This is a genomic window from Streptomyces sp. NPDC052036, from assembly GCF_040680495.1.
GTDB lineage: Bacteria > Actinomycetota > Actinomycetes > Streptomycetales > Streptomycetaceae > Streptomyces.
Map to the genome: position 1 here is coordinate 123,419 of NZ_JBFAWW010000012.1, position 57,170 is coordinate 180,588.

Sequence of the window (57,170 nt, forward strand, 5' to 3'; positions counted from 1 at the left end):
GTCCACCGTGCACCTCCTCCAGCGCGAGCCGGAACAGAGCGCGGTGCTCGCCCGGCAGGCCATGGACGTCGCCAGAAAAGTGCGGTCCGAACGGGTCAACACTCGTATTCGAAAAACCGTCGACACGGCCGTGCGCGACTTCGGCGATCTTGCCGAGGTCGTCGAACTGACCGATCACCTCGCCACCCATCTGCCCGAGACCGCCGAAGCGGGCTGACCCCCGGCCCATCGGACCACCAGGGCACCCACGACCCCGGCCGCGGCCGCCATCCCGAACTGCCCGACTCGGCTCCCCCATGCCAGGTCATCGGATGGCTGTCGCGGCCGGACGCATGGCCTTCCCCGCCCCCGAGGGCGTGACACCCGCGGCCCGGTCGATCACCACGGGCTTCCGCGGAAGACGGCCGCGACGTCAGCGCCGCGATGCCGTCCACCGAAGGTTGCGCCACGATAACGATCAACCGGGCCGACATCCGGCGGTTCATCAACGCGTAACACGCCCGGCACCTTCGTCACTGCGGCGAAACATCGAGGGGCAACGACCGAAACCGCGCTGCGTCAACCTCATGGCGCATAACCGGCCCACCCCTCATGACCGGACCGCTCTCAGGCTTCGCCCGCACGGGGCCGTACCAACCGACGAGGAGACGCCGATGGCACCAGCCATCATGCTCGCGGCAGACGCACCCAAGCTGTCGTCCGCCAATACCGGCTTCATGCTGATCTGTTCCGCCCTGGTGATGCTCATGACCCCGGGCCTGGCCTTCTTCTACGGAGGCATGGTCCGCGTCAAGAGCACGCTGAACATGCTGATGATGAGCTTCATCAGCCTGGGCATCGTCACCGTCCTGTGGGTGCTCTACGGCTTCTCCATGGCCTTCGGCGACGACAAGGGCTCCATCGTCGGCTGGACCGGCGACTACATCGGCTTCAGCGGTATCGGCAAGATGGACCTCTGGCCCGGCTACACCATCCCGGTGTTCGTCTTCGCCGTCTTCCAGCTGATGTTCGCGATCATCACACCGGCCCTGATAAGCGGCGCGCTCGCGGACCGGGTGAAGTTCAGCGCCTGGGCCCTGTTCCTCGTGCTGTGGGTGACGATCGTGTACTTCCCGGTCGCCCACTGGGTCTGGGGCACCGGCGGCTGGGCCTACGAGCTGGGGGTCATCGACTTCGCCGGCGGTACGGCGGTCCACATCAACGCCGGTGCGGCGGCGCTCGGAGTGATCCTCGTCATCGGCAAGCGCGTCGGCTTCAAGAAGGACCCGATGCGTCCGCACAGCCTCCCCCTGGTCATGCTGGGCGCGGGCCTGCTGTGGTTCGGCTGGTTCGGCTTCAACGCCGGCTCCTGGCTCGGCAACGACGACGGCGTCGGCCCGCTGATGTTCGTCAACACCCAGGTCGCCACCGCCGCGGCCATGCTCGCCTGGCTCGCCTACGAGAAGATCCGCCACGGCGCGTTCACCACGCTGGGCGCCGCCTCCGGCGCCGTCGCCGGCCTCGTCGCGATCACCCCGTCCGGCGGCGCGGTCTCCCCGCTCGGCGCGATCGCCGTCGGCGCCATCGCCGGCGTCCTGTGCGCCATGGCCGTCAGCCTGAAGTACAAGTTCAACTACGACGACTCCCTCGACGTCGTCGGCGTCCACATGGTCGGCGGCATCGCCGGCTCCCTGCTCATCGGCCTCTTCGCCAGCGGCAAGGGCCAGTCCGACGTCAAGGGCCTCTTCTACGGCGGCGGCCTCGACCAGCTGTGGAAGCAGTGCGCCGGAGTCTTCGCCGTCCTCGCCTACTCCCTGATCGCCTCCGCGATCCTCGCTCTCCTCCTCGACAAGACCATCGGCATGCGGGTCACCGAGGACGAGGAGATCTCCGGTATCGACCAGGCCGAGCACGCCGAGACCGCATACGACTTCAGCGGCGCGGGCGGCGGCGTCATCGGCTCCGCCACGGCCCTGGCTGCCCCGCAGAGCAAGAAGGTGGACGCATGAAGCTCATCACCGCCGTCGTGAAGCCCCACCGCCTCGACGAGATCAAGGAGGCCCTCCAGGCCTTCGGGGTGCACGGACTGACGGTCACCGAGGCGAGCGGCTACGGTCGACAGCGGGGACACACCGAGGTCTACCGGGGCGCCGAGTACACGGTCGACCTCGTCCCCAAGATCCGTATCGAGGTGCTGGCCGAGGACGACGACGCCGAGCAACTGGTCGATGTCATCGTCAAGGCGGCCCGCACCGGCAAGATCGGAGACGGCAAGGTCTGGTCCGTCCCGGTCGAGACGGCCGTCCGGGTCCGGACCGGCGAGCGCGGACCCGACGCGCTGTAAGGCACTACGGAACAAGGAGTCGCCGGGTGACGGGTACGGACGTACGCACAGAAGCAGAGAGCGTGGGACCCAGCGGCTACGCGGCGGCCCGGCTGCGCCTCCTCACCGAGGAGGCGCGGTCCGGGCCGCCGCGCCGTGCGGCCCTGGCCGAGCTGACGGACGGCTGGCTCGCCGAGCTGTTCACCGCCGGCGCCGAGGGGCTGCACGGGGTGTCCCTGGTCGCCGTCGGCGGCTACGGCCGCGGTGAGCTGTCCCCCCGCAGTGACCTCGATCTGCTCCTGCTGCACGACGGCGGCGACAGCACGGCGGTCGCCGCCCTGGCCGACCGCGTCTGGTACCCCGTCTGGGACCTCGGCCTCGCCCTGGACCACTCCGTCCGCACCCCCGCTGAGGCCCGCAAGACCGCGGCCGAGGACCTCAAGGTGCAGCTCGGCCTGCTCGACGCCCGGCACCTCGCGGGCGATGCCGCCCTGACCGCGGGCCTGCGGACGGCCGTCCTCGCCGACTGGCGCAACCAGGCGCCCAAACGGCTCCCCGAACTCCATGAACTGTGCGCCGAGCGGGCCGCCCGCCAGGGTGAACTGCAGTACCTGCTGGAACCGGACCTCAAGGAGGCGCGCGGCGGCCTGCGCGACGCCACGGCCCTGCGCGCGGTGGCCGCCTCCTGGCTAGCCGACGCCCCGCGCGAAGGGCTCGCGGACGCCCGGCGCAGACTCCTGGACGTACGGGACGCGCTGCATCTGGCCACCGGACGCGCCACCGACCGGCTCGCCCTCCAGGAACAGGACCAGGTCGCCGCCGAGCTGGACCTGCTGGACGCCGACACCCTGCTGCGCCAGGTGTACGAGGCGGCGCGCGTGATCTCGTACGCCAGCGATGTGACCTGGCGCGAGGTGGGGCGCGTGCTGCGCTCGCGCGGCGCCCGGCCCCGGCTGCGCGCCATGCTGGGCGGTGGCAAGCCCGTCCCCGAGCGGTCCCCGCTGGCCGAAGGCGTGGTGGAACAGGACGGCGAGGTGGTGCTCGCCCGGACAGCGCGCCCCGAGCGCGACCCCGTGCTCCCGTTGCGCGCGGCCGCGGCCGCCGCGCAGGCCGGCCTCCCGCTCTCCCTGCACGCTGTACGGCACCTGGCCGCCACCGTGCGCCCGTTGCCCACGCCCTGGCCCGCCGAGGCCCGCGAACAGCTGGTGACCCTGCTGGGCTCCGGCAACCCCACCATCGAGGTCTGGGAGGCCCTGGAGGCCGAGGGGCTCGTCACCCGACTGCTGCCCGACTGGGAACGTGTGCGCTGCCGCCCGCAGCGCAACGCCGTACACCTGTGGACCGTCGACCGGCATCTGATCGAGACGGCCGTGCGCGCCTCCGAACTGACCCGCCGGGTCGGCCGGCCCGACCTCCTCCTGGTCGCCGCGCTGCTGCACGACATCGGCAAGGGCTGGCCCGGCGACCACTCCGTCGCGGGCGAGATCATCGCCCGGGACGTGGCCGGCCGCATCGGCTTCGACCACGACGACGTCGCCGTGCTCGCCACCCTGGTACGTCACCATCTGCTGCTCGTGGAGACGGCGACCCGGCGCGACCTGGAGGACCCGGCCACCGTGCGCTCGGTCGCCGACGCCGTCGGCTCATCGAGCACCCTCGAACTCCTGCACGCGCTCACCGAGGCGGACGCGCTGGCCACCGGACCCGCCGCCTGGTCGTCCTGGCGCGGCGCACTGGTGACCGACCTGGTCAAACGGGTCTCGGCAGTGCTCGCCGGAGACGAGCCCGACGGCCCGGAGGCCGCCGCGCCCACCGCCGAACAGGAACGGCTCGCCGTCGAGGCGTACCGCACGGGCGGCCCCGTGCTCGCACTGCGCGCGCAGACCGAGCCGCCCGCCGAGAACGCGGGCGGCGAGCCGGAACCCCTCGGCGTGGAGCTGCTCGTCGCCGTACCCGACCAGCCCGGCGTGCTGCCCGCGGTGGCAGGCGTCCTCGCCGTGCACCGCCTCACCGTCCGTACTGCGGAGCTACGCGCCCTGCGGCTGCCCGACGGCGTCGACGACGGCTCGGTCCTGCTGCTCGACTGGCGGGTCGCGGCACAGTACGGCTCACTGCCGCAGGCCGCATGGCTGCGCGCCGACCTCGTACGGGCCCTGGACGGCTCCCTCGACATCGCGGCGCGCCTCGCCGAGCGGGACGCCGCCTACCCGCGCCGCAGGGGCGTGGTGCCACCGCCGCCGCGGGTGACCGTCGCCTCGGCCGCCTCCCGGCACGCCACGGTGATCGAGGTACGGGCCCAGGACGTGCCGGGGCTGCTGTTCCGGATCGGTCACGCGCTGGAGAAGGCGGGGGTGCGGGTGCGCAGCGCGCATGTGTCGACGCTGGGCTCCAACGCCGTGGACGCCTTCTATGTGACCGGTGGGGCGGGCGAGCCGCTGCCGGGGGAGGAGGCGGCCTCGGTGGCGCGGATGCTGGAGGAGACGCTGCGGGCGTGACCAAGGACATGCCGCAGGACGAGTGGACCCATGGGCGTGCGGAAGGACATGCCCGTGGACATGCCCTGGGACAAGCCCACAGACATGCCCCATGATATGGCCAAGGGGTGACCAGGAGCATCGCCATGGAAGGTGTCCCCGACCGCTGTCCGTTGGGCGGGGACGCATTGCCCGCGCGGCCGGATACCCTGGAGGGCAGTCCAAACGCCCCCGACCCCGAGGACCGACGCCACCGTGTTCGATACCCTCTCCGACCGCCTTAGCGCGACTTTCAAGAGCCTCCGCGGAAAAGGCAGGCTGAGCGAGGCGGATATCGACGCCACCGCGCGCGAGATCCGTATCGCGCTTCTCGAAGCCGACGTGGCCCTGCCGGTGGTCCGGACCTTCATCAAGAACGTCAAGGAGCGCGCCCTCGGCGCCGAGGTCTCCAAGGCCCTGAACCCGGCCCAGCAGGTCCTCAAGATCGTCAACGATGAGCTGGTCACGATCCTCGGCGGCGAGACCCGCCGCCTCCGCTTCGCCAAGCAGCCGCCGACCGTGATCATGCTCGCGGGTCTGCAGGGTGCCGGTAAGACCACCCTCGCGGGCAAGCTCGGCCGATGGCTCAAGGAACAGGGCCACTCGCCGCTCCTGGTCGCCGCCGACCTCCAGCGCCCCAACGCGGTGAACCAGCTCAGCGTCGTCGCCGAGCGCGCGGGTGTCGCCGTCTACGCGCCCGAGCCGGGCAACGGCGTCGGCGACCCGGTCAAGGTCGCCAAGGACTCGATCGACTACGCGAAGACCAAGGTCCACGACATCGTGATCGTGGACACCGCCGGCCGCCTCGGCATCGACCAGGAGATGATGCAGCAGGCGGCGGACATCCGTGACGTCGTACAGCCCGACGAGATCCTGTTCGTCGTCGACGCGATGATCGGTCAGGACGCCGTCAACACCGCGGAGGCGTTCCGCGACGGCGTCGGCTTCGACGGTGTGGTCCTCTCCAAGCTCGACGGTGACGCCCGCGGTGGTGCGGCCCTGTCGATCGCCTCGGTCACCGGCAAGCCGATCATGTTCGCGTCGAACGGCGAGAAGCTCGACGACTTCGACGCCTTCCACCCTGACCGGATGGCCTCCCGCATCCTCGACCTGGGTGACCTGCTCACCCTGATCGAGCAGGCGGAGAAGACGTTCAGCCAGGAAGAGGCCGAGAAGATGGCCTCCAAGCTGGCGTCCAAGAAGGGCCAGGACTTCACCCTGGACGACTTCCTGTCCCAGATGGAACAGGTCAGGAAGATGGGGTCGATCTCCAAGCTGCTCGGCATGCTCCCGGGCATGGGCCAGATCAAGGACCAGATCAACAACCTCGACGAGCGGGACGTGGACCGCACGGCCGCGATCATCAAGTCCATGACCCCGGGCGAGCGCCAGGACCCGACGATCATCAACGGCTCGCGTCGCGCCCGTATCGCCAAGGGTTCCGGCGTCGAGGTCAGCGCGGTCAAGAATCTGGTCGAGCGGTTCTTCGAGGCCCGCAAGATGATGTCCCGCATGGCCCAGGGCGGCGGCATGCCCGGTATGCCGGGCATCCCGGGGATGGGTGGCGGCCCCGGCCGCACGAAGAAGCAGCCGAAGAAGGCCAAGGGCAAGCAGCGCTCCGGCAACCCGATGAAGCGCAAGCAGCAGGAGCAGGAGGAGGCCGCGCGCCGCGCCGCCGCGGCCGACGGCCAGGGCGCCCTGGGCCTGCCGCAGCAGGCCGGTCAGGACTTCGAGCTGCCGGACGAGTTCAAGAAGTTCATGGGCTGACCCGGGCTGACCGGCCCAGACGGTTCGCCGACCCGCGCTACGGTTCGTGCGCCACGACCCTGAGGGCGCCCCCTCCCCGGGGGCGCCCTCAGCGCGTGCCGGGGTCCCCCGGGTGCCGTACCGTCCGATGTATGAGCAACGCCGCGCCACCACGCAAGACCCCGGAGAAACCGTGGCGCACCGAGGGCACGCCGGAGGAGCCGGCCAAGTGGCCCGGAGGCAGGAGGCCGCGCGGCGGCTGGTGGGGCCTGGTCGTCGCCGCGGTGATCGTCTTCCTCATCGCCTACGGCGCGGTGTCCTACTACAACCGGGGCAACGAGCCGACCATCTCGTACACGGAGTTCAGTCGGCAGATCGACGACGGCAACGTCAAGACGATCTACTCCAAGGGCGATGCCATCCAGGGCCAGCTCAAGCACGCCCAGGCCAAGCCCCACGGCGGCGGCAAGTACACCAAGTTCAAGACCCAGCGCCCCGCCTTCGCGGACGACAAGCTCTGGCAGAACCTGAACAAACACCAGGTGACGGTGACCGCCCAGCCGGTGGTCCAGGAGCGCAGCCTCCTGTCGAACCTGCTGCTCTCGCTCGCGCCGCTGGTGATCCTGGTCGTCGTGTGGGTCTTCTTCGCCCGGCGGATCGGGGGCCTCACCGGCCCGGGCGGCATGCTCGGCCGCAAGACGCCGCCCAGACCGGTGGAGCTGCGGCCCGGCATCCGGCGCACCACGTTCGCCGACGTCGCCGGCATCGACGAGGTCAAGGGCGAGCTGGACGACGTCGTCGACTTCCTGGAGCACCCCGACGCCTATCGCAAGATGGGAGCGAAGGCGCCGCGCGGGGTGCTGCTCACGGGGCCGCCGGGCACCGGCAAGACGCTGCTGGCGCGGGCCGTGGCGGGCGAGGCGGACGTGCCGTTCTTCTCCGCCTCCGCCTCCGAGTTCATCGAGATGATCGTCGGCGTCGGCGCCTCCCGGGTGCGCGAGCTGTTCGCCGAGGCCCGCAAGGTGGCCCCGTCGATCATCTTCATCGACGAGATCGACACGATCGGGCGGGCGCGCGGCGCAGGCGCCTCGGTGAGCGGCCACGACGAGCGTGAGCAGACCCTCAACCAGATCCTCACCGAGATGGACGGTTTCACCGGCTCCGAGGGCGTGATCGTCATCGCGGCGACGAACCGTGCCGACATCCTGGACCCGGCGCTGACCCGGCCCGGCCGCTTCGACCGCGTGGTCCATGTCTCCCCGCCGGACCGTGCCGGGCGCGAGGCGATCCTCAGGATCCACACCCGGGACATCCCGCTCGCCCCGGACGTGGACCTGGCGCAGGTGGCCCGTACGACGCCGGGCATGACCGGTGCCGAGCTGGCCAACCTCGCCAACGAGGCGGCCCTGCTGGCGGTCAAGCGGAAGCAGCACCAGGTGACGCAGACCGACTTCTCCCAGGCGCTGGAGAAGGTGCAGCTGGGCGCCGAACGGTCGCTGGTCATGCCGGAGGAGGAGCGCCGCAGGACCGCGTACCACGAGAGCGGTCACGCCCTGCTCGGGATGCTGCAGCCGGGCGCCGACCCGGTACGCAAGATCACGATCGTGCCGCGCGGCCGGGCGCTCGGGGTCACGCTGTCGACCCCCGAGTCCGACAAGTACGCGTACACCGAGGAGTATCTGCGCGGCCGCATCATCGGCGCCCTCGGAGGCATGGCGGCGGAGCGGGTGGTCTACGAGGTCATCACCACGGGTTCCGAGAGCGACCTCGAACAGGTCACCAACATCGCCCGCGGCATGGTCGCCCGCTGGGGCATGAGCGAGCGGGTGGGCCGGCTGTCGGCGCTGCCGAGCGACGCGCAGCAGGCGTACGGCCTGGCGGCCGCGCCGCAGACCCTGGACGTGATCGAGATCGAGATGCGGCGCATCGTGGACGAGTGCTACGAGGAGGCGTGCCGCAAACTCCAGGACCACAGGAGCCAGTTGGACGCGCTGGCGGAGGCGCTGCTGATCAACGAGACGCTGGAGGAGGCGGAGGCGTACCGGATCGCCGGGGTGCTGCGGGTGCGCAAGGACGACTGAGCGATCCCGGACGCCGGGCCCCGGACCTCCGAGCGGGCCCGACCCGGTCGCGGCGCTAAGGGATGCGTGCGATCAGATAGCGGAACACATTCGGCATCCACACCGTCCCGTCCGCCCGCCGGTACGGGTGGAGGGCCTCCGCCAGCTCCTTGTCGACCTGCTCCGGGTCCGTCGCCTCGACCGCCGCGTCGAAGAAGCCCGTCGACAGCATCCCCCGGACCGCGCTGTCCACGTCCGCGTACCCGAACGGACAGGCGACCCGCCCCGATCCGTCCGGCCGCAGGCCCGCACGCCACGCGCTCTCCTCCAGGTCGTCACGCCCGGCGGGGCGCGGACGGTCCGCCTCCGCCCCGGAATCGGCGAGTTTGACCGCGACGCGCAGTACCGACGCGGTGCTGCACCGCTCCGGCGGGCCCCAGCCGGCGAGCACTACGGGCGCCCCGCGCCGGACGAGCGGTGTCGCCGCCGCGAGCTGCTCCCCGAGGCTCTGCGCGTCGCCGTCGGCCGTGTGTCCGGCCGGCCCGAACGCGGTCAGCAGGGTGTACGCCGGCGCTCCGGGTACGGGTGCCGCGTCCCGTGGCGAGCCCTCGACGATCCGGGCTGCGGCACGCGCGCGTGGACCCCGCCCCGGCGGGCGCAGCCGCTCGCGCGCGAGCGCCGGCCGTTCGTCAGCACCGGAGTCGACACCGGTGACCTCGGCGCCCCGGGAGGCGGCCAGCAGCAGAGCGAGGCCGCTGCCGCATCCGAGCGCGAGCAGCCGTGTTCCGCGGCCCACTTCGAGCCGGTCGTAGACGGCCTCGTAGAGCGGGACGAGCATGCGCTCCTGTATCTCGGCCCAGTCACGCGCGCGTGCACGCCGGTCCACGCGGGGAGCCGCCCCCGCGTGGGGGAGGTGCTGCCCCGCGAGCGTAGGTGTCATCGAAAGCGCCCCAATCGCCGTCGGTTGTCACTCTGTTCGGTTCCTCGGCCCCCGTGACGTTGCGCACTTCCCCCGTTCCCCTCCGTATGCCAGGTAACTCCGCGCCCGTCGTGGCGTCCAGGGGGTGTGGCGCACTCCTTGTGAGCCGTCCGTGCGCCCCCGGGCACCCCCCGTAACAAATCGTTCCCGGTGCCGCAGGGTGTCCCCCTACCATCGCGCCATGGCGAAAACACCCGTTCTCACGCCCCGGGCGGACGACTTCCCGCGCTGGTACCAGGACCTGATCAGCAAGGCCGAACTGGCCGACAACGGGCCGGTGCGCGGCACCATGGTCATCCGACCGTACGGGTACGGACTGTGGGAGCGGATGCAGGCGGAGATGGACGCCCGGATCAAGGAGACGGGCACCCAGAACGCGTACTTCCCGCTGCTGATCCCGGAGTCGTACCTCACCAGGGAGGCCGACCACGTCGAGGGCTTCGCGCCGGAACTCGCCGTGGTCACGCACGGCGGCGGCCGGCGGCTGGAGGAGCCCGCGGTCGTCCGTCCCACCTCCGAGACCATCGTCAACGACTACTTCGCCAAGTGGATCCAGAGCTACCGCGACCTGCCGCTGCTCATCAACCAGTGGGCCAACGTGGTGCGTTGGGAGCTGAGGCCGCGGCTGTTCCTGCGCACCTCCGAGTTCCTGTGGCAGGAGGGACACACCGCGCACGCCACGTACGAGGAGGCGCGCGACTTCGCCGCCCACATCCACCGGCGGGTCTACGAGGACTTCCTGCGCACCGTCCTCGCGATCGACGTCGTCCCCGGCCGCAAGACGGTCAAGGAGCGCTTCGCGGGCGCCGTCAACACCCTCACCCTCGAAGCCATGATGGGCGACGGCAAGGCCCTGCAGATGGCCACCAGCCATGAACTCGGCCAGAACTTCGCCCGGGCCTTCAGCACCCGATACCTGTCGCGGGAAGGCCGGCAGGAGCTGGTCTGGCAGACCTCCTGGGGCTCGACGACCCGCATGATCGGCGCCCTGGTGATGGCGCACGGCGACGACCACGGACTCCGCGTCCCGCCGCGCCTCGCGCACATCCAGGTCGTCGTGCTCGCGATCAAGGGCGACGATTCGGTTCTGACCAGGGTCCGTGAGGTCGGCGACCGGCTCAGGGCGGCCGGTCTGCGCGTCCAGGTGGACGACCGCACCGACACCCCCTTCGGTCGTCGCGCCGTCGACTGGGAACTCAAGGGCGTGCCGGTGCGGATCGAGATCGGCCCCCGGGACCTGGAGAACGGCACCGCGATGCTGGTCCGCCGCATTCCCGGGGGCAAGGCGCCGGTGGCGCTCGACCGGCTCGCGAGCGTCCTCCCCGGGATCCTCGACGAGGATCAGGCCCTGCTGCTGGCACAGTCCCGTGAGCGCCGCGAGTCCCGGACGGCGGACGTCTCGACCCTCGGGGAGGCCGTCGAGGCGGCGAGCGCCGGGGGCTGGGCGCGCATCCCGTGGGCGGTGCTCGGCGAGGAGGGCGAGACGAAGCTCGCCGAGCACGCGGTGACCGTACGGTGTCTGGTCGCCGAGGACGGGTCGGTGCCCGAGGCCGACGACGCACCGAGTAACGTCGCGGTCGTCGCGCGCGCTTATTGAGGTACGGGGAGAGCGACCGAAACGCCTCTTGCGCATCTGCAGGGCCCAGGCGCCCCGGCGCGCGGAGTTCGTCTACGCGCCGGGTCGTACGCGTTACTACGCACCGGCTTGGTAGGAGCTGTGAGACTTCTGGGCAGATCAGCGCACCCGCCCTCGTCAGGACGCATCAGTCGCAACTGACGGGTACGTGCAAATTATTTGGGATGCCCCGGAATAGGAACACGGGAGCCCTGAGGCTCGTTCTCATTACGTGAGCACGACACCACCTGTTCTCGCCGCAGAGCTGGCACAGGCGTGGGCCGACATTCAACGGCACCACCCTGAACTGCCGGATCTAGCCGCGCCGGAGTCCCTGATCGGAGAGTCGTCGTCCGCCTGCGGACACGAACTCTCATTCGAGCGACTGCTTCATGAAGCAGTCCACGGCATCGCTGCCGCCCGCGGAGTACGCGACACCTCCCGGGCCGGCCGCTACCACAACCGCAGATTCCTCGCGATCGCCGAGGAGCTGGGCCTCGACCACCCCGAGGAGCCGCACCCGAGCAGCGGCTTCTCGCTGGTGACGCTCAGCCCCGAGGCGAAGCGGCGCTACCGCCCGACCATGGAGCGGCTCCAGCGCGCGCTGAAGGCCCACTCGGCGGCGACAGCCGCGGACACCGCCCGCACCTTCCGGGGCCCGGCCGCACGGCACGGATCCTCCGGAGGGGGTGTCCGGGTCAAGGCGGTCTGCGACTGCGGCCGCAATGTCCGCGTCGTGCCGTCGGTGCTGGCCCAGGCCCCGATCATGTGCGGCGGCTGCGGCAAGCCGTTCCGCATCCCCGAACCGGTGGGGGCGGCGGCGAGCTGATCGGACGGCTGCTCGTGGCAGCCGTGCTCGGCTCCGTCCGCGGTTGACGACGGCACCCGATTGAGCGCCGGGCGGCGTGATCCACGCCCGGGGGACCCCGGCGCCGGGTGCCCCTTCGGCATGCCCGGACGCAAGGCCCCGGCCCCTCGGCTCAGGACGACCCGCGAGGTGTGGCACAATGGCTAGCTGTACTCGACAGTCGCATAGGACCCCTCTCTCCTCCGGCTGACGCGTCCATCGGGCCACTCGGGTACCGCAACCCCACGCGGCATCTCGTAGTGCCCAACCACGTCAAATCCAGGAGAACCCACTCCCGTGGCAGTCAAGATCAAGCTGAAGCGTCTGGGCAAGATCCGTTCGCCTCACTACCGCATCGTCGTCGCCGACTCCCGTACCCGCCGTGACGGCCGGGCCATCGAAGAGATCGGCAAGTACCACCCGACGTACAACCCGTCGGTCATCGAGGTCGACGCCGAGCGCGTGGCGTACTGGCTCGGTGTCGGCGCCCAGCCGACCGAGCCCGTGCTCGCCATCCTGAAGAAGACCGGCGACTGGCAGAAGTTCAAGGGCGAGCCCGCCCCGGCGCCGCTGCTGGTGGCCCAGCCCAAGGCCGCCCGTCCGTCGTTCGAGGCGCTCAGCGGCGAGGACGAGGGCAAGGGTGAGGCGATCACCCAGAAGAAGAAGGCTGAGAAGAAGGACGAGGCCGCGGCCGAGTCCGCTTCGGCCGAGTCGACCGAGGCCTGAGCATGCTCGAGGAGGCTCTCGAGCACCTCGTGAAGGGCATCGTCGACAACCCTGACGATGTGCAGGTTGCCTCGCGCACCCTGCGTCGCGGGCGAGTGCTCGAGGTCCGGGTCCACCCGGACGACCTCGGCAAGGTGATCGGCCGCAACGGCCGCACCGCACGCGCCCTCCGCACCGTCGTGGGCGCCATCGGCGGCCGTGGTGTCCGCGTCGACCTCGTCGACGTGGACCAAGTCCGCTGAACGCAACACAGCACCGGCACGGGCCGGGGAGGGCCATGGGCCGTCCCCGGCCCGTGGTCGTCATGACAGGAGATCTTCACAAGTGCAGCTGGTAGTCGCACGGATCGGCCGCGCCCACGGCATCAAGGGCGAGGTCACCGTGGAGGTACGTACCGACGAGCCGGAACTGCGGCTCGCACCCGGCGCCGTGCTCGCCACCGATCCCGCCTCAACGGGGCCGCTCACCATCGCAACCGGCCGGGTGCACAGCGGCAAGCTGCTCCTGCGGTTCGAAGGCGTGAGCGACCGCACCGCCGCCGAGGCCCTCCGCAACACCCTCCTGATCGCCGAGGTCGACCCCGACGAGGTCCCCGAGGACGAGGACGAGTACTACGACCACCAGCTGATCGACCTCGACGTCGTCACCAAGGACGGCGTCGAGGTGGGCCGCATCACCGAGATCGCGCACCTGCCCTCGCAGGACCTGTTCGTCGTGGAGCGCGCCGACGGCACCGAGGTGATGATCCCGTTCGTCGAGGACATCGTCACCGAGATCGACCTCCAGGAGCAGCGGGCGGTCATCGACCCGCCGCCGGGGCTGATCGACGACAGGGCCGAGATCGCGTCCTCGCGAGACGAGGCATGATGCGACTCGACGTCGTCACCATCTTCCCCGAGTACCTGGAGCCGCTGAACGTCTCCCTCGTCGGCAAGGCACGCGCGCGTGGACAGCTCGACGTGCATCTGCACGACCTGCGGTCCTGGACGTACGACCGGCACAACACCGTCGACGACACCCCCTACGGCGGCGGCCCCGGCATGGTCATGAAGACCGAACCCTGGGGCGACGCACTGGACTCCGTCCTCGTCGACGGCTACGAGTCCGGCTCCGGCGCCCCGGCACTGATCGTCCCGACCCCCAGCGGCCGCCCCTTCACCCAGAAGCTCGCCGTCGAACTGTCCGAACGCCCCTGGCTGATCTTCACCCCCGCCCGCTACGAGGGCATCGACCGCCGCGTCATCGACGAGTACGCCACCCGGACACCCGTGTACGAGGTGTCCATCGGCGACTACGTCCTCGCCGGCGGCGAGGCGGCCGTCCTCGTCATCACGGAAGCGGTGGCCCGGCTGCTGCCCGGGGTCCTCGGGAACGCCGAGTCCCACCGCGACGACTCCTTCGCGCCCGGCGCGATGGCCAACCTCCTGGAAGGCCCCGTCTACACCAAGCCGCCGGCCTGGCGTGGACGCGAGATCCCGGAGGTGCTGCTCAGCGGCCACCACGGCAGGATCGCCCGCTGGCGCCGGGACGAGGCCCTCCGACGCACCACGGCCAATCGGCCCGATCTGATCGAGCACTGCGAGCCCGCCGCCTTCGACAAGAAGGACCGCGAGATGCTCTCCATCCTGGGCTGGGCACCGGACCCGGAGGGCGCGCCGCACGGCCGATTTTGGCGCAGGACCGAGGGCGTGGAAGAATAGGCCGCTGTTGTCCGAGGTCCGGCGCGCGCCCCTGCCACAGGGGGACACGACGCCCGCCCCGACCCGGTCGGCGACTCTCTTACCCAAAAACTACGTACCGTTCATGACCTGTGGCATGGGCGAAGAAAGCAGACGAAATGTCTCACCTGCTCGACTCCGTCGACTCCGCGTCGCTGCGCAGCGACCTTCCGGCCTTCCGCCCCGGTGACACCGTGAACGTCCACGTCCGCGTCATCGAGGGCAACCGCTCCCGTGTGCAGCAGTTCAAGGGCGTCGTGATCCGCCGCCAGGGCTCCGGCGTGCGCGAGACCTTCACGGTCCGCAAGGTCTCCTTCTCCGTCGGCGTCGAGCGCACCTTCCCGGTGCACACCCCGATCGTCGAGAAGATCGAGCTCGTCACCAAGGGTGACGTGCGCCGCGCCAAGCTGTACTACCTGCGCGAGCTGCGCGGCAAGGCGGCGAAGATCAAGGAGAAGCGCGAGAACTGAGCGCCTCCCGGGGTCCACAGCGGGGCCGGATAGCATCTGGCCCCGATGGACACCGAAGCACAGCACACGGAGCGCGACCGCTCCTCCCGCCCAGCCGACTCCGAGGAGACCTCGGACGCCCCGGGCGCGGAGGAACGGTCGCGCTTCGCGTTGGTGTCCCGCATCGCCGACCGGCTGCCCGGAGGACGGATCACCCTGACCGTCCTGGTCTGTCTGGTCTTCCTGCTCGGTCTCGGCACCTGGGGCATACAGCCCTTTGACATCCCGAGCGGTTCCATGGAACCCGGATTGAGGGTTGGGGACCGCGTGCTCGTAAATAAGTTGGCGTACCGTTTCGGATCGAAACCAGAGCGGGGAGACGTCGTCGTGTTCGACGGCACCGGGTACTTCGGGAGCGCCGACTACGTAAAACGGGTAGTCGGTGTGGGGGGAGACCATGTGGTCTGCTGCGACAGGGAGGGGAGGCTCGAGGTGAACGGCCGTTCGGTCGACGAGTCGTCGTTTCTGTACCCGAGGAACAGCCCGTCCGACGTCCCCTTCGACGTCGTCGTGCCCGCCGGCACGCTCTTCGTGCTCGGCGACCACCGCAGCGACTCCAGCGACTCCCGCGACCACCTGGGCTCGCCGGGCGGCGGCATGATCCCGCTCGGGGCCGTGATCGGCAGGGCCGACTGGGTGATCCGGCCCTCCGTGGACCTCCGGCGCCTGTCCCGCCCCGGCGCCTACGCGCGCGTGCCGGTCGCGGCGGCGAGCGCGCCCGGGATGGCGGACGGCGCCCATGGGTAACCGCGGCAAACCGCGCGGCCTGCCGTCCGACACCGTCGCGCAGAATCTCCTGCCCACCGGCGCACGGCGCACCGCCGTCGCCGGCCCCTCCGGGCGCAGCCGCGCCGAACGGCGCAAGCTGCAGCGCAAGGTCAAACGCAAGCGGAGGCGTTCCGCGGTCAAGGAGATACCCCTCCTCGTCGGCGTCGCCGTCCTCATAGCCCTGGTCCTGAAGACCTTCCTGGTGCAGGCCTTCGTGATCCCGTCGGGCTCCATGGAGAACACGATCCAGGTCGGCGACCGCGTCCTCGTGGACAAGTTCACCCCGTGGTTCGGCTCCAAGCCGCAGCGCGGCGACGTCGTCGTCTTCCAGGACCCCGGCGACTGGCTCGCGGGCGAGAAGACGACCAAGAAGCACGACCCGGTCGTCGTCAAGCAGGTCAAGGAGGGGCTCACCTGGATCGGTCTGCTGCCCTCCGACAACGACAAGGACCTCATCAAGCGGGTCGTCGCGGTCGGCGGGGACACCGTCAAGTGCTGCGACACCCAGGGACGCGTCACGGTCAACGGGATGCCCCTGAACGAGCCGTACATTCACCCGGGAAACAAACCTTCGGACTTCTCCTTCCAGGTGACCGTGCCCCCGGGTCGGCTGTGGGTCATGGGAGATCACCGGGCCAACTCGGCCGACTCGCGCTATCACCGGACAGAGGCGTACAGCGGTACCGTTTCCGAGAAGTCCGTCGTCGGCCGTGCCATGGTCATCGCCTGGCCCGTCGGGCACTGGACGCGTCTGAGAGAGCCAGACACTTACGCGTCCGTGCCGAGCGGGTCGGCCACCGCGCTCGGTCCGTCGCATAGGGTGGCCTCCGCGGATCGATACGGATTGATCCCCCTCCCGAGCCCTGCGGAACTCCCGCTCGTTATGGGAGTGGTGGGCCTGCGCCGACTGAGGCGTCGGCGGCGGTACGGAGTGAGGAGTGGATGTGGGGGATTTGGCGGTCGGCGCACGGTCCGGACACGAAGGTCCAGAAGAGAGGCCGCGGCGCTCCGACGACTCGGCCGCCCCGGCCGCGGACGACCTCCCCGGCTCCGGCAGTGACCCCTCGAGCGGCGGCAGTGGCGGCGCACACGGCAGCGACGGGCAGACCCCCCGCGCGCCGAAGCAGCGCTCCTTCTGGAAGGAACTCCCGCTCCTCATCGGTATCGCGCTGGTCCTCGCGCTGCTGATCAAGACGTTCCTGGTGCAGGCGTTCTCGATTCCGTCGGACTCGATGCAGAACACCCTCCAGCAGGGCGACCGCGTCCTCGTGGACAAGCTGACCCCGTGGTTCGGCTCCGAGCCCTCGCGCGGCGAGGTCGTCGTCTTCCACGACCCGGACAACTGGCTGGCCGGTGAGCCCACCGCCAGCCCGAACGCCCTGCAGACGGCCCTGAGCTGGATCGGTCTGATGCCCTCCGCGGAGGAGAAGGACCTCATCAAGCGGGTGATCGGTGTCGCGGGCGACACGATCGAGTGCCGGAACACCGGCCCCCTGCTGGTCAACGGCAAGGCGCTCAACGAGCCCTATGTGTACCCGGGCAACACCCCCTGCAGCGTCGACGACCAGGGCGGCCAGTTCAAGGTCACGGTTCCCCCGGGCAAAATCTGGGTCATGGGCGACCACCGCCAGAACTCGCTGGACTCCCGCTACCACCAGCAGGACAGGTACCAGGGCTTCGTGCCGGTGGGGAGCGTCGTGGGCCGCGCGATCGTGGTCGCCTGGCCGCCCACCCGCTGGAACACGCTGCCGGTCCCGGACACCTTCGAGCAGGGGCTCGGCGTGACGGCTCCGGCCGCCCTCGGCCTGACGGGCGCGCTCCCGCTGGTCCTGTGGCGCCGACGCCGCATCACCGTGCGGCTTACCGCAGGAAACCCTCGGGTTCCCGGCAGCGGTACCGCCGGGTAGGGTGCCGTCCCAGATCGCCGATCTTCCGCGGCCCCGGGCGGCTGCGAGGGTCGAATCTCCGAACCGGGGAGCACTGGGATGAGCGGGACTGGTCGTATGGAAGAGGGCCGCGGACGGCTCGGCAGCACGCTGTCGGGACTGGCCGTGGCCCTCGGCTGTGTGCTCTTCGTCGGCGGGTTCGCCTGGGGCGCCTTCGTCTACAAGCCCTACACCGTGCCCACCGACTCCATGTCGCCCACCATCGCCGCCGGTGACCGGGTCCTCGCCCAGCGCGTGGACGCCGCGGACATCAAACGCGGCGACGTCGTCGTCTTCCGGCAGAAGAGCTGGGGCAACATGCCCATCGTCAAGCGGGTCGTGGCGGTCGGCGGCGACACCGTCGCCTGCTGCACCGACGGCAAGCTCACCGTCGACGGCAAGCAGATCCACGAGACGTACCTCGCCAAGGGGCAGGCCGCCGAGCTCAAGCAGATCCCCACGATCACCGTCCCGAAGAACCGGCTGTTCCTCCTCGGCGACGAACGCCAGGGCTCACTGGACTCCACGGCCCACCTGACGGAGGCCTTCAGCGGCACGGTGCCGCGTGGCTCCGTGGACGCCCGGGTGGACGCCGTGGCATGGCCCATGAACGGCATGCTCGCCCGCCCGACAGGCTTCGAGGAACTCGGCCCGATCTCCTCGCCGGGACCCCTGCGGCTGATCCTCGGCGCGATCGTGGCGGGCGCGGTCCTGGTCATGGCGGGCGGGGCCTACGGGCCGATCGCCCAGCGCGCGGCCCGCAGGCGGAGCAACGCCCTGCGGACGGAGCCGGCCGGTGCCCGCTGAGGCGCCGCCCTCCCTCCCCTCCCCGGACGAGCGGAACGCGCCGCACGCCGACGCGGGCGGGGCGGGGGAGTGGGACGAGGCCCGGTCGCGGAAGGTGGCCCGGGTGGTGCTCCTCGACCCCACGGACCGCATCCTGCTGCTCCACGGACATGAGCCGGACGATCCGGCCGACGACTGGTGGTTCACGCCCGGAGGCGGCGTGGAGGGCGACGAGAGCCGTGAGCAGGCGGCGTTGCGCGAGCTGGCCGAGGAGACCGGCATCACGGACGTCGAGCTCGGCCCGGTGCTCTGGCAGCGCAGGTGCTCCTTCCCGTTCGCGGGCCGCCGCTGGAACCAGGACGAGTGGTACTACCTGGCCCGTACGACCCAGACCGTCACGGCCGCGCAGGCCCTGACCGAACTGGAAAAGCGCAGCGTCGCCGGAGCACGGTGGTGGACGTGCCGGGAACTGGCCGAGTCGCATGAGACGGTGTATCCGACGAGACTCGCCGAGCTGCTCCGCAGGCTGCTCGACGAAGGTCCCCCGGCCGGTCCCGAAGTCCTCGACACCGAAATCGTCTAGGGGCTCACGGGACTGGCGCACAATGGTGGGACCGCACGGCTGAAGGGGAACATGCCATGAGCGCCGAGGACCTCGAGAAGTACGAGACCGAGATGGAGCTGAAGCTCTACCGGGAGTACCGCGATGTCGTCGGTCTGTTCAAATACGTGATCGAGACCGAGCGGCGCTTCTACCTCACCAACGACTACGAGATGCAGGTGCACTCAGTTCAGGGCGAGGTGTTTTTCGAGGTGTCCATGGCCGACGCCTGGGTCTGGGACATGTACCGGCCCGCACGCTTCGTGAAGCAGGTACGCGTCCTCACGTTCAAGGATGTGAACATCGAGGAGCTGAACAAGACCGACCTGGAACTGCCCGGCGGGTGAGCGACAGCACCTCCTCACCCGCCCGGGTGACGGAGTTGTCCACAACCGCCGGTCTGTCCACCAAGATCCACAGTGAAAAGCCTGATGCGTGACGGTTGGCGCCGGAGGTGGTGCCGACATGAACACACAACAGGCACGCAGTGCCCTGGGCAGGTACGGAGAAGAACTGGCCGCCCGACGACTGTCCGCGGCCGGCATGACGGTCCTGGAGCGCAACTGGCGCTGTGGCCGCACCGGTGAGATCGACATCGTCGCCAGGGACGGCGACGTGCTGGTGGTCTGCGAGGTGAAGACCCGCCGCGGCGGCTCCTTCGAACACCCCATGGCAGCCGTCACCCCGGCGAAAGCGGACCGCCTGCGCGGCCTCGCCGAACGCTGGATCCAGGGCCACGGCGGCGCACCACCCGGCGGGGTCCGCGTCGACGTCGTCGGCGTCCTCCTGCCCGACCGCGGCGCCCCCGTGGTCGAGCACGCACAGGGGGTGGCGTGATGGGCTTCGCGCGTACCTGCTCCGTGGCGCTGGTCGGCGTCGAGGGCGTCGTCGTCGAGGTACAGGCCGACCTCGAACCCGGCGTCGCGGCCTTCACCCTCGTAGGCCTCCCCGACAAGAGCCTCACAGAGAGCCGGGACCGGGTCCGGGCGGCCGTGGTGAACTCCGGCGCGACCTGGCCGTCCAAGAAACTCACCGTCGGGCTCAGCCCGGCATCGGTGCCGAAAGCCGGCAGCGGATTCGACCTCGCCGTCGCCTGCGCCGTGCTCGGCGCCGCGGAACGCATCGACCCACGCGTGCTCGCCGACATCGTGATGATCGGCGAACTGGGCCTGGACGGACGCATCCGCCCCGTGCGAGGCATCCTGCCCGCCGTACTGGCCGCCGCGGACGCCGGATACGAACAGGTGGTGGTCCCCGAGTGCGCGGCCGCCGAGGCCTCCCTCGTCCCCGGCGTGTCCGTGCTCGGCGTCCGCACCCTGCGCCAGCTGATCGCCCTCCTCGCCGACGAACCCGTACCCGAGGAGGAGCCGGACGAACAGGGCCGCCCCGACCCACTCCTCGCCGGTCTGCGCGTACCGGGCACCGGCGCCGCCACCGGCATGCACAGCATCGGCGCCGCACAGCACGACCAGGACCACGACCTCGCCGACGTCGTGGGCCAACTCGCGGCCCGCACCGCCGTGGAGGTCGCCGCGGCAGGCGGACACCACCTCTTTCTCGAAGGACCACCCGGCGCAGGGAAGACCATGCTGGCCGAGCGGCTGCCCGCCGTCCTGCCGAAACTCACCCGACAGGAATCACTGGAAGTCACGGCGGTGCACTCGGTGGCCGGACTGCTCCCCATGGGCAAACCCCTCATCGACACCGCCCCCTACTGCGCCCCGCACCACTCCGCCACCATGCAGGCACTCGTCGGCGGCGGCCCCGGCATCGCCCGCCCCGGCGCCGTCTCGCTCTCCCACCGAGGCATCCTCTTCCTCGACGAGACACCCGAGTTCAGCGGCCACGCCCTCGACGCGCTCCGCCAACCGCTGGAGGCCGGACACGTCGTCATCGCACGCAGCGCGGGAGTCGTGCGCTTCCCGGCGAAGTTCCTGATGGTCCTCGCGGCCAACCCCTGCCCCTGTGGCCGCTTCTCCTTGCGCGACACCCAGTGCGAGTGCCCACCCTCCGCGATCCGCCGCTACCAGGCCCGGCTCTCCGGTCCGCTCCTGGACCGGGTCGACCTCCGCGTCGAGGTGGACCCCGTCACCCGCACCGAACTCACCGGCCGCGGTGCCGGCGGCGCATCCACCGCGACAGTCGCCGGCCGGGTGCGCGAGGCCCGGGAGAGGGCGGCGGCACGACTGGCGGGCACCCCCTGGCGGACCAACAGCGAAGTACCGGGCCGAGAACTGCGCAACCGCTGGCAGCCCGCCGGCGGCGCCATGGACGAGCCCGAGCGCAGCCTGGAACGCGGCGTGCTGACGGCCCGGGGACTGGACCGCGTGCTGCGCGTCGCCTGGACCGTCGCGGACCTAGCGGGCCACGCCCGGCCCGACGCCACGGACGTCGCACTGGCGCTGCAACTGCGCACCGGGGTGCCGCGAGGCGTGCCCCTGACCATCGGGACACCCGCATGAGCACAGACGGCCCCCCGGACCCCGAACACCTCACCCGGATCTTCCTCACCCGGGTCGTCGAACCCGGGGACGAGACCGCCGGACGCTGGTTGCGGGAGTACGGCGTCGAGGAGGTGGCCCGGCGGCTCCGAGGCGCAGGGGCACGGCTGCCAGGGGTGTCGGACAAACGCTGGGCCGGGCTGCTCGCGCGGGCCGCACGAGCCGAACCGGAGCGCGACCGGGCCGCCGCCCGTGCGGCCGGGGTGCGGTTCCTGTACCCCGGCGGCGCCGAATGGCCGGCACAGCTCGACGATCTCGGCGACGCCCGGCCCATCGGGCTGTGGGTACGCGGACAGCCCGGCCTGCGGCTGTGGGCCCTGCGATCCGTCGCGATCGTCGGCGCCCGCGCCTGCACCGAATACGGCGCCCATATGGCAGCCACCCTCTCCGCAGGCCTCGCGGAGCGCGGCTGGGTCGTGGTGTCGGGCGGCGCCTACGGCATCGACGGCGCAGCACACCGCGGAGCGCTCGCAGCCGCGGGCGCCACCGTCGCCGTACTCGCCTGCGGAGTCGACCAGCCCTATCCGCGCGGCCACGCCGGCCTCATCACCAGGATCGCCGAGCAAGGCCTCGTCATCGGGGAACTGCCGCCCGGAGAGCATCCCACACCCAGCAGATTCCTCGTGCGCAACCGGGTCATCGCGGCGCTCACACGCGGCACCGTGGTCGTCGAGGCCGCCCACCGCAGCGGCTCGCTGGTCACGGCACGCGCGGCGCAGCGGCTGGGCCGCTTCACCATGGGGGTGCCGGGACCGGCCACCAGCGCACTGTCCGCGGGAGTCCACGAACTGCTGCGCGGCGAGGCGGTGCTGGTCACGGACGCCGCCGACATCGTCGAACTCGTAGGCGACATCGGGCAGCTGGCGCCGACCCGGCGCGGCCCGGTGCTCCCCCGCGACCTCCTGGAACCGGCCGCCCGGCGCGTCCTCGCAGCGCTCCCCGGGTCCGGTCCGGCGTCGGCGGACGAGGTCGCACGCGGCGCGCAGACCACCCAGGACGACGCGGTCGGGAGACTGTACGAACTCCGATCACTTGGATTCGTCGAACGACACGGCGATGGCTGGAAGTTGACACGCCAGGCGGTGACGTCGGTCCGACAAGATCACGGTCAGTGTTGACCGAGCGTGTTCGGCCGTCCGGGCGACCCTCGACGCCCTTGGCAATTCCACCAGTTGACCCTTTCCAGCGATCACACAGGGCGACGGCTGCGGCTGCGGCCGGGGTCCCACCGGACCCGTTCGCGCACGGGTGATGCCTCGCCCTTCGCACACTGCGACACCGCAGTCACGCTACGCTCACGAGGATCCCGAGTCAGAAGGCACCTCGACATCAGACCGACAGCTCACCCAGCCATCCCCAGCCCACGGCAGAACGGCACAAGGCGACGAATGCCCCAGCACACCTCCGGGCCCGACCGGGCGGCGCATCCCCCAGCCGCCCGTGACGGCGGCAGCGTGCGCCCGCCCGCTCCCTCGACGCTCGACGAGCTGTGGCGGACGTACAAGGAGACGGGGGACGACCGGTTGCGGGAGCAGCTGATCCTGCACTACTCGCCGTTGGTGAAGTACGTGGCGGGACGGGTGAGCGTGGGCCTGCCGGCCAATGTGGAGCAGGCGGACTTCGTGTCCTCCGGGGTCTTCGGGCTGATCGACGCGATCGAGAAGTTCGACATCGACCGGGAGATCAAGTTCGAGACGTACGCGATCACACGGATCCGCGGCGCGATGATCGACGAACTGCGGGCGCTGGACTGGATCCCCCGCTCGGTGCGACAGAAGGCGCGCAGCGTGGAGCGGGCCTACGCCACCCTGGAGGCGCGGCTGCGACGCACCCCCTCCGAGGGGGAGGTGGCCGCCGAGATGGGCATCGGCGTCGAGGAACTGCACGCCGTCTTCAGCCAGCTGTCGCTGGCGAACGTGGTGGCCCTCGAAGAACTGCTGCACGTCGGCGGCGAGGGCGGCAACCGCCTCAGCCTGATGGACACCCTGGAGGACACCGCCGCGGACAATCCCGTGGAGGTGGCCGAGGACCGGGAGCTGAGACGGTTCCTCGCACGGGCGATCAACACGCTGCCCGAACGGGAGAAGACCGTGGTGACGCTCTACTACTACGAGGGACTCACGCTCGCCGAGATCGGCAATGTGCTCGGTGTGACCGAGAGCCGGGTCAGCCAGATCCACACGAAGTCCGTCCTCCAGCTACGGGCCAAGCTGGCCGGCTTCGGACGCTGACGCACGGCGCCGGCCCGGCGGCCACGGGCTTCCGGCCTCTGTGGTGCGCGCCGGGCGCGCGCAGCCCGGCACCGGCCTACGGAGCACGAGCGGCCCAGGCGAGCGGCGCGCACAGGTGAGTGGCTCCCGCGGGAGGCGCTGCGTCCGTACAGTGGTTGACGTGCCAAGGATTCGAGCGGCCTCTGTGGCCGAGCACCGGTCGATGCAGCGAGCCGCCCTGCTGGACGCGGCACGATCCCTCCTGTCCGAGGGCGGTACGGAAGCCCTGACGTTCCCGGCCCTCGCCGAGCGGACGGGCCTCGCGCGCTCCTCCGTGTACGAGTACTTCCGCTCCCGCGCCGCTGTCGTCGAAGAACTGTGCGCCGTCGACTTCCCCGTCTGGGCGGCGGAGGTCGAGGCGGCCATGGCCGCGGCGGACGGCCCCGAGGCGAAGATCGAGGCGTATGTGCGGCAACAGCTGGCGCTGGTCGGGGACCGGCGCCACCGCGCCGTGGTCGCGATCTCGGCGAGCGAACTCGACGCCGGGGCACGCGAGAAGATCCGCGCCGCGCACGGCGGGCTCGTGACGATGATCGCCGAAACGCTCGGCGCGATGGGACACCACGAGCCCCGGCTCACGGCGATGCTGCTCCAGGGCGTGGTCGACGCGGCGGTACGGCGCATCGAACTGGGCGCCGCGGAGGACCCGGCCGCCATCACGGAGGCGGCGGTGGCGATGGCCCTGCGGGGCGTCCGAGGCCGAGCCTGATCCCGGGGGCCCCTCCCTCCCCCGCCCCCTCCCCCCACCCCCAGCAGCCCCCAAGCCCCCGCCTACGGCAAACGCACCCCCTCCACCCGCAGCAGCCGCGACGGCCCCGCGTGCAGCAGCCACGGTGGCAGCAGGGAGAGCGGATTCAGATACGTCTCCCCGCTGCGCAGCCCCCAGTGCAGGCACGGTCCCGCGCAGTGGGCGGTCGGTGGTTCCAGCACGCCCAGCACCTGGCCTGCCCGGACCGTGTCACCCTCGTGCACCGATGCCCGTACCGGCTCGTAGGTCGTCCGCAACGGTGGCGTGCCCGTGCCCGCCAGCTCCACGGAGAGCACGGGCCGGCTCGCGACCCGTCCCGCGAAGACGACCCGCCCGGTTGTCACCGCCCGCACCGGGTCACCCGGAGCCGCCGCCAGATCCACGCCCCGGTGCCCCGGCCCGTAGGGCGTCGCCGGCGGCTCCCAGCCCCGTAGAACCAGTGGGCGAACACCCACGGGCCACAGCCGCGCGACGGCCGGCACCCCCGGGCCGGGGTCCCACGTGCGTGCCGCCCCGGCCCCCGGCGTCTCCGCCGCGACCGCACCCGGCATGCCCGCCGTCACCGCCCCCGGCGTCCCCACCGCGACCGAACCCGGCGCGCCTGCCGCCCCCGCACCCGGCGTCTGTGCCATGGCCGTATCCGCGCGGCCCGATGCCCCCGCCCACGCCACGGAGGGGGGTGGGCCCGCTCGTGCGACAGGGGTCGCCACGCCCGCCGCCACCAGCAGTGGCAGGGCCGCGGGCCACCGTCGCGCATGTCGTTCTGCTCGCATGGGAGTACCGTCCCGCACGGCGGGCGATCATGGCTGGGATCTGTGGACAACCGGCTGGTTGTGGACAGCGGCGTCACCCGCCGCTCCGCCGGTCCCGTACACTTCTTGTGGCGATCCGGGTCACCGGGTCGACTTCGCACGCCCCGACATCAGGCCATCACCGGGCCGGTGTCAGCGCTCCTCGGTCCTTTGTGGCACGGCGCATCGCGGGCGTCAGGCGCGAGTGCCATCCGGCACCCGCGGCACAACCGAGAAAACTCAAGGAGAACGGCCATGGCCGTCGTCACGATGCGGGAGCTGCTGGAGAGCGGCGTCCACTTCGGTCACCAGACCCGTCGCTGGAACCCGAAGATGAAGCGCTTCATCTTCACCGAGCGCAACGGCATCTACATCATCGACCTGCTCCAGTCGCTGTCGTACATCGACCGCGCCTTCGAGTTCGTCAAGGAGACCGTCGCCCACGGCGGCACGGTCATGTTCGTCGGCACGAAGAAGCAGGCGCAGGAGGCCATCGCCGAGCAGGCCACCCGCGTCGGCATGCCGTACGTGAACCAGCGCTGGCTGGGCGGCATGCTCACCAACTTCTCGACCGTCTACAAGCGTCTGCAGCGCCTCAAGGAGCTTGAGCAGATCGACTTCGAGGACGTCGCCGCCTCTGGTCTGACCAAGAAGGAACTCCTGGTCCTCTCCCGTGAGAAGGCCAAGCTGGAGAAGACCCTCGGCGGTATCCGCGAGATGCAGAAGGTGCCGAGCGCCGTCTGGATCGTGGACACCAAGAAGGAGCACATCGCGGTCGGCGAGGCCCGCAAGCTCAACATCCCGGTCGTCGCCATCCTCGACACCAACTGCGACCCCGACGAGGTCGACTACAAGATCCCGGGCAACGACGACGCGATCCGCTCCGTCACCCTGCTCACCCGTGTGATCGCCGACGCCGTCGCCGAGGGCCTCATCTCCCGTTCCGGCGTCGCCGCCGAGGGCAAGGGCGAGAAGGCCGCGGGCGAGCCGCTCGCCGAGTGGGAGCGTGACCTGCTCGAGGGCGAGAAGAAGGCCGAGACCGAGGAGGCCGCCCCGGCCGAGGCCGTTGCCGCTGAGGCTCCGGCTGCCGAGGCTGCTGCCGTCGAGGCTCCGGCTGTCGAGGCGCCGGCCGCTGAGGCCCCGGCCGCCGAGGGCGAGCAGGCCTGACCGCAGGGCCGTTCGGCTGATGTGAGGGCGGGTGGCGCCGATCGCGCCACCCGCCGTTCACCCGCAGCCCTTAGATCTTCGTAGCCCGTAGATCTTTGGCGGTCGCCCGTACGACCCGTGGCGGCCGTCGACTTCGAGACTTCGAACTCCGAGAAGAGATTCACAGATCATGGCGAACTACACCGCCGCCGACGTCAAGAAGCTCCGTGAGCTGACCGGCGCCGGCATGATGGACTGCAAGAAGGCGCTGGACGAGGCCGAGGGCAACGTCGAGAAGGCCGTCGAGGCGCTCCGCATCAAGGGCCAGAAGGGCGTCGCCAAGCGCGAGGGCCGCTCCGCCGAGAACGGCGCCGTGGTCTCCATCATCGCCGACGACAACTCCTCCGGTGTCCTGGTCGAGCTGAAGTGCGAGACCGACTTCGTCGCCAAGAGCGAGAAGTTCCAGGCCGTCGCCCAGACGATCGCCGAGCACGTCGCCAAGACCTCCCCGGCCGACCTCGAGGCCCTGCTCGGCTCCGAGATCGAGCCCGGCAAGACCGTCCAGGCGTTCGTGGACGAGGCCAACGCCAACCTCGGCGAGAAGATCGTCCTGGACCGCTTCGCGCAGTTCTCCGACGGTTTCGTCACGGCCTACATGCACCGCACGATGCCCGACCTGCCGCCGCAGATCGGTGTCCTCGTCGAGCTGGACAAGCCGAACGCCGAGGTCGCCAAGGGCGTCGCCCAGCACATCGCCGCCTTCGCGCCGAAGTTCCTCTCCCAGGAGGAGATCCCGGCCGAGGTCGTCGAGTCCGAGCGTCGTATCGCCGAGGAGACCACGCGCGCCGAGGGCAAGCCCGAGGCCGCGATCGCCAAGATCGTCGAGGGTCGTCTGAACGGCTTCTTCAAGGACGCCACGCTGCTCGGCCAGCCGTACGCGCTGGACAACAAGAAGTCCGTCCAGAAGGTTCTGGACGAGGCGGGTGTCACCCTGAAGCGCTTCACCCGCATCAAGGTCGGCATCTGAGTCCGTACCGCGATCGACAGAGGACCCGGATAGGGTCGGAAGTCGAAAGCAGTCGTCCGCGTCAGGCGCGTGTGCCGTCCCGCACGCGCGCGTGACGGACGCAGATATGACGAGGAGGCCATTGCCGCGTATGGGATGCGAAACACACCCCATCGGCAATGGCCTTCTTCGTATGTGCAACACGTGAAAGAGGCGGGATCTCAATGACCACCAAGCCCGAGAAGAGCGACGACGGCAAAGTACGCGGCCGGTTTCTGCTGAAACTGTCCGGAGAGGCGTTCTCCGGCGGCACCGGACTCGGCGTCGACCCGGACGTGGTGCATGCCATCGCCCGTGAGATCGCGGCTGTGGTGCGCGACGGATCCCAGATCGCCGTCGTGATCGGCGGCGGCAACTTCTTCCGCGGCGCCGAACTCCAGCAGCGCGGCATGGACCGGGCCCGCTCCGACTACATGGGCATGCTCGGCACGGTCATGAACTGCCTCGCCCTCCAGGACTTCCTGGAGAAGGAGGGCATCGACTCGCGCGTGCAGACCGCCATCACCATGGGCCAGGTCGCCGAGCCGTACATCCCGCTGCGTGCCGTGCGTCATCTGGAGAAGGGCCGCGTGGTCATCTTCGGCGCCGGTATGGGCATGCCGTACTTCTCGACCGACACGACCGCCGCCCAGCGTGCCCTGGAGATCGACGCCGAGGCCCTGCTCATGGGCAAGAACGGTGTGGACGGGGTCTACGACTCCGATCCGAAGACCAACCCCGAGGCCGTCAAGTTCGACTCGCTCAGCTACGGGGAGGTCATCACCCGCGACCTCAAGGTCGCCGACATGACCGCCATCACGCTGTGCCGGGACAACAAGCTGCCCATCCTGGTCTTCGAGCTGCTGGCGGAGGGCAATATCGCCCGGGCCGTCAAGGGTGAGAAGATCGGCACACTCGTGGGAGACCAAGGCAGCCGGGGCTGACCGGACACCGACCGGGGCGGGGCGCCCGTCCGGGCGGTGAACCCTGACCGGGGGATGGACAATGACCTGCCGGTCAGGAACCGTGCAGGAAAGAAGACGCGACGCAGCCGGCCGCGGACCGACGAGTGACAGCTGCCGGGCCTACTCAAGACACGCAGGAGCAAGTGGTGATCGAAGAGACCCTCCTCGAGGCCGAGGAGAAAATGGAGAAGGCCGTCGTGGTCGCCAAGGAGGACTTCGCCGCGATCCGCACCGGTCGTGCGCACCCGGCGATGTTCAACAAGATCGTGGCCGACTACTACGGCGCACCGACGCCGATCAACCAGCTGGCCTCGTTCTCGGTGCCGGAGCCGCGCATGGCCGTGGTGACGCCGTTCGACAAGAGCGCGCTGCGCAACATCGAGCAGGCGATCCGCGACTCCGACCTGGGCGTCAACCCGAGCAACGACGGCAACATCATCCGCGTGGTGTTCCCCGAGCTCACCGAGGAGCGGCGCCGCGAGTACATCAAGGTCGCCAAGGGCAAGGGCGAGGACGCCAAGGTCGCGATCCGCTCCGTGCGCCGCAAGGCCAAGGACGCCATCGACAAGCTCGTCAAGGACGGCGAGGTCGGCGAGGACGAGGGCCGCCGTGCGGAGAAGGAGCTCGACGACACCACCGCGAAGTACGTCGCGCAGGTGGACGAGCTGCTCAAGCACAAGGAAGCGGAGCTCCTCGAGGTCTGATGAACGACTCTTCCTGGGGGGCGCCGCCACAGGCCGGGTACTGGGGGCCCGACGACGCGGGTTCGGCCCGGCGGACCGGCCCGGCGGGTCCCTCGTACGATGCGCATGACGCCCAGCAGACTCGCCCCATGCCCATCGTGCCCGACGTGCCCGCACAAGGCGGAGACCAGGATGACGACCGGGGGGCCGCTCGGCTGAGCGGCCCCTTGTTCCGCGACGACACGCCGCAGGCGCCGTCCCACTGGGCGGCCTCGCAGAATCCGGAGCCCATGCCCGACGCCCAGCAGCCGGCGCCCGCGCCGCAGAAGAAGAGCGCGGGCCGCGACCTGGGCGCGGCCATAGGGGTCGGGGTCGGACTCGGCGTCGTGATCGTCGTGTCGTTGTTCATCGTCAAGGCCGTGTTCGTCGGTGTCGTCGCGGTCGCCGTCGTGGTGGGCCTGTGGGAGCTGACGAAGCGGCTGGAGGAGCGCAAGGGCATCAAGGCGCCCCTCGTGCCGCTCGCGGTCGGCGGTGCGGCGATGGTCGTGGCCGGGTATGTGCGGGGCGCCGAGGGTGCCTGGGTGGCGATGGCACTCACCGCGCTCGCGGTCCTGGTCTGGCGTATGACGGAACCACCGGACGGCTATCTCAAGGACGTCACGGCGGGTGTCTTCGCGGCGTTCTACGTGCCGTTCCTGGCCACGTTCGTCACCATGATGCTGGCGGCCGACGACGGTCCGCAGCGCGTTCTGACCTTCCTGCTGCTGACGGTCGTCAGCGACACGGGCGCCTACGCGGTCGGCTGGCGGTTCGGCAGCCACAAGCTCGCTCCGCGCATCAGCCCCGGAAAGACCCGGGAGGGTCTCGTCGGAGCGGTGACGTTCGCCATGGGGGCGGGCGCGCTGTGCATGCAGTATCTGATCGACGGCGGCTCGTGGTGGGAGGGCCTGCTGCTGGGTCTCGCCGTCGCCGCCAGCGCCACGCTGGGCGATCTCGGCGAGTCCATGATCAAGCGTGATCTGGGCATCAAGGACATGGGCACGCTGCTGCCGGGCCACGGCGGCATCATGGACCGGCTCGACTCCCTGCTGCCCACCGCTCCGGTGGTCTGGCTGCTGCTCGTGCTCTTCGTCGGCAGCGGCTGAGGAATCGTCTCCCCGCGCCATTGCCACGCGATCCGCACGCTGAGGGGCCCGCCGACCACAGGACGGCGGGCCCCTCAGCACGCGCCGCCCACGCTCCCAGGAATCCGGTCACCGCGGTCGGGCCCCCGGGCCACCCGATTGAGTCTGCGCCACTGGTAAGGCCATGCCTAAGCCCGGAGAGCCGGCGGTGACCGGGCAGCAATAAGCCCCCTACCAGCGTGTTCGGCGCGGATAGGGGGCATGGTGTGGGTCACTGGGCCGTCTCGGGCCGTCAGGCTCGCGCGGGGCCGAGAGAAGCACACGATCCACGGCCTTCCTCGTACGCTCCTGGCTCGACGGCATCAGGTGCGCGTACACCCGCAGCGTCAACCTGCTCGGCGGCCGGCGGGCGGACCGACTTCGCGGAGCACGGGTTGCGGGGCGACAGCCCGTCGTCAACCGCCGCACTGAGCACCGCCCGCACGTCACCGTAGATGTTCCGCGCACAGCCGCCGCTCACGGCCGGGTCGTTCTCCAGCGCGCTCACCAGGCCCCGGATGTGCTCCGGCCGGAACGAATCCGCACGGGACAAGCTGCTCATGCGAACGGTGACAAGCCCTTGCTTTCCAGGTGAGCGAGCAACGAGTCAAGACATGCGTCTGCCGTGGCCAGGTCTGCACGAAAGAACGAGTCCTCACCAAGTGGCCCACCACTGACGATGATCATCCATGCCTTCCTGTGCTCAGCCATGCGATCACCGTCGACCTTGAACACGGTCGTGACTCCGCGCTCGGCCAGCCACCCCATCAGCTCGAGCATGTCCATGCGCACCCCCTCCGGGGAGATCATCCCATTCACGCGAGTGCGCGCTCTCGGGCCGTCCCTGGGCCGTCCGAAGCCGCTCAGTGACGACCGGCGACGACTACTACTCGTAACGGCAGTCGTGGCGAGCTGCGCCCGCAGGTCACCCGATTGGATCTGCGACACTGGTTGAGCCATGCCTAAGCCCGGAGAACTCACTTTCGTCGCGCCGCGCGGAGCCAAGACCCCGCCGCGGCACCTTGCCGACCTCACGCCCGCCGAGCGCAAGGAGGCGGTCGCCGCGATCGGCGAGAAGCCGTTCCGCGCCAAGCAGCTCTCGCAGCACTACTTCGCGCGGTACTCGCACGACCCGGAGCAGTGGACCGACATCCCCGCCGGTTCGCGCGCCAGGCTCCAGGAGACGCTGCTCCCGGAGCTGATGACGGTCGTACGGCATCTGTCGACCGACCAGGACACCACCCGCAAGACCCTGTGGCGGCTCTTCGACGGGACGCTCGTGGAGTCCGTGCTGATGCGCTACCCCGACCGGGTCACCATGTGCATCAGCTCCCAGGCGGGCTGCGGTATGAACTGCCCCTTCTGCGCCACCGGTCAGGCGGGCCTCGACCGCAATCTGTCCACCGCGGAGATCGTGCACCAGATCGTGGACGGCATGCGGGCGCTGCGCGACGGTGAGATCCCCGGCGGCCCGGCGCGGCTGTCCAACATCGTCTTCATGGGCATGGGCGAGCCCCTCGCCAACTACAAGCGCGTCGTCGGCGCCATCCGCGCCCTCACCGACCCCGCGCCGGACGGGCTCGGGCTGTCGCAGCGCGGGATCACCGTGTCGACCGTAGGCCTGGTGCCGGCCATCCACCGCTTCGCCGACGAGGGCTTCAAGTGCCGTCTCGCGATCTCGCTGCACGCGCCGGACGACGAGCTGCGGGACACCCTCGTGCCCGTCAACACGCGGTGGAAGGTGCGTGAGGTCCTCGACGCCGGGTTCGAGTACGCCGAGAGGTCCGGGCGCCGGCTGTCCATCGAGTACGCCCTGATCCGGGACATCAACGACCAGGCGTGGCGCGGTGACCGGCTCGGCCGGCTGCTCAAGGGCAGGCCCGTCCACGTCAATCTGATCCCGCTCAACCCGACGCCCGGGTCCAAGTGGACCGCGTCACGGCCCGAGGACGAGAAGGCGTTCGTCGAGGCGATCGCCGCCCATGGGGTGCCGGTGACCGTCCGGGACACCCGGGGCCAGGAGATCGACGGAGCGTGTGGTCAGCTCGCGGCCACCGAGCGGTAGTCTGATGGCCGTCCGTATCTCATGGTCCGTAGTTATCCACAGCTGTTCATAGCTTTTCATATCTGCATATTCCGACAGGGGAGCGCCACAGCGCTGAGAGTGCGGGAGAGCCCGCAGACCCTCTGAACCTCGCCCAGGTCATTCTGGGTAGGGAGTTCGGTCTTCACTCGAGCTGTTGCGCCCTGCCCGGGACCCTTCGGGGCTTCCGCGCGGGGCCGCGTCTCTTCCTGGTCACCTCCAGGAGGAAATCAGTGGGCATCACCGGCAGGCAGTTCGCGGCCGTCGCCGTCGGGCTGGGCATGGTCACGCTGTCCGCGTGCGGATCGTCCGGCTCCACGGCAGGGAGCGGCGGCGATCCCAAGACCGTGACCCTCGTCAGCCACGACTCGTGGGCCGCCTCCAAGACCGTCATCGCGGCGTTCGAGAAGGAGTCCGGCTACCACGTCAAGGTCCTCCCCGACGGCGACGCGGGTCAGGCCGTCAACAAGGCGATCCTCACCAAGGACAACCCGCAGGGCGACGTCTTCTTCGGTGTCGACAACACGCTGCTGTCCCGGGCGCTCGACAACGGCCTGTTCCAGCCGTACGCGGCCAAGGGACTCGACCAGGTCGGTGCGCAGTACCAGCTGGACGGGGACAAGCACCGGGTCACGCCGATCGACTACGGCGACATCTGCGTCAACTACGACAAGAAGTACTTCGCCGACCACAAGCTTGCCCCGCCGGCCTCCCTCGACGACCTCACCGAGCCCGCGTACAAGAACCTCCTCGTCACCGAGAACGCCGCCACGTCCTCGCCGGGCCTCGGCTTTCTGCTCGGCACCGCCGCGAAGTACGGCGACAAGGGCTGGCAGGAGTACTGGAGCAAGCTCAAGGGCAACGGCGTGAAGGTGGTCGACGGCTGGGAGCAGGCCTACGAGCAGGAGTTCTCCGGTTCGGCCGCGGGCCGCAAGGCCGGCGGCGACCGGCCGCTGGTCGTCTCCTACGCCTCCTCCCCGCCCGCCGAGGTCGTCTACGCCAAGTCGCGGCCCACGACCGCGCCGACCGGCGTCGCGGCCGGCACCTGCTTCCGTCAGATCGAGTTCGCGGGTCTGCTGAGCAACGCTCACAACCCCAAGGGCGCCAAGGCGTTCCTCGACTTCCTGATCAGCAGGAGGTTCCAGGAGGACATGCCGCTCAACATGTACGTCTACCCGGTCGTGCGGGGCGCGCGGGTGCCCGCCGAGTTCACCGAGTACGGGCCTGCCGCCAAGAACCCCGAGACCATGGCCCCGACGAAGATCGCCGCCAACCGTGACCAGTGGGTCAGGTCGTGGACGTCGCTGGTACTGAAGTAGCCCCGAGGAAGCGGGCGAACCGGGGCGGTGCGGCGCGCGTCGGGCTGATGGCCCTGCCCGTCGCGTTCTTCGCGGTCTTCTTCGCCTACCCCGTCGCCGCGATCGTCGCGCGCGGTCTGCGCGTCGACGGGGTATGGCGCCTAGGGCGCCTGGCGGATGTGCCGGCGCAGCCGGACATCCAGCACGTGCTGTGGTTCACCACCTGGCAGGCGCTCGTCTCCACCACGCTGACCCTGCTCGTGGCGATGCCCGGCGCCTATGTCTTCGCCCGTCTGGACTTCCCCGGCAAACAACTGCTGCGCGCGGTCGTCACCGTGCCGTTCGTGCTGCCCACGGTGGTCGTCGGGACGGCCTTCCTGGCACTCGTCGGCCGCGGTGGACTCCTCGACGACCTGTGGGGCGTCCGGCTCGACACCACCGTGTGGGCCATCCTGCTCGCGCATGTCTTCTTCAACTACGCGGTCGTCGTCCGTACGGTCGGCGGTCTGTGGGCGCAGCTCGACCCGCGCCAGGAGGAGGCCGCGCGGGTGCTAGGCGCCTCCCGCGCCGCCGCCTGGCGGACGGTGACGCTGCCCGCCCTGGGCCCGGCGGTGGCCGCCGCCGCCCTCATGGTCTTCCTGTTCACCTTCACCTCGTTCGGTGTGGTGCAGATCCTCGGCGGCCCCACCTTCTCCACCCTGGAGGTGGAGATCTACCGGCAGACCTCCGAGATCTTCGACCTGTCCACGGCCGCCGTGCTGACGATCGTGCAGTTCCTGGCGGTCGGCGCGATCCTCGTGGTGCACGCCTGGACCGTGCGCCGCCGGGAGAGCGCGCTACGGCTGGTCGACGCGTCCCGCACGGCGCGCAGACCGCGCGGGGCCGGCCAGTGGGCGCTGCTCGTCTTGGTGCTCGCCACCGTCGCCGTCCTGCTCGTCCTGCCGCTCGCCGTGCTCGTCGCCCGGTCGCTCGACGCGCCCGGGTTCGCGTACTACGAGGCACTGACGCACGCGGACGGCGGGACCTTCCTCGTCGCGCCCGTCAACGCGATCGGCAACTCGCTCGCGTACGCCGGCGCAGCCACCCTCATCGCCGTGCTGATCGGCTCGCTCGCCGCCGCGGCCCTCACTCGCCGGGACGCCGGCCGCCTGGTGCGGGGCTTCGACGCGCTGCTGATGCTGCCGCTGGGCGTGTCCGCCGTGACCGTCGGCTTCGGGTTCCTGATCTCCCTGGACCGGCCGCCGCTGGACCTGCGCGGTTCCTGGATCCTGGTGCCGCTGGCTCAGGCCCTGGTGGGTGCCCCCTTCGTCGTACGGACCATGCTGCCCGTGCTGCGGGCCGTGGACGAGCGGCTGCGGGAGGCGGCGGCCGTGCTCGGGGCGTCGCCGTGGCGGGTGTGGCGGGAGGTCGATCTGCCGATCGTGCGGCGGGCGCTGCTGATCGCGGCCGGGTTCGCGTTCGCGGTGTCGCTGGGCGAGTTCGGGGCGACCGTGTTCATCGCCCGGCCCGACAACCCCACGCTGCCCGTCGCGGTGGCGCGGCTGCTCGCTCGGCCCGGCGACCTCAACTACGGCCAGGCGATGGCCCTTTCGACGATCCTGATGGTGGTGTGCGCGGTGGCGCTGCTGGTCCTGGAGAGGCTGCGGACCGATCGGACGGGGGAGTTCTGACGATGCTCGGACTTGAGCGGGCGACCGTACGTTTCCGGGGAGGCACCGCGCTCGACGGAGTCGACCTCGCGGTCGCCGAGCACGAGGTGGTGTGTGTGCTCGGGCCCAGCGGCGGCGGCAAGTCGACGCTGCTGCGGACCGTGGCCGGGCTGCAACCGCTCGACTCCGGGCGGGTGGTCCTCGACGGCCGCGATCTGGCCGGGGTGCCCGCGCACCGGCGCGGGGTGGGGCTGATGTTCCAGGACCACCAGCTGTTCCCGCAGCGGGACGTGGGCGGGAACGTCGCCTTCGGGCTGCGGATGCAGGGCGTCACACGCGGCGAACGGGACGGACGCGTCAGGGAGTTGCTGGACCTCGTCGGGCTGCCCGGGGCCGCGGGACGGGCCGTCGCCGCGCTCTCCGGCGGTGAGCAGCAGCGCGTCGCGCTCGCCCGGGCGCTCGCTCCCCGGCCCCGGCTGCTGATGCTGGACGAGCCCCTGGGCCAGCTCGACCGGTCGCTGCGGGAGCGCCTGGTCGTCGAACTGCGGGAGCTGTTCGGCCGGTTGGGCACCACCGTGCTCGCGGTCACCCACGACCAGGGCGAGGCCTTCGCGCTCGCGGACCGGGTCGTGGTGATGCGCCAGGGGCGGATCGCCCAGTCCGGTACGCCCCTTGAGGTCTGGCAGCGGCCCGCGGACGCGTTCGTGGCACGCTTCCTCGGCTTCGACAACGTGGTGGAGGCGACCGTCTCCGGGGAGGCCGCGGACACGCCGTGGGGCAAGGTCCCCGTCCCCGGGGGTTCCCCCCAGGGGCCGTGCGGCCTGCTCGTGCGGCCCGCCGGTGTGCGGCTCGTGCCCGTCTCCGAAGGACTGCGCTGCACGGTGACCGCACGCACCTTCCGCGGCACCCATGTCGCCGTCAGACTCCAGCCCGAGCAGGCACCCGCGCTGGAGGCGGCATGCCCGCTACGGGCCGCACCGGAGCCCGGCGACGAGACCGGGGTGGTGTTCGACGCGGCCGAGGTCGTCGTCCTCGCGGACGGGGCCGCGCCGTAGCCGGGCACCGGCCGCCCGGTGCCGGACACGCACAACGGCCCGCCCCCGGCGAGGGGGCGGGCCGCTGTGCTCGTACGGTTGTGCCGCGTGCGTCAGTTGCTCTTCGACGCGCCGCGACGGCGCATGCCGAAGAAGACCGCGCCGCCACCGACGATGACCAGGCCGGCGGCGATACCGGCGATCATCGGCGTGCTGGAGCTGGAACCGGTCTCAGCGAGGTTGGAGGTGCCGGCCGCGGGCGAGGGGGAGTTGTCGCCGGCGGGAGCGGCGGGCGTGCTGCTCGACTCCGCCGGGGTGGACTCCGACGAGGACGGGGTGGCCGACGGCTTCGGGGTCTCCGAGGCCGGGGGAGTGCTGGCCGGAGGAGTGGTCTCCGAGGTGGTGCAGGCCTTGTCCGGCGTGGTCAGGTTCGGCGAGATGTTCTCGTTGACGATGCCGCCGGCCGTGACGTGGATGCGGTACTGGGCCTTCGGCGCCCAGTCCTCGGAGAAGGAGACGGTCGCACCTTCCTTGGTGCCCTTGACCGTCTGCTCGCCGACCATCTTCGCGTCGGCGCCGTTCGACTCGAGGTAGACCGAGACGGTCGCTTCCTTGCCGGAAGCGTCCGTGTCCGTGACCGTGATGACGCCCTTGCCGTTGGTGTCGCAGGACGCGACGGCCGAGAAGTCACGGATGTTGCAGGCGAGCGCGTTGCCGGCGGCGCCGAGTGCGAGCGCGGCAGTGGCGGAGGCGACGCCGAGGATGCGCACTGAACGTGCGGTACGGGAGGATATGGACACGATTGCCCTTCGCGTGATGCGCAACTGCGGGGGGATTTCAGGGACGTTGCCCCAACAACAGCGTCCCCACCAGGCCCACAGGTTTATAAGCGGTGGCTAAGCGCTGTCAACGGCGATGTCCGGCATGACACCCGTCTTTGCCGTGTCGTTAACAGTCGTGACGTTTGAACAGTCGCCCGACCACCCCGACTTCCCCCGCGGTGGTACCCCGTTCACCTGCGTGGGCTCAGCCCTGGACGGCCGCGGGGTCCATCCACATGACCTCCCAGGTGTGGCCGTCGAGGTCGTCGAAGGAACGGCCGTACATGAAGCCGTGGTCCTGCGTCTCCCCGCCGGCCGAGCCGCCCGCCGCGAGCGCCCGGTCCACCAGCTCGTCGACCTTCTCCCGGCTCTCGGCGCTGAGGCACAGCAGCACCTCGCTGGTCCTCGTCGCGTCCGCGATCTCCTTCTTGGTGAAGTCGGCGTAGCGCTGCTTGCTGAGCAGCATCGCGATGATGGTGTCGCTGATGACGACACAGGCGCAGTCGTCCGTGGTGAACTGCGGGTTGATCGAGTACCCCAGCTCGATGAAGAACTTCTTCGACGCCTCGACGTCGACGACGGGCAGGTTCACGAAGATCATCTGCTGGTACATGAGCGGTCTCTCCCGGTGACGTGGTGGTGTGTGCGGTCGTGGCCGTGCGGTGGCCCGTACGGAGGAGGAGACCGCGGGCCGCGGCGAAACTCATCGGCGCGCGGCCCCTTTTCTCCGAGGACTTCTCCCGGGAACCTCTCCCGGCAGAGGTCAGCCCCTCAGCGGCATGGCGGCCAGTTCCGCGACCATCCAGGTCAGCGGCACGAACACCAGGGCCAGGGCGCCCGCCCGGAGGAATGCCGCGCCGCGCAGCAGCGTGGCGGGCGCGCCCAGCCGGACCAGCGCGGCCACCGTCTCGGCGCGCGCCTGCCGCGCCTCGATGGCCGCCGTCACCAGCGTCGTCAGCGCGCACCCCGCCACGAGCAGCGCACCCAGCGTGGTGAGGGGCCCGAAGGACAGGCGGGCGCCGACGTAGGGCGCCGTCATGGCGTACGCCCCGGAGGCCACCGCGCACACCACACCGAGCGGCCGCCCGATCCGCGCGGCCTCCCGTTGCAGTCCGCGCCCCGCGAGCAGCCGTACGGCTCCCGGACGCGCGGCCTCCAGCAACCGGCCGCACAGGTATGCGAGGGCCGGACCGACCAGGGCCAGCCCCAGCGCGGTCAGCGCCCAGCCCAGCAGAACCCCGGCAGGACCGCCCGCGACCCCGCCGGGCAGCGGGAAGCGCGGCGCCCCGCCCGAGCCGCTCGCGTGCGCCTCCACGGCGAGCCCCGCGGCGATCGCGGCCACGCCCCAGGGCAGTCCGCCCGGCGCGGGCCCGGCCGCGGGGGCCAGGCCGGACACGACGCCGTCCGGCAGCGCGGCGGCCCGGTCCTCGGGGGCGTCGTCGCCGCCCGGGCGGGCCGGCGCCTCGCCGCGGTGTCCGGCGCGGTGGCCTCCCGCGTCCTTCGGCCGCAACGCCAGCGCGCTCGCCGCGGAGGCCGCGAGCGGCACCAGCGTGAGCAGGGTGAGCGCCGCGGGCAGCGGCAGCGGCACGTCCGCGGCGAGGAACCCGGCCGCCGCGCCGTCGAACGGCACTCCCGGCAGATCGCCGCGCAGATGCAGAAAGGCCAGCAGCGCCAGCAGCGATCCGAGCCCGGTCGACAGGGCCGTGGTCACGGCCGACAGGGCCATCAGCCGGACGGGGCCGAGGCCGATGGCAGCGAGACCGGATCGGGGGCGGGTGCCGGGGTCCGTGCGGGCGACGGCGACCGCGAGATACACCGTGGCGGCCATGGGCACGGCGCACCAGACCAGCCGCAGCACCGAGCCGGCCGGCGCGTCCGGGTGCGCGAGGGCGTAGCCCAGCGTGCACAGCAGCAGCAGGCCCGAGCCGGCCGAGGCCGCCGCGACCAGCAGCCGGCACAGCTGGACCTGGGGGCGGGCCCCACGGGCTAGACGGAGAGCGAGCACGCGGGCCGGCCTTCCGTCTCCGCCTCCGGGACCGGAGGCAGCTGGACCGTGGTCACGGGCCGCCCGTCCAGCAGGGACACCGCGCGGTCGGCGAGAGCCGCGACGTCCGGGTGCAGCGTGGCCAGGACGACCGTGATGCCGTGCGAGCGGGCCGCCGCGGTGAGCGTGCGCAGCACCTGGGCGGCCTCGGAGCGGTGCAGGGTGGCGGTCGGCTCGTCCGCGAAGAGCACCGTCGGGCACGCGGCGAGCGCCCGCGCCACGGCGAGCCGCTGCCGTTCGGCCCCGGCCAGCTCGTCCGGGCGCTTGCGGGCGCAGCCGCCGATGTCGAGCCGCTCCAGCCACTCCAGGGCCGCGGTCCTGGCCCGGCGGCGGCCGGTGCCGCGCAGCATCAGCGGCAGGGCGGCGTTCTCCCACACGTTCAGCTCGGGTACGAGCAGCGGCACCGGATCGATCCAGCCGAAGCGGTCGCGGCGCAGCCGTTCACGGCTGAACGAGCCCATGGTGTGCACCGGTGTGCTGTTGAACCAGACCTCGCCCCGCTGGGCGGGCAGCAGCCCCGCCAGGCACTGCAGGAGGGTCGTCTTGCCGCTCCCGCGCGGGCCGGTGACGGCCAGGATCTCGCCCTCCCGGACCCCCACGGAGACACCGCAGAGCGCGGGCGAACCATTGTGCTGGAAGTGCAGGGCGTGCGCCCAGAGCACGTCGTTGTCCGGAGGGGCCACCATCGCGTACACCTCGGTTCAGATCCGTTTTTCCCGTGCCGATCCCCGTCCGGGGAACCCGTTCGGGGGAACGAAGGCGGGGCCGATCGGTCACTTCGCACGCTAGGCAGACGGCACCGGGAGCCAGGAACAGCAACGGCCCCGGACCGCCGTTTCTCACTCGAACGGGCGGCACGGGGCCGTTTGTTGATCATCCAGAAGGATGAATCAGCCAGCTGGGCGATCGGAACCTCGGAGGGCTCAGAGCTTGGTCCACGCCTCCGTCAGCGTCGCGCGCAGGATCTGCTCGATCTCGTCGAACGTCTTCTGGTCGGAGATCAGCGGCGGGGCGAGCTGGATGACCGGGTCGCCGCGGTCGTCGGCACGGCAGTACAGGCCGTTGTCGAACAGCGCCTTGGAGAGGAAGCCGTACAGGACGCGCTCGGTCTCCTCGTCGTTGAAGGACTCCTTGGTGTTCTTGTCCTTGACCAGCTCGATGCCGTAGAAGAAGCCGTTGCCGCGGACGTCGCCGACGATCGGCAGGTCGTGCAGCTTCTGCAGCGTGGACAGGAAGGCGCCCTCGTTGTCGAGTACGTGCTGGTTGAGGTTCTCGCGCTCGAACAGGTCGAGGTTGGCGAGGCCCACAGCGGCCGACACCGGGTGACCGCCGAAGGTGTAGCCGTGCAGGAAGGTGTTGTCACCCTTGTAGAAGGGCTCGGCCAGGCGGTCGGAGATGATGCAGGCGCCGATCGGGGAGTAGCCGGAGGTCATGCCCTTGGCGCAGGTGATCATGTCCGGCACGTAGTCGAACTTGTCGCACGCGAACATCGTGCCCAGGCGGCCGAAGGCGCAGATGACCTCGTCCGACACGAGCAGCACGTCGTACTGGTCGCAGATCTCGCGGACCCGCTGGAAGTAGCCGGGCGGCGGCGGGAAGCAGCCGCCGGCGTTCTGCACCGGCTCCAGGAAGACCGCGGCCACCGTCTCCGGACCCTCGAAGAGGATCTGCTGCTCGATCTGGTCGGCGGCCCAGCGGCCGAAGGCCTCCGGGTCGTCACCGAAGAGCGGGGCACGGTAGATGTTGGTGTTCGGCACCTTGTGCGCGCCGGGGACCAGCGGCTCGAAGGGGGCCTTGAGGCCCGGCAGGCCGGTGATGGACAGGGCGCCCTGCGGGGTGCCGTGGTAGGCGACCGCGCGCGAGATGACCTTGTACTTGGTGGGCTTGCCGACCAGCTTGAAGTACTGCTTGGCCAGCTTCCAGGCGGTCTCCACCGCCTCGCCGCCGCCCGTGGTGAAGAAGACCTTGTTCAGGTCGCCGGGCGCGTGGTGGGCCAGGCGCTCCGCCAGCTCCACGGCCTTCGGGTGGGCGTAGGACCACACCGGGAAGAAGGCCAGCTCCTGCGCCTGCTTGAACGCCGTCTCGGCCAGCTCGGTGCGGCCGTGGCCCGCCTGGACCACGAACAGACCGGCGAGACCGTCGAGGTAGCGCTTGCCCTTGTCGTCGTAGATGTAGGTGCCCTCGCCCCGCACGATGGTGGGCACGGGGGCGTTCTCGTACGAGGACATGCGGGTGAAGTGCATCCACAGGTGGTCGTACGCGGTCTTGCTGAGGTCCTTGGTACTCACGGCTATCGGGTTCCCCACATGTAGGTCTGCTTCTTGAGCTTGAGGTAGACGAAACTCTCGGTGGAGCGCACGCCGGGGAGGGCCCGGATGCGTTTGTTGATGACGTCCAGCAGGTGGTCGTCGTCCTCGCAGACGATCTCCACCATCAGGTCGAACGAGCCTGCGGTCATCACCACGTACTCGCATTCGGACATGGCGGCCAGCGCGTCGGCGACGGACTCGACTTCGCCCTCGACGTGGATCCCGACCATCGCCTGCCGGCGGAAGCCCACGGTGAGTGGGTCCGTGACGGCGACGATCTGCATCACGCCCTGGTCGAGCAGCTTCTGGACGCGCTGGCGCACGGCCGCCTCGGACAGGCCGACGGCCTTGCCGATCGCGGCGTACGGCCGGCGGCCGTCCTCCTGGAGCTGCTCGATGATGGCGAGGGAGACGGCGTCCAGCTGGGGGGTGCCGTTCCTGGACTCGCGGGAGTCCCTCTGGTCTGCGCTTCGACTGGCCACGACCTCACTGTGCACGACGTCTCGACAGTTTCGCAAGGCTCAATCAATGAAATTCGTTGTTTCCGTGAGGGGAGTCTGCGGATTTCGCAGCCTTGGTGCGATCGGGGCTGTTGAAAACGTGGGCACACGGATTAGGGTGGACGTCTCAGCGATTGGACACCCGAACTTGGAGGGCCCGCAGTGAGCACCGAGCTGCGTCGTCTGCGCAACCACATCGACGGCGAATTCCGCGACGCCGCCGACGGCCGGACCACCGAGGTGGTCAACCCTGCGACCGGTGAGGCGTACGCGACAGCCCCGCTGTCCGGACAGGCGGACGTCGACGCCGCGATGGCCGCCGCAGCCGCGGCCTTCCCGGCCTGGCGTGACACCACCCCCGCCGAGCGCCAGAAGGCCCTCCTCAAGATCGCTGACGCCTTCGAGGAGCGCGCCGAGGAACTGATCGCGGCCGAGGTCGAGAACACCGGCAAGCCGACCGGGCTGACCCGGTCGGAGGAGATCCCGCCGATGGTCGACCAGATCCGCTTCTTCGCGGGTGCGGCCCGGATGCTGGAGGGCCGCTCGGCCGGCGAGTACATGGAGGGGATGACCTCGATCATCCGCCGTGAGCCGGTCGGCGTCTGCGCGCAGGTCGCGCCGTGGAACTACCCGATGATGATGGCCGTGTGGAAGTTCGCCCCGGCGATCGCGGCGGGCAACACGGTCGTGCTGAAGCCGTCGGACACCACCCCGGCCTCCACGGTCCTGATCGCCGACATCATCGGCTCGATCCTGCCCAAGGGCGTCTTCAACGTCATCTGCGGCGACCGCGACACCGGCCGCATGATGGTCGAGCACCCGACCCCGGCGATGGCGTCCATCACCGGCTCCGTGCGCGCCGGCATGTCGGTCGCCGAGTCCGCGGCCAAGGACGTCAAGCGGGTCCACCTGGAGCTCGGCGGCAAGGCGCCGGTCGTCGTCTTCGAGGACACCGACATCGCCAAGGCGGTCGAGGACATCTCGGTGGCGGGCTTCTTCAACGCCGGCCAGGACTGCACGGCCGCCACCCGTGTCCTCGTCCACGAGTCCATCCACGACGAGTTCGTCGCCGCGCTCGCCAAGGCCGCCGCCGAGACGAAGACGGGCCAGCCGGACGACGAGGACGTGCTCTACGGGCCCCTCAACAACCCGAACCAGCTCCAGCAGGTCTCCGGCTTCATCGAGCGCCTCCCCGCGCACGCCAAGGTCGAGACGGGCGGCCAGCGCGTCGGCGACAAGGGCTACTTCTACGCGCCGACCGTCGTCTCGGGCCTCAAGCAGGAAGACGAGATCATCCAGAACGAGGTCTTCGGCCCGGTCATCACCGTCCAGTCCTTCACGGACGAGGCGCAGGCCGTGGAGTGGGCCAACGGCGTCGACTACGCCCTCGCGTCCTCGGTGTGGACGAAGGACCACGCCCGCGCGATGCGGCTGTCCAAGGCGCTCGACTTCGGCTGTGTGTGGATCAACACGCACATCCCGCTGGTCGCCGAGATGCCGCACGGCGGCTTCAAGAAGTCCGGCTACGGCAAGGACCTGTCGGCGTACGGCTTCGAGGACTACACGCGCATCAAGCACGTGATGACCTCGCTGGACGCGTAACAGCGCCGGGGCGGGCGCGCGCGTACACGCAGCTGCGCGAGCGCCCGTAGGCGCGGGCACCGATACGCCAGGTGCGCGGCCCCGCACGGGAGTTGACCGTGCGGGGCCTTCGCATGGCCGGGCGCCGTACGGCCGCGGACCCCGCCGCCTCCCGTCGGTCACCGGCGGCCGATCGACAGGGTGTCGGGTTGCCGCGGGGCGCTCGACGCGACGTCGATTGTCCTGGCGGCGGGCCGGACGGCATGCTTCCGGGATGTCCCGGATCCCGAAGACTCCCCAGCTCTCCCGCCGTTCCCTCCTGCGCTCCCTGGGCGGGGGCGCGGTGCTCGGCGCGCTCGCAGGCTGCGGCGTGCCCGCCGCCTACGTGGCACCCGGCGACCGGCCCGTCGCCGACCTGTCCACCCGGGACAGGCGACTGACCTGGGCGAACTGGCCGCTGTACATCGACACGGACGACAAGAACCCGAGTCGGCGGCCGACGTTGGAGGCGTTCGAGAAGAGCACGGGCATCGCGGTCGACTATGTCGAGGAGATCAACGACAACGACGAGTTCTTCGGCAAGATCAGTCCGGCCCTGATGAACCACCAGCAGACCGGTCGCGACCTGATCGTCATCAGCGACTGGATGTGCGCGCGGTTCGTCCGCCTCGGCTGGGTGCAGGAGATGGACCGGGCCCGGCAGCCGCAGGTGGCGCGGCACCTCGATGCCCTTCTGCGCTCGCCGGTCTTCGACCCGGGGCGCAAGTTCACGGTGCCCTGGCAGTCCGGCATCACCGGCATCGCGTACAACCGCCGCAGGCTCGGCCGCGAGATCCGGCGCGTGCAGGACCTGTGGGCGCCCGACCTCAAGGGCCGGGTCACCCTGCTCTCCGGTCTGGACGAGGCGTTCGCGCTGCTGATGCAGGCCAACGGGGTGGACATCACCCGGTGGACCGCCGACGACTTCCACCGGATCTGCGACCAGGTCGAGCGGCATGTCGGCAGCGGCCAGATCCGCCGGTTCACCGGGAACGACTACACCAAGGACCTGGTCAGCGGCGATGTGCTGGCCTGTCAGGCGTACTCGGGCGATGTGATCCAGTTGCAGGCGGACAACCCGGACATCCACTTCGTCGTCCCCGAGGAGGGCGCCGAACTGTGGTCGGACTCCCTGATGATCCCCGACCGGGCCCGCCACAAGGCGAACGCCGAGCAACTGGTCGACTACTACTACCAGCCGGAGGTCGCCGCGGCGCTCGCCGCCTGGGTGAACTACGTCTGCCCCGTCCCCGCCGCCCAGAACGTCCTGGCCGCCGCCAAGGACGAGGACGCCGCCGCCCTCGCCGAGAACCCGCTGATCTTCCCGGACGCGACGATGCGCCGCCGCCTGGCGATCGCCCGGGACGTCACATCGACGGAACGGGTGGAGTTCGCGAAGCGCTGGAACAAGATCGTCGGACTGTGAGGGCGCTTGCCGCCGGTTCCGGCCGCATGCCGGGTGCCGGCAATCTGCCTGGCAGTCGACGAACCCGTAGGGCGGCTACTGGCCCGCCACGGTGCAGCTCGGACGCAACGAACGGCTCGGCGGCACCGTCGTGGACGGTGAAGGCTTCACGCTCTACCTGCACGGGCTCATGACACGGATGCAGCTGCGCAACCGGGCCCATGCCGTGGCGTTCGCACTGCGGGAGGGGTACCTGTGAGCAACCCGAACGTGTCGGCAGCGCTCTCGGGCGGCGACCTGGGGACTTGCCGGTGATTCACGAGATCGACGAGGCGCTGCGGCGTCTGCTGCGTGCCAAGGCGCTCCCCGAGGGCGCGGCCCAGGTGGTCTTCGACGCCCCCACCCGTGACTGGGCCGCTCGCCGCAACTCGCCCACCGTGGACGCGTACCTCTACGACGTACGAGAGGAGGTGGCTCGGCGGGAGCGTGGCGCGATGGCGCTGAGCCACGCGTCGGGCATGGTGACGCGGCGCCGTCAGCCGCCTCGCTGGTTTCGGCTGTCGTGCCTGCTCACGGCGTGGACCAAGCGTTCCGAGGACGAACACCGGCTGCCGTCCGCCGTCCTGACCGGCCTGCTGCCCCATGAAGCGCTGCCCGCCGAGTGTCTCGACGGGGCCCTTGCGGACCTCGGTCTGGCGATTCCCCTCACCGTCGGCGTGCCGCCGGTCGAGTCTCGCTCCATCGCCGACATCTGGTCGGCCCTGGGCGGAGAACTCAAGCCGTCGCTGGAGGTCGGGGTGGTCGCGCCCATGCCTGCCTCCGCGACGTCGGGCGCCGGCGCGCCACCGTCGCGCTCGCTCATCAAGGACAAGGTCGCCGTCGGCGGACCCGTCACCGACCCGGAGCTGCAGACTCGGTTCATCGATCCGCTGGTCCTGGCGTGCACGGAGCACAACGGCGTCAACGCTCGTCTCGGCCTCGACGCCGTCGGCCTCGACCCGAGGCGGACGGCATGGCTCGGCGACGGGGCCAGACGCGACCAGCACCGCAACCCCGTGATCGAACCGCTCCTCCGACACGCGATGTCGCTTCCCCGGGTCAGGCCACGGGGAACGGGCCGTCTCCGATTCCTGGTCCCGGGGGAGACCCGGTGCGGATCACCAGCCGGTACGCGCCTCAGTACACGGAAGTCGATCTGAACGTTTTCGGCACGTCACCTCGTCGGACGTGATGACGGTGCACAGGGCACCCGATCGGCCCCGGCCTTCTGGACGGGCAGTCAGTTCTTCAAGGAGCAACACATATGCAGACCTATCGGCGCGACACAGCATGCCCGGACCACCACACGGCCCTTCCCCTCACAGCGCGACGCGCGGTGTCGGTCCTGGGGCGGTCGCCGTTCTGGGCCTGCTCGCTGCCTGTGGCAACGACAGTGGCGCGACACGTGCTCCGCAGACGGCCCCCAGCGCGACTCAGCAGGCCGGCAGGCCCGCCTGACCTCCGCGCGCCGGTACCGAACAGGGCGGACACCGCGATCCTCCGTGACGCACCCCTCCGCTAAATGATGTCGAGGCGGTCGAGGAACGGCGTCGCGGCGGATGCGTCGCCCGTGATGCGGCAGTGGTCGCGCCAGGGTTTGCGGGTGGTGGCCCACACGATGAAGTCGAGTGCCGTGCTGTGGACCTGGGTGGTGGCGTCCGCGCCGGGCGCCACGGTCAGCTGCCCGTCCGGCCCGGCCGCGGGGAGGACGGTGACGGTGGTGGCACCCGGTCCGGTCAGGTCCAGGACGAGGGGCCGGTCGACGGTGGCGGTGAGTTCGGGCCCCTGCATCTGGGGGAGACCGGCGAGCATGAAGTCGACGGCGGGGGCGACCTCGCCGTCGGTCGGTTCCGGCAGCGTGAACGGGAGCGGGCCGTCCGGGGCGAGCATGTCGTTGCGCAGGTGGCAGAAGACGTTGAACGCCATGGTGTTCGCCAGGAGGTGGCGCGGGTACGTCCCGAGCCCGGGCACGTCGACGGGCTCGTCGGCCCCGGGCGGTTCCTGGGCCGCTTCCAGGAGGTCCAGCTGCCGGGGGGTGCTGCGCCGCCACTCGTCGAGGACTTCGGCGTGGCTCCAGCCGCGGCGTTCGTCGACGCGCAGGTCGTGGTAGCGCTCGCGGTTCTTCGGCAGTGAGGGGTCGGGCGGTGGCGGGTCCACCGCCTCGGAGGCGAGGGCCGCCAGGTGGGCCACCACATCGATGACGCGCCAGCCGGCGCACGCGGACGGCAGCTCCCATTGTTCGTCGTCCACCTGGGGGACGATCTCCGCCAGTTGCGCCGTGCTCGAACGTGCGGCGGCGAGGCCGGCACGGGTCATCGTTCCTCCCTGGCCTCGTTCGAGGGACGGCCCGGTCAGGACGCCTGGCGGGACATGCGGTAGGTCGCGGCGACGTCCGCGCGGCCGAGGCCGTCGTCGGCCGCGAGGTGGAGGCGTTCGTCCACGACTTCCGCGATGCCCAGGTGCAGGCCGGCGGCGCGCGCGGTGTCGGTGATCAGGTCGGCGTCCTTGGCCGCGGCTTCGAGGGGGAAGGAGGGGGTGTCGAGGTCGTCGTCGATCATCATCGGGCCCTTGCTCTGGACGTACGGGCTGTTGAGGCCGCTGTCGTCGATGACGTCGATGACCAGCCGGGGGTCCACCCCGAGGGCGTCGGCCAGGGTGAGGGACTCCGCGATGCCCTCGACGGTGGTCAGGACCCAGGCGTTGTAGGCGAGTTTGAGGCTGCTCGGCTGACCGATCTCGTCGAGCCACACGATGCGTGAGCCCACCGCTTCCAGGACCGGTCGCACCTCTTCCCGTGCTTCCTCCTGGGGGGAGGCGGCCAGGACGGTCAGGGTGCCGGCCACGGCCGGCTCCTTGGTGCCGAGGAGGGGGGCCTCCACGTACGCGACGTTCAGGCGGGTCGCCTGTTCCGCGAGACGGCGACCGCCGTCCGGGGAGACCGTGCACGTCTGCACCCACACCGGGTGGCCGTCCAGGCCGTCGCGGGCCTGGTCCATCACGTCGGCGACCACCTTCTCGTTCGCGAGCGCGGTCACTACGACGTCGGCGCCGCGGCAGGCCTCGGCCGGCGTGTCGCACACCTCGGCGCCGGCGTCGGCCAGCGGTTCGGCGACGGCGCGGGTACGGTTCCACGCGCGCAGTCCCAGTCCCGCCGCCGCGATGTTGCGTGCCATGGCCTCCCCCATGGTGCCCGTGCCGAGCACCGCGACCACAGGCGTTCCCTGCCCGGACGACGCCGTCCGGTTCGCTCCGCTCATCGTCGCGCCTCCTTGGCTCGGCGGGCCGCGCGCCGCGACAGCCGACGCGTATGCCGGTGGTGTCGACTGCCGTGCGGTGACCGGGAGTTCAGGCGTCCTGGCCGATCCAGACGGTCTTGGCGTTCATGAACTCCCGCATGCCGAGGTCGGACAACTCGCGTCCGTAGCCGCTGCGTTTGACGCCGCCGAAGGGGATCTCGGGGTAGCTGGTCGTGTTGCCGTTGATGAAGGCCATGCCCGACTGCACGTCGCGGACGAACAGTTCGCGTTCGGCCTCGTCCTCGCTCCACAGGTTCGACCCGAGGCCGTAGGGGTGGCCGTTGGCCTCCCGCAGGGCCTCCTCCAGTGAGGGGACCGTCCACACCTGCGCCACGGGGCCGAAGACCTCCTCGTGGTACATGTTCATGTTCGGTGTGATGCCGGTCAGCACGGTGGGCGGGTAGAACCAGCCGGGACCGTCCGGGCGTTCGCCGCCCAGCAGCACCGTCGCGCCCTTGCTCACGGCGTCGTCGACGTAGGACTCCACATCCCGCCGGCCGGACTCGGTGGCCAGCGGACCGACGTCGGTGCCCTCCTCCATCGGGTCGCCCACCACCAGCGCGCCCATCTTCGCCACGAACATCTCGATGAACTCGTCAGCGATGTCCTGGTGCACGAAGAACCGCTTGCCGTTGATGCAGGACTGCCCGTTGTTCAGGCACCGAGCCTTGACCGCGACATCGGTGGCCCGCTCCAGATTCGTGGAGGGCATGACGATGAACGGGTCCGAACCGCCGAGTTCGAGGACCACCTTCTTGATCTCGTCGCCGGCGATGGTGGCCACCGATCGGCCCGCCGGCTCACTGCCCGTCAGCGTCGCGGCCGCCACCCGCGGGTCGCGCAGCACCTGCTCCACCCTCTTCGCGGGGATCAGCAGAGTCTGGAACACGTCGGCCGGGAAGCCCGCGTCACGGAAGAGCTCTTCCAGGTACAAGGCGCACTGCGGCACGTTCGAGGCGTGCTTGAGCAGGCCCACGTTCCCCGCCATCAGGGCGGGCGCGGCGAACCGCATGGCCTGCCACAACGGCAGATTCCACGGCATCACCGCGAGCACCACACCGATCGGCTGGTACGTCACGAACGTCTGCTTCGCGTGCACGCGCTCGCTGTCCCTGTCCAGGTCCCGCAGGAACGCGGGGCCCTCGGCGGCGTAGAAACGCAGCCCGTGCACGCACTTGACCACTTCCTCCTCCGCCGCGCGGAAGGTCTTGCCCATCTCCGTGGTGATCATCTGGCTGACGCTCTCGATCTCCTTCTCCAGGCGTTCGGCCGCATGCTGCAGCCATCCCGCCCGCTCATCGACGCTCGTCAACCGGTACGAGGCGGCCGCGGCCGCCGCCCGGGCAAGCTTGTCCTCCAGTTCCTCGGGAGTCAGTTCGTCGAACCTCCTGAGGACCTCCCCTGTCACGGGACTCGTCGTTGCAATAGCCATAAATCAACCGTATAGTCACTCGATCGGGCCAGCAATTCACCTGTTTGCCCCAGTCTCGCCTGCCCTGCAGGGCGCCGCGCCCCATCGTCGGCAGCCGTACCTTCCACCGGCGGTCTCGGTGACCCGCCGTCCAGCAGCGACGACCCGCCATGCGGCCACCACATCTGCTGTCGATCACCTTGCACAGCACCGGATGCGCGGCAAGTGCAGACACGCGAGCATGAGATGTCCGCAGCGGCGGCCGCGGTGACCGACGCCAGAACCCGGTACCCGATTCCTGCCCACGCCGCACGGCTCGAGCCGCTGTTCCGCTTGCCGGCGAGACCGAGGCCCACGTGGTGCAGATGCGAGCAGCCCGGATGCACGGATACCGGGTTCCCCTTCGAATCGACGAGGTACCCGTGCCCGAGCCCGGGCCGGACGAGATTCTTCTGAAGGTCGCTGCCACGGGAATGTGCCGAAGCGACTACCAACTCCTCGACGGCTATTTCAAGGGCCCGTTCCCTGTGGAGCTCCCCTGCATCCCCGGTCATGAGGTCACCGGCCGAGTGGCGGGACTGGGCAGCGGCGTACCGAAGAAGGCGGGCTACTCGGAGGGCGACATGGTGGTCGTCCATCCCAGCTGGGGAGACGGCACGTGCCGGCAGTGCCGCGAAGGAAACGAGCAGTTGTGCAGCGGCAACGGCCGGTGGGTGGGGGCGATACCCGGAGGCAGGCCACTGGCTGACCAGGCCGGGGGCGGCCCGGATGATCTCCAACGTGGGGGTGCGGCCTCTCCTTGCGCAGGATCGGCCGCACCCCTCGCGCCGACCGTCCGGCACGCCGCTGTCCGGCTCACGGACGCGGGGGTCCTTCTGTCTCACGTCACGGAGCTCGTCGTGCTGAGCAGCCTCATTGCGAGGCCCCGCGTGAGCGAAGGTAGCGCCATCCGAAGTAGAGCACCCCTGACACTCCTGCGACGGCACCCGCGCCACACAGCGCTGTTGCCCACGCGGCCATGTCCTGTGTGATCCACAACAGACTCACCACGGTCAGTGCTACGGCGAACAGGAATCGCTCTCCATAGCCCGGGCCGCGACCGGTCAGTCCCCGGTGGCCGTGCACTTGTAGGTCACGCCTTTCATTTTGATGTCCCGGTACCCCACCTTCAGGTTCACGGGCGCGACATCGCCGCCACCGCCGCCACCGCCACCCTTTTTCTGGCAGTAATAGCCGAGCGCCTCGAGCTTTTTGAGATCACTCTTCCTCTGGTACTCGTTGTACGACTTGATCATGCCTGCTTGCTGTTCCTGAGGCGTTACCTGCTTTGCCTTCGAGTACAGATAGCACCCGATGCTGGCGCCGATTCCCACCCATGACGCTCCCTTGGCCAGCGCCTTGGTCAGGCCTGCGGCGCCACTGCCGATTCCGATGACAGCGCAGATCTCATCGGCTCCGGCGCGGAGTTGTCCATCCGTCGCCGTCTGCGTGACCGGCACGACTTCCTCGTTCTCCGACGGAGCCGCGTACGCGGTGTTCGCGCCGATGCCGCATATTGCGCTGGTCATGGCGCAGGCGATGACGGCGGAAATTCCCTTGCTTCGCATGTCCACGAAGTGGATCCCCCATTATTCAGATATTGCTTGGTCAGAGCGAAGACGAGGCTACCAGCGAGGTCATGTGTACGCAATGGTGAACTTTGCCTTGACGGGCGGCTTTCTCCGGGAGAGTGACTCTGCGAAATCGGATTAATCTCGCATAATTGGCATGACGTCTTTTGGGCGCCGATCAGGGCGTCATACCCGGGATATCGGGGCTTCGGTACGCGTCGTCGTTTCACCTCCGGACGGCGTCGTGTGCTCGTACGGCGGCAGTCCGTGCCGGGAGCGATGAGACGATGGCCGTCCTCGGGAGAGATCCGGCCCGGTGTCATGGCGCTGTGCGACGTGGACCGCCCGATGGCATTCGCCCACGAGGACGACTTCGTGTCGATCGCGTTGATCGTTCCTGGCCAGGAGGTCGACCGCCGCAGTCCGGCCGCAGCCCGCGAGCCGCAGGTGTTCAGCGGTGTCAGCGGTCTGGGCCGGGTGATCCGGCAGATGGTCACCACGCTGCAGGAGGAGCGTGAACAATTCTCCGGGACGACCTTCGACATCGCCTGCGAGCGGCTGCTCGACCTTGTCTGTCTCGCTGCCGGGGGCGCCACGGACTCGGCGCCGACTGAGCAGCGGGAGACGGTCGAGGCGGAGATCCGGCGGTATGTGCGCCGGCACGCCTGCGACCGCGACCTCGGTGTCGTAGGCATCGCGCGGGCTGTCGGCCCTGTTCGGTGTCGGCGCCGCCGATGGCCCCGTCGAGTCCCGGCGTGTCGATCGTCCCCGGGCTGATGGCGTTGACCCGGATGCCCCGGCCCCTGAGCTCGTTGGCCCAGGTGCGGGCGAAGGACCGCGCCGCCGCCTTCGTGGCCGAATAGACGCCGAAGCCCTCCGGTCCCTCGACCGTCCAGATCGAGGCCGAGAGGATGACAGCGGCGTGGTCGTTCAGCAGCGGCAGCGCCTTCTGCACGGTGAAGACCGTGCCCTTCACGTTCACACCGAGGATCAGGTCCAGGTGTTCCTCCGTGGCCTGGGCGAGCGGGGCCACCTCTCCCACGCCGGCGTTCGCGTACAGCACATCCACCCGGCGGCCGTCCACGGAGATCCGTTCGGCGAAGCGGCGGGCGCTCGCCAGACCGATGCCCGTCGAGCCACCGGTCACCACCGCAGTCCTGCCGTCGAGCTGTCCCATTGCATCCTCTTGTTGGTTCCGATCACCGCATACGGCCGCGCACCACGTCGGACACGGCACGCCGCACCCGGGCGAACGACATGCCCTCTGTCCCTGGTGCGGGCCGGCCGCCGACGGCCTCCACTCTCACGCCCCGCGCCCGGACGGTCTTTCGCGTGGGCGCACGGTCCTTGCGCGGGGACGCAGGTCCGGTCCCGGCCCCGGACACGGCGAACGGGGACCGGTGCGGTGGCTTTCGCTCCGCTTCCCGTCCCCGTTCCTCCTCGACTCAGCCGAATTCCTCCTCGACTCAGCCGAAGTGCCGGACGCGTGCGGCCGTCGCGGGTGCGTAGGGCAGCCAGTCGGTCGCCGATCCGGTCGTGACGAACGCGGCGACCGCGCTCGCGAAGCTGTGCCCCAGGGCGCGCTGGGCTTCTCCGGGCCTGCCCAGCATCGGGCTGTCCGGGTAGGCGTCGAACGTGTTGAAGAGGAAGGGCAGTTCGCCGCAGTGGGTGGCGCCCAGGGCGTGCTCGTCCTCGGCCGGCCGGTAGTCGAACTGGTAGACGTACGTCGCGTTGCCGCCGGCCGCGTGGTGGTCGGCGATCTCCAGCGCGCCGTCGCGGAACAGTTTGTCGGTCTGCACCGCGGTGAAGACCTGCGCCGGCGTCGCCCGCGGAAGTCGGGCGGCCTGTCGCTGGTAGACCTCGTGGGCCCGTTCGCCGAGGTGGCCGGTCAGGACGTCCAGCGCGCCGGCGGTGGTGAGGTTCTGGATGCGCGGGTCGAAGGCGCAGAAGGCCGTGGTCTCGTCCCGGGTGGTGCCGAGCAGCAGTGCCTTGCCCTCCAGGGCGCCGTCCGCCAGTGCCAGCCGCCGGCCACGGGGAACACCGGGGCCGCCGAGCACCGGATACATCGGCGGGGCGACGTTGCCAGTGCGCGCGAGTTCGCCCGCGAGCCGGCCGTAGGCGGACAGGAGTTGCTCGACAGGCAGGGCCCGCAGTGCCTTTGCGGTGTCGGCACCGCCCGGCACGCCGAGCAGTCGCAGGTAGGCCTCGGCGTTCTCGGCCGCGTCCTGCGGGTCCTGCGGGGCCAGGCCCCAGGGGCCGCTCTGCAGCAGCACCCGGGTGACGAGCCCCGTGGTCTGCGGATCGAGCGCCAGGGACAGGGCCGAGTACGCTCCGGCCGACTGCCCGCCGATCGTCACCGTGCGCGGGTCGCCGCCGAAGGAGGCGATGTTGTCCCGCACCCAGCGCAGCACGGCGGCCTGGTCCTGGGGACCGAGGTTGGCGGCGCCGATCTCCGGCAGGTACAGGTAACCCAGCGGGCCCAGCCGGTAGTTCGCGGTCACCACCACGATGTCGCCCAGCGCGGCGAGACGGCCGCCGTCGTACCAGTCCCATCCGCCGGAGCCGCTGGTGAAGCCGCCCCCGTGCCACCAGACCAGGACCGGGCGGGGGGCACCGCCCTCGAACGCCCGCGCCGGTGCGAAGACGTTGAGGGTCAGGCTGCCGTCCTCGTTCCAGTCCGGAACGCGGCGCCCCATCACCTGCTCCAGGCGGGAGGCCGCCTGTGGGACCGCCGGCCCGGCCTGCGCCGCCTCCCGCACCCCCCGCCATCCCGGGTGCGGCTGCGGCGGCGCGAATCGCAGCTCACCGACCGGCGACGCTGCATAGGGGATTCCCCGGAAGGAGATCGCCTCGCCCCCCGCGACGCCCCTGACCTTGCCGCGGTCCGTCTCCACGGTCCGGCCCTCGAAGCCCGTCATCGTGCTCACCGCTCTCGTCTCGACTCTCGTCTCGGTTGCTCTGCGTCCGTTTCTAGTCCGGGCGACGTCATCTGAGCCAGAAGGAGCCGTTTGAAGCATGAATGAAGGACATACAATCCTGTTTCGTGGAGAAAGTGCGCCATCACCTGAATGAAACGGACAGCCGGATCGCCGCCGCGATGCTGGCTGCCCCGCGCGCCTCGTGGCGTACGGTCGGCCGCGTCCTGGGCATCTCGGAGCGCACCGTGGTGCGCCGTGCGGCACCGCTGTTCCACGACGGCACGCTGCGCGCCACAGCCGTACGCAACCCCGTGCACTTCCCCGATCTGATTCCGCTGGCGCTGCGCATCCGGTGCCGGCCCAACCGGATCAGCGCCATCGCCGCCACCCTGGCCCGCCGCCCCGACACCGTCTGGGTGGACGTCCTCGGCGGCGGGGACGAGATCTGCACCATCCTGTTCCTGGACGGGCCGGACGCGCGCAACACGCTGCTGCTGCGCGATCTTCCCGCCACCCCCGCGGTCCGGTCGTGGACCTCTCATGTGCTCCTGCGGGTCTTCCCGGCCGCCTTCGACTGGAGCGGGGGCCTGCTGTCGGAGGCCGAGCTGACCGGTCTACGGCCGGACATCTCCGAGGCACCGGCCCGTCCCGCCCTCCTGCCCGTCGACGACCAGCTGATCGCCGCGCTGACGGAGGACGGACGAGCCTCCTACACCGATCTCGCGCGCCGCGCCGACACCACCGCCCTCACCGCCCGCCGCCGGGTGGAGGCACTGGCGGGCGGCCAGGTCATCAGGCTCGCGACCGAAGTCGATCTCGCCCGGCTGGGCATCCGGGCCGAGGCCCTCCTGTGGATCACCGTCGCCCCCGGGGGACTGGAGGAGACGGGCCGGCAGTTCAGCCGCCACCCGCAGGTCCGCTTCACCTCGGCCACCACGGGCCCGGCCAACCTCCTCGTGGCCGTCGCGGCGGCCGATCTCGACGCGCTCTACCACTTCCTGAGCGACACCGTCGGCGCGCTCCCGCACATCACCACCCTGGAGGTCGCCCCCATCCTGACCGGGGTCAAAAGGACCGGCCTGGTCCGCCCGGGCAGCCTCTGAGCCGAAACCGCGTGCGGTTCACGGCAAGGTCGCCGTCACCGACGCCGTCCCCCCAGGGCCTTGCCGCCCGCGTCCGGCGTCAACTTGTCTGAACAAGTTTGACTGTGGTTCGTCCGGTCGACAGCGGCGACCGATACCCATGTCCCGTTCGTGACGTCCGGTCATACCCTGCAGCACCCTTACGGCACCCTCATCTACGGGACGAGGTACACGCATGCGAAAGCGATGGAGATCCCTCGGCGGGCTGCTCACCCTCCTCGGTGCACTGATCGTCGCCGCTCCCGCCCCCGCCCGGGCGGCGGGGAGCAGCGGCAATCTGATCGTCGACGGGGACGCGGAGTCCGGCGGCTACTGCACCGACGACTGGGGCGCGGCCACCACCGTGCCCGGCTGGACCACCGAGGCCGGCGGCCCGGACGTCATGTGCTCCACCGTCGCGTCCTTCGGGCTGCCGGGCGACGGCAAGGCGCCCGGCAAGGCCTTCTTCGGGCCCGGCAACTTCGGCGACGGCGCGATGACGCAGACCGTGGACCTCTCCTCGGCGGCCTCGGCCATCGACGGCGGGGGAGTGAACTACAACCTCTCCGGCTGGCTCGGCGGCTGGACTGTCCACAGCGGCTATGTCGCGGTCGGTCTGCACTTCCACGACGCGAACGGCCGGCCGCTCGGCGCGACCGCCGCACTGCCGACCGTCTCCGCGAGCGACCGGGGCCTGGCCACCAAGTTCCTCTCGCGCAGCACCACCGGCGCGGTCCCCGCGGGGACGCGGTCCGTCGAGGTCGAGGTGCAGTTCCTGTCGACGTCCAACGAGACCGGCTACCTGGACAACCTCTCGCTGACCCTGAACACCCCGGTCACGGCGCCCGCCCCGGTCGCGCCGCCCGTGTCGAAGGTGCCCGGCTACGACCACGTCTTCACGGTCATGATGGAGAACACCGACTACTCCCAGATCATGAACGATCCGGCGGACACGCCCTACATCCACAGCCTGATGGCCCAGGGCGCGACGCTGACCGACGCGCACGGCGTCTACCACCCCAGCGACGAGAACTACCTCGCCATCGCCGGCGGAGACACCTACGCCAAGGGCGCCACCTACTGGCCCGACATCAACTCCCCGCAACGCAACCTGGGCGACACCCTGGAGGCGGCCGGAAGGAGCTGGAAGGCCTATGAGCAGGGCATGGGCACCCCCTGCAACACCAGTACCGCCAACGACCGTTACTACGAGCCCGACGACGCGCCGTTCATCAACTACACCGACATCAGCGGCAACGCGTCCCGCTGTGCCGCGCACCTGTTCGACACCTCGCAGCTGACCACCGACCTGAAGTCGGCCGCGACCACCCCGAACTTCTCCTGGATCGCCGCCGACGACTACTACGACGGCGAGGCCTCGGGCAACGGCAGCGCCACCAGCCTCAAGACGCAGGACGGCTGGCTGAAGCAGACCCTCGCCCCGGTGCTGGCCTCTCCCGCCTGGACCCAGCAGCGCTCGCTGCTCCTGCTGACCTGGGACGAGAGCGACAGCGAGGCCTACAACCACCTGGCCACCGTGGTCGTCGGCTCGCAGGGCACCGTCCCGGCCGGGACCAGCAGCCCGGACCACTACGACCACTACGG

General features: G+C 70.5%; 54 protein-coding genes, 3 pseudogenes and 1 riboswitch (2 of these 58 running past the window's edge). Of the genes and pseudogenes, 41 read left to right on the forward strand and 16 right to left on the reverse strand.

The window, feature by feature from the left end:
- The 6 genes from AB0L95_RS18845 to ftsH all read left to right on the forward strand — a co-directional run.
- A protein-coding gene (locus AB0L95_RS18845) for a hypothetical protein (protein ID WP_365162796.1) crosses the window boundary here: on the forward strand, positions 1–217 show its 3' portion. 1,259 nt of this gene lie to the left of the window's left edge; the window shows 217 of its 1,476 coding nt (coding positions 1,260–1,476); the start codon falls outside the window, past its left edge; it ends in the stop codon at positions 215–217.
- 436 nt (positions 218–653) lie between these two features.
- Positions 654–1,988, forward strand: a complete 1,335-nt coding sequence (locus tag AB0L95_RS18850; RefSeq protein WP_365162797.1) for an ammonium transporter — start codon at positions 654–656, stop codon at positions 1,986–1,988.
- Entirely contained in the window at positions 1,985–2,323 is a 339-nt protein-coding gene (locus AB0L95_RS18855) for a P-II family nitrogen regulator (protein ID WP_311694958.1), read from the forward strand. Before AB0L95_RS18850 ends, AB0L95_RS18855 begins: the two co-directional genes overlap by 4 nt.
- 26 nt (positions 2,324–2,349) lie before the next feature.
- Positions 2,350–4,797, forward strand: a complete 2,448-nt coding sequence (locus AB0L95_RS18860) for a [protein-PII] uridylyltransferase (RefSeq protein WP_365162798.1) — start codon at positions 2,350–2,352, stop codon at positions 4,795–4,797.
- A gap of 234 nt (positions 4,798–5,031) precedes the next feature.
- Entirely contained in the window at positions 5,032–6,582 is a 1,551-nt protein-coding gene (ffh, locus tag AB0L95_RS18865; protein ID WP_365162799.1) for a signal recognition particle protein, read from the forward strand.
- 131 nt (positions 6,583–6,713) lie between these two features.
- Positions 6,714–8,642, forward strand: coding sequence for an ATP-dependent zinc metalloprotease FtsH (gene ftsH / locus AB0L95_RS18870; protein ID WP_365162800.1), 1,929 nt, complete (start codon positions 6,714–6,716; stop codon positions 8,640–8,642).
- A gap of 55 nt (positions 8,643–8,697) precedes the next feature.
- On the opposite strand, the gene AB0L95_RS18875 is transcribed toward ftsH, so the two are convergent.
- The gene (locus AB0L95_RS18875; protein WP_365162801.1) at positions 8,698–9,561 is read right to left on the reverse strand and encodes an SAM-dependent methyltransferase; all 864 of its coding nucleotides are present in this window, start codon (positions 9,559–9,561) and stop codon (positions 8,698–8,700) included.
- Between the two features lie 220 nt (positions 9,562–9,781).
- Between AB0L95_RS18875 and proS the strand changes: the two genes are divergently transcribed.
- From proS to AB0L95_RS18965, 18 genes are all read left to right on the forward strand, one after another.
- Positions 9,782–11,197, forward strand: coding sequence for a proline--tRNA ligase (gene proS / locus AB0L95_RS18880; protein WP_365162802.1), 1,416 nt, complete (start codon positions 9,782–9,784; stop codon positions 11,195–11,197).
- Positions 11,198–11,447: 250 nt separating this feature from the next.
- Entirely contained in the window at positions 11,448–12,044 is a 597-nt protein-coding gene (locus AB0L95_RS18885) for a hypothetical protein (RefSeq protein ID WP_361659136.1), read from the forward strand.
- A gap of 315 nt (positions 12,045–12,359) precedes the next feature.
- Positions 12,360–12,788, forward strand: coding sequence for a 30S ribosomal protein S16 (rpsP, locus tag AB0L95_RS18890; protein WP_365162803.1), 429 nt, complete (start codon positions 12,360–12,362; stop codon positions 12,786–12,788).
- A gap of 2 nt (positions 12,789–12,790) precedes the next feature.
- Complete coding sequence (locus AB0L95_RS18895) at positions 12,791–13,030, forward strand: RNA-binding protein (protein ID WP_327353152.1); 240 nt, start codon at positions 12,791–12,793, stop codon at positions 13,028–13,030.
- Between the two features lie 82 nt (positions 13,031–13,112).
- Positions 13,113–13,655 carry a ribosome maturation factor RimM gene (gene rimM / locus AB0L95_RS18900; RefSeq protein ID WP_365162804.1) on the forward strand — a complete coding sequence of 181 codons (543 nt, stop codon included), beginning with the start codon at positions 13,113–13,115 and terminating at the stop codon, positions 13,653–13,655.
- Positions 13,655–14,488, forward strand: coding sequence for a tRNA (guanosine(37)-N1)-methyltransferase TrmD (trmD, locus tag AB0L95_RS18905; RefSeq protein WP_365162866.1), 834 nt, complete (start codon positions 13,655–13,657; stop codon positions 14,486–14,488). Before rimM ends, trmD begins: the two co-directional genes overlap by 1 nt.
- A 137-nt stretch (positions 14,489–14,625) precedes the next feature.
- Positions 14,626–14,976 (forward strand): 50S ribosomal protein L19, encoded by a 351-nt coding sequence (rplS, locus tag AB0L95_RS18910; RefSeq protein WP_311694945.1) that lies wholly within the window; start codon positions 14,626–14,628, stop codon positions 14,974–14,976.
- A 45-nt stretch (positions 14,977–15,021) separates the two neighbouring features.
- Positions 15,022–15,762, forward strand: a complete 741-nt coding sequence (gene lepB / locus AB0L95_RS18915) for a signal peptidase I (RefSeq protein WP_365162805.1) — start codon at positions 15,022–15,024, stop codon at positions 15,760–15,762.
- A complete protein-coding gene (lepB, locus tag AB0L95_RS18920; RefSeq protein WP_365162806.1) occupies positions 15,755–16,843 on the forward strand; it encodes a signal peptidase I in 1,089 nt (362 codons plus the stop codon). Before lepB (AB0L95_RS18915) ends, lepB (AB0L95_RS18920) begins: the two co-directional genes overlap by 8 nt.
- A complete protein-coding gene (gene lepB, locus AB0L95_RS18925) occupies positions 16,728–17,690 on the forward strand; it encodes a signal peptidase I (protein ID WP_365162807.1) in 963 nt (320 codons plus the stop codon). The genes lepB (AB0L95_RS18920) and lepB (AB0L95_RS18925) overlap by 116 nt, the downstream gene beginning before the upstream one ends.
- Before the next feature lie 78 nt (positions 17,691–17,768).
- Positions 17,769–18,515: a signal peptidase I gene (gene lepB / locus AB0L95_RS18930; protein ID WP_365162808.1), complete on the forward strand. Its 747-nt coding sequence runs from the start codon at positions 17,769–17,771 to the stop codon at positions 18,513–18,515.
- 94 nt (positions 18,516–18,609) lie between these two features.
- Positions 18,610–19,077: an NUDIX hydrolase gene (locus tag AB0L95_RS18935; RefSeq protein ID WP_365162867.1), complete on the forward strand. Its 468-nt coding sequence runs from the start codon at positions 18,610–18,612 to the stop codon at positions 19,075–19,077.
- 56 nt (positions 19,078–19,133) lie between these two features.
- Positions 19,134–19,442, forward strand: coding sequence for a DUF2469 domain-containing protein (locus tag AB0L95_RS18940; RefSeq protein ID WP_008745401.1), 309 nt, complete (start codon positions 19,134–19,136; stop codon positions 19,440–19,442).
- Between the two features lie 88 nt (positions 19,443–19,530).
- Positions 19,531–19,932, forward strand: a complete 402-nt coding sequence (locus tag AB0L95_RS18945; protein ID WP_365162809.1) for a YraN family protein — start codon at positions 19,531–19,533, stop codon at positions 19,930–19,932.
- Positions 19,932–21,557: a YifB family Mg chelatase-like AAA ATPase gene (locus AB0L95_RS18950; RefSeq protein ID WP_365162810.1), complete on the forward strand. Its 1,626-nt coding sequence runs from the start codon at positions 19,932–19,934 to the stop codon at positions 21,555–21,557. The genes AB0L95_RS18945 and AB0L95_RS18950 overlap by 1 nt, the downstream gene beginning before the upstream one ends.
- On the forward strand, positions 21,554–22,714 hold the full coding sequence (dprA, locus tag AB0L95_RS18955; protein ID WP_365162811.1) for a DNA-processing protein DprA: 1,161 nt from the start codon (positions 21,554–21,556) through the stop codon (positions 22,712–22,714). Before AB0L95_RS18950 ends, dprA begins: the two co-directional genes overlap by 4 nt.
- Positions 22,715–22,984: 270 nt before the next feature.
- Positions 22,985–23,827 (forward strand): RNA polymerase sigma factor WhiG, encoded by an 843-nt coding sequence (gene whiG / locus AB0L95_RS18960; protein ID WP_365162812.1) that lies wholly within the window; start codon positions 22,985–22,987, stop codon positions 23,825–23,827.
- Between the two features lie 184 nt (positions 23,828–24,011).
- Positions 24,012–24,575 (forward strand): helix-turn-helix domain-containing protein, encoded by a 564-nt coding sequence (locus AB0L95_RS18965; protein ID WP_365162868.1) that lies wholly within the window; start codon positions 24,012–24,014, stop codon positions 24,573–24,575.
- Positions 24,576–24,637: 62 nt separating this feature from the next.
- Here AB0L95_RS18965 and AB0L95_RS18970 read toward each other — a convergent pair whose 3' ends face one another.
- On the reverse strand, positions 24,638–25,246 hold the full coding sequence (locus AB0L95_RS18970) for a M23 family metallopeptidase (protein WP_365162813.1): 609 nt from the start codon (positions 25,244–25,246) through the stop codon (positions 24,638–24,640).
- 414 nt (positions 25,247–25,660) lie between these two features.
- Between AB0L95_RS18970 and rpsB the strand changes: the two genes are divergently transcribed.
- The 5 genes from rpsB (at position 25,661) to AB0L95_RS18995 (ending at position 30,389) form a co-directional block, all read left to right on the forward strand.
- Positions 25,661–26,572, forward strand: a complete 912-nt coding sequence (rpsB, locus tag AB0L95_RS18975) for a 30S ribosomal protein S2 (protein ID WP_365162814.1) — start codon at positions 25,661–25,663, stop codon at positions 26,570–26,572.
- 169 nt (positions 26,573–26,741) lie between these two features.
- The gene (gene tsf, locus AB0L95_RS18980; RefSeq protein WP_365162815.1) at positions 26,742–27,578 is read left to right on the forward strand and encodes a translation elongation factor Ts; all 837 of its coding nucleotides are present in this window, start codon (positions 26,742–26,744) and stop codon (positions 27,576–27,578) included.
- Between the two features lie 203 nt (positions 27,579–27,781).
- Positions 27,782–28,540 (forward strand): UMP kinase, encoded by a 759-nt coding sequence (pyrH, locus tag AB0L95_RS18985; protein WP_365162816.1) that lies wholly within the window; start codon positions 27,782–27,784, stop codon positions 28,538–28,540.
- Between the two features lie 167 nt (positions 28,541–28,707).
- Positions 28,708–29,265 carry a ribosome recycling factor gene (frr, locus tag AB0L95_RS18990; RefSeq protein WP_059129097.1) on the forward strand — a complete coding sequence of 186 codons (558 nt, stop codon included), beginning with the start codon at positions 28,708–28,710 and terminating at the stop codon, positions 29,263–29,265.
- Positions 29,265–30,389 carry a phosphatidate cytidylyltransferase gene (locus AB0L95_RS18995; protein ID WP_365162817.1) on the forward strand — a complete coding sequence of 375 codons (1,125 nt, stop codon included), beginning with the start codon at positions 29,265–29,267 and terminating at the stop codon, positions 30,387–30,389. The genes frr and AB0L95_RS18995 overlap by 1 nt, the downstream gene beginning before the upstream one ends.
- 370 nt (positions 30,390–30,759) lie before the next feature.
- Here AB0L95_RS18995 and AB0L95_RS19000 read toward each other — a convergent pair.
- Both AB0L95_RS19000 and AB0L95_RS19005 read right to left on the reverse strand, forming a co-directional pair.
- Positions 30,760–30,948, reverse strand: a pseudogene (locus tag AB0L95_RS19000) (site-specific integrase); the annotation flags it as partial.
- Positions 30,949–30,965: 17 nt separating this feature from the next.
- Entirely contained in the window at positions 30,966–31,193 is a 228-nt protein-coding gene (locus AB0L95_RS19005; RefSeq protein ID WP_365162818.1) for a hypothetical protein, read from the reverse strand.
- 172 nt (positions 31,194–31,365) lie between these two features.
- Between AB0L95_RS19005 and rlmN the strand changes: the two genes are divergently transcribed.
- The 4 genes from rlmN to AB0L95_RS19025 all read left to right on the forward strand — a co-directional run bounded on the left by rlmN (position 31,366) and on the right by AB0L95_RS19025 (position 36,492).
- The gene (gene rlmN, locus AB0L95_RS19010; protein ID WP_365162819.1) at positions 31,366–32,472 is read left to right on the forward strand and encodes a 23S rRNA (adenine(2503)-C(2))-methyltransferase RlmN; all 1,107 of its coding nucleotides are present in this window, start codon (positions 31,366–31,368) and stop codon (positions 32,470–32,472) included.
- Positions 32,473–32,538: 66 nt separating this feature from the next.
- A riboswitch (TPP riboswitch) is annotated at positions 32,539–32,644 on the forward strand.
- Between the two features lie 85 nt (positions 32,645–32,729).
- Complete coding sequence (locus AB0L95_RS19015; protein WP_365162869.1) at positions 32,730–33,809, forward strand: thiamine ABC transporter substrate-binding protein; 1,080 nt, start codon at positions 32,730–32,732, stop codon at positions 33,807–33,809.
- On the forward strand, positions 33,785–35,458 hold the full coding sequence (locus AB0L95_RS19020) for an iron ABC transporter permease (protein WP_365162820.1): 1,674 nt from the start codon (positions 33,785–33,787) through the stop codon (positions 35,456–35,458). The genes AB0L95_RS19015 and AB0L95_RS19020 overlap by 25 nt, the downstream gene beginning before the upstream one ends.
- Positions 35,459–35,460: 2 nt before the next feature.
- Positions 35,461–36,492 carry an ABC transporter ATP-binding protein gene (locus AB0L95_RS19025; RefSeq protein WP_365162821.1) on the forward strand — a complete coding sequence of 344 codons (1,032 nt, stop codon included), beginning with the start codon at positions 35,461–35,463 and terminating at the stop codon, positions 36,490–36,492.
- Positions 36,493–36,584: 92 nt separating this feature from the next.
- Here the strand turns inward: AB0L95_RS19025 and AB0L95_RS19030 are convergent, their stop codons facing one another.
- From AB0L95_RS19030 to AB0L95_RS19055, 6 genes are all read right to left on the reverse strand, one after another.
- Complete coding sequence (locus AB0L95_RS19030; protein ID WP_365162822.1) at positions 36,585–37,241, reverse strand: LAETG motif-containing sortase-dependent surface protein; 657 nt, start codon at positions 37,239–37,241, stop codon at positions 36,585–36,587.
- A gap of 256 nt (positions 37,242–37,497) precedes the next feature.
- Positions 37,498–37,905: a VOC family protein gene (locus AB0L95_RS19035; RefSeq protein ID WP_365162823.1), complete on the reverse strand. Its 408-nt coding sequence runs from the start codon at positions 37,903–37,905 to the stop codon at positions 37,498–37,500.
- A 150-nt stretch (positions 37,906–38,055) separates the two neighbouring features.
- Positions 38,056–39,297 carry a hypothetical protein gene (locus tag AB0L95_RS19040; RefSeq protein WP_365162824.1) on the reverse strand — a complete coding sequence of 414 codons (1,242 nt, stop codon included), beginning with the start codon at positions 39,295–39,297 and terminating at the stop codon, positions 38,056–38,058.
- The gene (locus AB0L95_RS19045) at positions 39,279–40,022 is read right to left on the reverse strand and encodes an ATP-binding cassette domain-containing protein (RefSeq protein ID WP_365162825.1); all 744 of its coding nucleotides are present in this window, start codon (positions 40,020–40,022) and stop codon (positions 39,279–39,281) included. Before AB0L95_RS19045 ends, AB0L95_RS19040 begins: the two co-directional genes overlap by 19 nt.
- A 237-nt stretch (positions 40,023–40,259) precedes the next feature.
- Positions 40,260–41,642 carry an aspartate aminotransferase family protein gene (locus tag AB0L95_RS19050; RefSeq protein ID WP_365162826.1) on the reverse strand — a complete coding sequence of 461 codons (1,383 nt, stop codon included), beginning with the start codon at positions 41,640–41,642 and terminating at the stop codon, positions 40,260–40,262.
- Positions 41,627–42,142 carry an Lrp/AsnC family transcriptional regulator gene (locus AB0L95_RS19055; protein ID WP_355905003.1) on the reverse strand — a complete coding sequence of 172 codons (516 nt, stop codon included), beginning with the start codon at positions 42,140–42,142 and terminating at the stop codon, positions 41,627–41,629. Before AB0L95_RS19055 ends, AB0L95_RS19050 begins: the two co-directional genes overlap by 16 nt.
- A 165-nt stretch (positions 42,143–42,307) precedes the next feature.
- On the opposite strand from AB0L95_RS19055, the gene AB0L95_RS19060 reads away from it, so the two are divergent.
- From AB0L95_RS19060 to AB0L95_RS19075, 4 genes and pseudogenes are all read left to right on the forward strand, one after another.
- Positions 42,308–43,747, forward strand: a complete 1,440-nt coding sequence (locus AB0L95_RS19060; protein ID WP_365162827.1) for a gamma-aminobutyraldehyde dehydrogenase — start codon at positions 42,308–42,310, stop codon at positions 43,745–43,747.
- 253 nt (positions 43,748–44,000) lie between these two features.
- Entirely contained in the window at positions 44,001–45,191 is a 1,191-nt protein-coding gene (locus tag AB0L95_RS19065) for a spermidine/putrescine ABC transporter substrate-binding protein (RefSeq protein WP_365162828.1), read from the forward strand.
- Between the two features lie 157 nt (positions 45,192–45,348).
- Positions 45,349–45,429 (forward strand): annotated as a pseudogene (locus tag AB0L95_RS19070) (DNA-binding response regulator); the annotation flags it as partial.
- A gap of 52 nt (positions 45,430–45,481) precedes the next feature.
- Complete coding sequence (locus AB0L95_RS19075) at positions 45,482–46,369, forward strand: DUF4255 domain-containing protein (protein ID WP_365162829.1); 888 nt, start codon at positions 45,482–45,484, stop codon at positions 46,367–46,369.
- Positions 46,370–46,727: 358 nt separating this feature from the next.
- Here the strand turns inward: AB0L95_RS19075 and AB0L95_RS19080 are convergent, their stop codons facing one another.
- The 3 genes from AB0L95_RS19080 to AB0L95_RS19090 form a co-directional block, all read right to left on the reverse strand.
- Entirely contained in the window at positions 46,728–47,525 is a 798-nt protein-coding gene (locus tag AB0L95_RS19080) for a maleylpyruvate isomerase family mycothiol-dependent enzyme (RefSeq protein WP_365162830.1), read from the reverse strand.
- 35 nt (positions 47,526–47,560) lie between these two features.
- Positions 47,561–48,466 (reverse strand): NAD(P)-dependent oxidoreductase, encoded by a 906-nt coding sequence (locus AB0L95_RS19085; RefSeq protein WP_365162831.1) that lies wholly within the window; start codon positions 48,464–48,466, stop codon positions 47,561–47,563.
- Positions 48,467–48,554: 88 nt separating this feature from the next.
- A complete protein-coding gene (locus AB0L95_RS19090; RefSeq protein WP_365162832.1) occupies positions 48,555–49,937 on the reverse strand; it encodes an NADP-dependent succinic semialdehyde dehydrogenase in 1,383 nt (460 codons plus the stop codon).
- Positions 49,938–50,296: 359 nt separating this feature from the next.
- Here AB0L95_RS19090 and AB0L95_RS19095 point away from each other — a divergent pair, with 359 nt between their 5' ends.
- Positions 50,297–50,947 (forward strand): alcohol dehydrogenase catalytic domain-containing protein, encoded by a 651-nt coding sequence (locus tag AB0L95_RS19095; RefSeq protein ID WP_365162870.1) that lies wholly within the window; start codon positions 50,297–50,299, stop codon positions 50,945–50,947.
- A 72-nt stretch (positions 50,948–51,019) separates the two neighbouring features.
- Here AB0L95_RS19095 and AB0L95_RS19100 read toward each other — a convergent pair whose 3' ends face one another.
- Positions 51,020–51,523 (reverse strand): hypothetical protein, encoded by a 504-nt coding sequence (locus tag AB0L95_RS19100; RefSeq protein WP_365162871.1) that lies wholly within the window; start codon positions 51,521–51,523, stop codon positions 51,020–51,022.
- 282 nt (positions 51,524–51,805) lie between these two features.
- Between AB0L95_RS19100 and AB0L95_RS19105 the strand changes: the two genes are divergently transcribed.
- Positions 51,806–52,303, forward strand: coding sequence for a hypothetical protein (locus AB0L95_RS19105; RefSeq protein WP_365162833.1), 498 nt, complete (start codon positions 51,806–51,808; stop codon positions 52,301–52,303).
- On the opposite strand, the pseudogene AB0L95_RS19110 reads toward AB0L95_RS19105, so the two are convergent.
- Positions 52,266–52,703, reverse strand: a pseudogene (locus tag AB0L95_RS19110) (SDR family NAD(P)-dependent oxidoreductase); the annotation flags it as partial. The gene AB0L95_RS19105 and the pseudogene AB0L95_RS19110 sit on opposite strands and share 38 nt — an antisense overlap.
- Before the next feature lie 289 nt (positions 52,704–52,992).
- The gene (locus AB0L95_RS19115; RefSeq protein ID WP_365162872.1) at positions 52,993–54,444 is read right to left on the reverse strand and encodes a carboxylesterase family protein; all 1,452 of its coding nucleotides are present in this window, start codon (positions 54,442–54,444) and stop codon (positions 52,993–52,995) included.
- Between the two features lie 125 nt (positions 54,445–54,569).
- Between AB0L95_RS19115 and AB0L95_RS19120 the strand changes: the two genes are divergently transcribed.
- Entirely contained in the window at positions 54,570–55,547 is a 978-nt protein-coding gene (locus AB0L95_RS19120; protein ID WP_365162834.1) for an Lrp/AsnC family transcriptional regulator, read from the forward strand.
- 214 nt (positions 55,548–55,761) lie between these two features.
- On the forward strand, positions 55,762–57,170 hold the 5' portion of the coding sequence (locus tag AB0L95_RS19125; protein WP_365162835.1) for an alkaline phosphatase family protein. 397 nt of this gene lie beyond the right edge of the window; only the first 1,409 of its 1,806 coding nucleotides appear in the window; its start codon is at positions 55,762–55,764; the stop codon falls past the right edge of the window.

Coding starts and splice junctions, on each gene's coding strand:
- AB0L95_RS18850 (WP_365162797.1), top strand. CDS start 654: ATGGCACCAGCCATCATGCTCGCGGCAGACGCACCCAAGCTGTCGTCC.
- AB0L95_RS18855 (WP_311694958.1), top strand. CDS start 1,985: ATGAAGCTCATCACCGCCGTCGTGAAGCCCCACCGCCTCGACGAGATC.
- ftsH (WP_365162800.1), top strand. CDS start 6,714: ATGAGCAACGCCGCGCCACCACGCAAGACCCCGGAGAAACCGTGGCGC.
- AB0L95_RS18875 (WP_365162801.1), bottom strand. CDS start 9,561: ATGACACCTACGCTCGCGGGGCAGCACCTCCCCCACGCGGGGGCGGCT.
- proS (WP_365162802.1), top strand. CDS start 9,782: ATGGCGAAAACACCCGTTCTCACGCCCCGGGCGGACGACTTCCCGCGC.
- AB0L95_RS18895 (WP_327353152.1), top strand. CDS start 12,791: ATGCTCGAGGAGGCTCTCGAGCACCTCGTGAAGGGCATCGTCGACAAC.
- trmD (WP_365162866.1), top strand. CDS start 13,655: ATGCGACTCGACGTCGTCACCATCTTCCCCGAGTACCTGGAGCCGCTG.
- rplS (WP_311694945.1), top strand. CDS start 14,626: ATGTCTCACCTGCTCGACTCCGTCGACTCCGCGTCGCTGCGCAGCGAC.
- lepB (WP_365162805.1), top strand. CDS start 15,022: ATGGACACCGAAGCACAGCACACGGAGCGCGACCGCTCCTCCCGCCCA.
- lepB (WP_365162806.1), top strand. CDS start 15,755: ATGGGTAACCGCGGCAAACCGCGCGGCCTGCCGTCCGACACCGTCGCG.
- lepB (WP_365162808.1), top strand. CDS start 17,769: ATGAGCGGGACTGGTCGTATGGAAGAGGGCCGCGGACGGCTCGGCAGC.
- AB0L95_RS18940 (WP_008745401.1), top strand. CDS start 19,134: ATGAGCGCCGAGGACCTCGAGAAGTACGAGACCGAGATGGAGCTGAAG.
- AB0L95_RS18950 (WP_365162810.1), top strand. CDS start 19,932: ATGGGCTTCGCGCGTACCTGCTCCGTGGCGCTGGTCGGCGTCGAGGGC.
- dprA (WP_365162811.1), top strand. CDS start 21,554: ATGAGCACAGACGGCCCCCCGGACCCCGAACACCTCACCCGGATCTTC.
- whiG (WP_365162812.1), top strand. CDS start 22,985: ATGCCCCAGCACACCTCCGGGCCCGACCGGGCGGCGCATCCCCCAGCC.
- AB0L95_RS18970 (WP_365162813.1), bottom strand. CDS start 25,246: ATGGCACAGACGCCGGGTGCGGGGGCGGCAGGCGCGCCGGGTTCGGTC.
- rpsB (WP_365162814.1), top strand. CDS start 25,661: ATGGCCGTCGTCACGATGCGGGAGCTGCTGGAGAGCGGCGTCCACTTC.
- tsf (WP_365162815.1), top strand. CDS start 26,742: ATGGCGAACTACACCGCCGCCGACGTCAAGAAGCTCCGTGAGCTGACC.
- pyrH (WP_365162816.1), top strand. CDS start 27,782: ATGACCACCAAGCCCGAGAAGAGCGACGACGGCAAAGTACGCGGCCGG.
- AB0L95_RS18995 (WP_365162817.1), top strand. CDS start 29,265: ATGAACGACTCTTCCTGGGGGGCGCCGCCACAGGCCGGGTACTGGGGG.
- AB0L95_RS19005 (WP_365162818.1), bottom strand. CDS start 31,193: ATGGACATGCTCGAGCTGATGGGGTGGCTGGCCGAGCGCGGAGTCACG.
- rlmN (WP_365162819.1), top strand. CDS start 31,366: ATGCCTAAGCCCGGAGAACTCACTTTCGTCGCGCCGCGCGGAGCCAAG.
- AB0L95_RS19025 (WP_365162821.1), top strand. CDS start 35,461: ATGCTCGGACTTGAGCGGGCGACCGTACGTTTCCGGGGAGGCACCGCG.
- AB0L95_RS19035 (WP_365162823.1), bottom strand. CDS start 37,905: ATGTACCAGCAGATGATCTTCGTGAACCTGCCCGTCGTCGACGTCGAG.
- AB0L95_RS19045 (WP_365162825.1), bottom strand. CDS start 40,022: ATGGTGGCCCCTCCGGACAACGACGTGCTCTGGGCGCACGCCCTGCAC.
- AB0L95_RS19065 (WP_365162828.1), top strand. CDS start 44,001: ATGTCCCGGATCCCGAAGACTCCCCAGCTCTCCCGCCGTTCCCTCCTG.
- AB0L95_RS19080 (WP_365162830.1), bottom strand. CDS start 47,525: ATGACCCGTGCCGGCCTCGCCGCCGCACGTTCGAGCACGGCGCAACTG.
- AB0L95_RS19085 (WP_365162831.1), bottom strand. CDS start 48,466: ATGAGCGGAGCGAACCGGACGGCGTCGTCCGGGCAGGGAACGCCTGTG.
- AB0L95_RS19090 (WP_365162832.1), bottom strand. CDS start 49,937: ATGGCTATTGCAACGACGAGTCCCGTGACAGGGGAGGTCCTCAGGAGG.
- AB0L95_RS19095 (WP_365162870.1), top strand. CDS start 50,297: ATGCACGGATACCGGGTTCCCCTTCGAATCGACGAGGTACCCGTGCCC.
- AB0L95_RS19100 (WP_365162871.1), bottom strand. CDS start 51,523: ATGCGAAGCAAGGGAATTTCCGCCGTCATCGCCTGCGCCATGACCAGC.
- AB0L95_RS19105 (WP_365162833.1), top strand. CDS start 51,806: ATGAGACGATGGCCGTCCTCGGGAGAGATCCGGCCCGGTGTCATGGCG.
- AB0L95_RS19115 (WP_365162872.1), bottom strand. CDS start 54,444: ATGACGGGCTTCGAGGGCCGGACCGTGGAGACGGACCGCGGCAAGGTC.